The 55,801-nt window shown below is 74.1% G+C and carries 53 protein-coding genes and 2 pseudogenes (1 of these 55 cut by a window edge); 26 read left to right on the top strand and 29 right to left on the bottom strand.

The features are described 5' to 3' along the window. Positions 1-471: the beginning of a hypothetical protein gene (locus tag ABT015_RS29870; protein WP_350884550.1), read on the bottom strand. It extends 1,650 nt beyond the left edge of the window; the window shows 471 of its 2,121 coding nt (coding positions 1-471); the start codon lies at positions 469-471; its stop codon lies beyond the left edge, outside the window. Between the two features lie 58 nt (positions 472-529). Beyond that, positions 530-991: a hypothetical protein gene (locus ABT015_RS29865; RefSeq protein WP_350884548.1), complete on the bottom strand. Its 462-nt coding sequence runs from the start codon at positions 989-991 to the stop codon at positions 530-532. A 212-nt stretch (positions 992-1,203) separates the two neighbouring features. Between ABT015_RS29865 and ABT015_RS29860 the strand changes: the two genes are divergently transcribed. From ABT015_RS29860 to ABT015_RS29845, 4 genes are read left to right on the top strand one after another with little or no spacing between them, the layout of a single operon-like run. After that, entirely contained in the window at positions 1,204-2,385 is a 1,182-nt protein-coding gene (locus tag ABT015_RS29860; protein WP_350884546.1) for a CaiB/BaiF CoA transferase family protein, read from the top strand. A 2-nt stretch (positions 2,386-2,387) separates the two neighbouring features. Next, entirely contained in the window at positions 2,388-3,530 is a 1,143-nt protein-coding gene (locus tag ABT015_RS29855; RefSeq protein ID WP_350884544.1) for an acyl-CoA dehydrogenase family protein, read from the top strand. 40 nt (positions 3,531-3,570) lie between these two features. Then, positions 3,571-4,785, top strand: coding sequence for an acetyl-CoA C-acetyltransferase (locus ABT015_RS29850; RefSeq protein WP_350884542.1), 1,215 nt, complete (start codon positions 3,571-3,573; stop codon positions 4,783-4,785). 38 nt (positions 4,786-4,823) lie between these two features. Continuing rightward, positions 4,824-7,016 (top strand): 3-hydroxyacyl-CoA dehydrogenase NAD-binding domain-containing protein, encoded by a 2,193-nt coding sequence (locus ABT015_RS29845; protein WP_350884540.1) that lies wholly within the window; start codon positions 4,824-4,826, stop codon positions 7,014-7,016. A gap of 116 nt (positions 7,017-7,132) precedes the next feature. On the opposite strand, the gene ABT015_RS29840 is transcribed toward ABT015_RS29845, so the two are convergent. The 5 genes from ABT015_RS29840 to ABT015_RS29820 all read right to left on the bottom strand — a co-directional run bounded on the left by ABT015_RS29840 (position 7,133) and on the right by ABT015_RS29820 (position 12,132). Next, positions 7,133-7,888 carry a MerR family transcriptional regulator gene (locus ABT015_RS29840; RefSeq protein ID WP_350884538.1) on the bottom strand — a complete coding sequence of 252 codons (756 nt, stop codon included), beginning with the start codon at positions 7,886-7,888 and terminating at the stop codon, positions 7,133-7,135. Between the two features lie 251 nt (positions 7,889-8,139). Further along, positions 8,140-9,171, bottom strand: a complete 1,032-nt coding sequence (locus ABT015_RS29835) for an isopenicillin N synthase family dioxygenase (RefSeq protein WP_402454408.1) — start codon at positions 9,169-9,171, stop codon at positions 8,140-8,142. A gap of 370 nt (positions 9,172-9,541) precedes the next feature. Further along, complete coding sequence (locus ABT015_RS29830; RefSeq protein WP_350884534.1) at positions 9,542-10,309, bottom strand: MerR family transcriptional regulator; 768 nt, start codon at positions 10,307-10,309, stop codon at positions 9,542-9,544. Positions 10,310-10,493: 184 nt separating this feature from the next. Beyond that, positions 10,494-10,868: a hypothetical protein gene (locus tag ABT015_RS29825; protein WP_350884532.1), complete on the bottom strand. Its 375-nt coding sequence runs from the start codon at positions 10,866-10,868 to the stop codon at positions 10,494-10,496. 40 nt (positions 10,869-10,908) lie between these two features. Beyond that, entirely contained in the window at positions 10,909-12,132 is a 1,224-nt protein-coding gene (locus ABT015_RS29820) for an SUKH-4 family immunity protein (protein ID WP_502897432.1), read from the bottom strand. Between the two features lie 319 nt (positions 12,133-12,451). On the opposite strand from ABT015_RS29820, the gene imuA' reads away from it, so the two are divergent. The 3 genes from imuA' to ABT015_RS29805 all read left to right on the top strand — a co-directional run bounded on the left by imuA' (position 12,452) and on the right by ABT015_RS29805 (position 18,144). Further along, positions 12,452-13,141 carry a DnaE2-dependent mutagenesis accessory factor ImuA' gene (gene imuA' / locus ABT015_RS29815; protein ID WP_350884528.1) on the top strand — a complete coding sequence of 230 codons (690 nt, stop codon included), beginning with the start codon at positions 12,452-12,454 and terminating at the stop codon, positions 13,139-13,141. Between the two features lie 3 nt (positions 13,142-13,144). Then, positions 13,145-14,812 carry a DNA polymerase Y family protein gene (locus ABT015_RS29810; RefSeq protein WP_350884526.1) on the top strand — a complete coding sequence of 556 codons (1,668 nt, stop codon included), beginning with the start codon at positions 13,145-13,147 and terminating at the stop codon, positions 14,810-14,812. A gap of 80 nt (positions 14,813-14,892) precedes the next feature. Further along, positions 14,893-18,144, top strand: a complete 3,252-nt coding sequence (locus ABT015_RS29805; protein ID WP_350884524.1) for an error-prone DNA polymerase — start codon at positions 14,893-14,895, stop codon at positions 18,142-18,144. A 64-nt stretch (positions 18,145-18,208) separates the two neighbouring features. On the opposite strand, the gene ABT015_RS29800 is transcribed toward ABT015_RS29805, so the two are convergent. Further along, positions 18,209-19,036, bottom strand: a complete 828-nt coding sequence (locus ABT015_RS29800; protein ID WP_350884522.1) for a TIGR03084 family metal-binding protein — start codon at positions 19,034-19,036, stop codon at positions 18,209-18,211. A 159-nt stretch (positions 19,037-19,195) separates the two neighbouring features. On the opposite strand from ABT015_RS29800, the gene ABT015_RS29795 reads away from it, so the two are divergent. Then, positions 19,196-19,978 (top strand): helix-turn-helix transcriptional regulator, encoded by a 783-nt coding sequence (locus ABT015_RS29795; protein ID WP_350884520.1) that lies wholly within the window; start codon positions 19,196-19,198, stop codon positions 19,976-19,978. A 72-nt stretch (positions 19,979-20,050) separates the two neighbouring features. On the opposite strand, the gene ABT015_RS29790 is transcribed toward ABT015_RS29795, so the two are convergent. Next, the gene (locus tag ABT015_RS29790; RefSeq protein ID WP_350884518.1) at positions 20,051-21,589 is read right to left on the bottom strand and encodes an AMP-binding protein; all 1,539 of its coding nucleotides are present in this window, start codon (positions 21,587-21,589) and stop codon (positions 20,051-20,053) included. A gap of 213 nt (positions 21,590-21,802) precedes the next feature. On the opposite strand from ABT015_RS29790, the gene ABT015_RS29785 reads away from it, so the two are divergent. The 3 genes from ABT015_RS29785 (at position 21,803) to ABT015_RS29775 (ending at position 23,641) form a co-directional block, all read left to right on the top strand. Continuing rightward, the gene (locus tag ABT015_RS29785) at positions 21,803-22,369 is read left to right on the top strand and encodes a GNAT family N-acetyltransferase (protein ID WP_350884516.1); all 567 of its coding nucleotides are present in this window, start codon (positions 21,803-21,805) and stop codon (positions 22,367-22,369) included. Positions 22,370-22,373: 4 nt separating this feature from the next. After that, entirely contained in the window at positions 22,374-22,760 is a 387-nt protein-coding gene (locus ABT015_RS29780; protein WP_350884514.1) for a VOC family protein, read from the top strand. A gap of 233 nt (positions 22,761-22,993) precedes the next feature. Further along, entirely contained in the window at positions 22,994-23,641 is a 648-nt protein-coding gene (locus ABT015_RS29775) for an NAD(P)-dependent oxidoreductase (protein ID WP_350884512.1), read from the top strand. Between the two features lie 22 nt (positions 23,642-23,663). Here the strand turns inward: ABT015_RS29775 and ABT015_RS29770 are convergent, their stop codons facing one another. Beyond that, positions 23,664-24,446, bottom strand: a complete 783-nt coding sequence (locus tag ABT015_RS29770) for a dioxygenase family protein (protein ID WP_350884510.1) — start codon at positions 24,444-24,446, stop codon at positions 23,664-23,666. A 129-nt stretch (positions 24,447-24,575) separates the two neighbouring features. On the opposite strand from ABT015_RS29770, the gene ABT015_RS29765 reads away from it, so the two are divergent. Then, positions 24,576-25,043: a MarR family winged helix-turn-helix transcriptional regulator gene (locus ABT015_RS29765; RefSeq protein WP_063350998.1), complete on the top strand. Its 468-nt coding sequence runs from the start codon at positions 24,576-24,578 to the stop codon at positions 25,041-25,043. A 53-nt stretch (positions 25,044-25,096) separates the two neighbouring features. Here the strand turns inward: ABT015_RS29765 and ABT015_RS29760 are convergent, their stop codons facing one another. Continuing rightward, positions 25,097-26,701: a PucR family transcriptional regulator gene (locus tag ABT015_RS29760; RefSeq protein ID WP_350884508.1), complete on the bottom strand. Its 1,605-nt coding sequence runs from the start codon at positions 26,699-26,701 to the stop codon at positions 25,097-25,099. Positions 26,702-27,122: 421 nt separating this feature from the next. Between ABT015_RS29760 and ABT015_RS29755 the strand changes: the two genes are divergently transcribed. Both ABT015_RS29755 and ABT015_RS29750 read left to right on the top strand, forming a co-directional pair. Then, positions 27,123-27,575: a molybdopterin-dependent oxidoreductase gene (locus tag ABT015_RS29755; RefSeq protein ID WP_350884506.1), complete on the top strand. Its 453-nt coding sequence runs from the start codon at positions 27,123-27,125 to the stop codon at positions 27,573-27,575. Positions 27,576-27,733: 158 nt separating this feature from the next. Continuing rightward, positions 27,734-28,246, top strand: coding sequence for a GNAT family N-acetyltransferase (locus ABT015_RS29750; protein WP_350884504.1), 513 nt, complete (start codon positions 27,734-27,736; stop codon positions 28,244-28,246). Positions 28,247-28,316: 70 nt separating this feature from the next. Here ABT015_RS29750 and ABT015_RS29745 read toward each other — a convergent pair whose 3' ends face one another. Both ABT015_RS29745 and ABT015_RS29740 read right to left on the bottom strand, forming a co-directional pair. Continuing rightward, entirely contained in the window at positions 28,317-29,363 is a 1,047-nt protein-coding gene (locus ABT015_RS29745) for a LacI family DNA-binding transcriptional regulator (RefSeq protein WP_350884502.1), read from the bottom strand. 66 nt (positions 29,364-29,429) lie between these two features. Further along, positions 29,430-30,299 (bottom strand): MurR/RpiR family transcriptional regulator, encoded by an 870-nt coding sequence (locus ABT015_RS29740; protein ID WP_350884500.1) that lies wholly within the window; start codon positions 30,297-30,299, stop codon positions 29,430-29,432. A 74-nt stretch (positions 30,300-30,373) separates the two neighbouring features. Here ABT015_RS29740 and ABT015_RS29735 point away from each other — a divergent pair, with 74 nt between their 5' ends. Beyond that, complete coding sequence (locus ABT015_RS29735) at positions 30,374-31,231, top strand: EamA family transporter (protein ID WP_350884498.1); 858 nt, start codon at positions 30,374-30,376, stop codon at positions 31,229-31,231. Positions 31,232-31,306: 75 nt separating this feature from the next. Here ABT015_RS29735 and ABT015_RS29730 read toward each other — a convergent pair whose 3' ends face one another. The 9 genes and pseudogenes from ABT015_RS29730 to ABT015_RS29690 form a co-directional block, all read right to left on the bottom strand. Further along, entirely contained in the window at positions 31,307-32,068 is a 762-nt protein-coding gene (locus ABT015_RS29730; RefSeq protein ID WP_350884496.1) for a GNAT family N-acetyltransferase, read from the bottom strand. Positions 32,069-32,141: 73 nt separating this feature from the next. Then, positions 32,142-33,236, bottom strand: a complete 1,095-nt coding sequence (locus ABT015_RS29725; protein ID WP_350884494.1) for a WD40/YVTN/BNR-like repeat-containing protein — start codon at positions 33,234-33,236, stop codon at positions 32,142-32,144. A gap of 165 nt (positions 33,237-33,401) precedes the next feature. Beyond that, complete coding sequence (locus ABT015_RS29720; protein WP_350884492.1) at positions 33,402-34,844, bottom strand: dihydrolipoyl dehydrogenase family protein; 1,443 nt, start codon at positions 34,842-34,844, stop codon at positions 33,402-33,404. Further along, on the bottom strand, positions 34,841-35,137 hold the full coding sequence (locus ABT015_RS29715; protein WP_350884490.1) for an OsmC family protein: 297 nt from the start codon (positions 35,135-35,137) through the stop codon (positions 34,841-34,843). Before ABT015_RS29715 ends, ABT015_RS29720 begins: the two co-directional genes overlap by 4 nt. Before the next feature lie 134 nt (positions 35,138-35,271). After that, entirely contained in the window at positions 35,272-36,006 is a 735-nt protein-coding gene (locus ABT015_RS29710) for an alpha/beta fold hydrolase (RefSeq protein ID WP_350884488.1), read from the bottom strand. A gap of 146 nt (positions 36,007-36,152) precedes the next feature. Beyond that, positions 36,153-36,554: pseudogene (locus ABT015_RS29705) on the bottom strand (thioredoxin family protein); the annotation flags it as partial. 106 nt (positions 36,555-36,660) lie between these two features. Then, positions 36,661-37,401, bottom strand: a complete 741-nt coding sequence (locus ABT015_RS29700; protein WP_350884486.1) for a hypothetical protein — start codon at positions 37,399-37,401, stop codon at positions 36,661-36,663. An 85-nt stretch (positions 37,402-37,486) separates the two neighbouring features. After that, the gene (locus tag ABT015_RS29695) at positions 37,487-37,999 is read right to left on the bottom strand and encodes a DUF1990 domain-containing protein (RefSeq protein ID WP_350884484.1); all 513 of its coding nucleotides are present in this window, start codon (positions 37,997-37,999) and stop codon (positions 37,487-37,489) included. Continuing rightward, positions 37,996-38,838, bottom strand: a complete 843-nt coding sequence (locus tag ABT015_RS29690) for a YndJ family protein (protein WP_350884482.1) — start codon at positions 38,836-38,838, stop codon at positions 37,996-37,998. The genes ABT015_RS29695 and ABT015_RS29690 overlap by 4 nt, the downstream gene beginning before the upstream one ends. Positions 38,839-39,005: 167 nt before the next feature. On the opposite strand from ABT015_RS29690, the gene ABT015_RS29685 reads away from it, so the two are divergent. Together ABT015_RS29685 and ABT015_RS29680 are read left to right on the top strand one after the other, a co-directional pair. After that, positions 39,006-39,275 carry a DUF1876 domain-containing protein gene (locus ABT015_RS29685; RefSeq protein WP_350884480.1) on the top strand — a complete coding sequence of 90 codons (270 nt, stop codon included), beginning with the start codon at positions 39,006-39,008 and terminating at the stop codon, positions 39,273-39,275. Beyond that, entirely contained in the window at positions 39,272-39,475 is a 204-nt protein-coding gene (locus ABT015_RS29680; protein ID WP_350884478.1) for a hypothetical protein, read from the top strand. Before ABT015_RS29685 ends, ABT015_RS29680 begins: the two co-directional genes overlap by 4 nt. A gap of 101 nt (positions 39,476-39,576) precedes the next feature. Here the strand turns inward: ABT015_RS29680 and ABT015_RS29675 are convergent, their stop codons facing one another. The 4 genes from ABT015_RS29675 to ABT015_RS29660 all read right to left on the bottom strand — a co-directional run bounded on the left by ABT015_RS29675 (position 39,577) and on the right by ABT015_RS29660 (position 44,249). After that, positions 39,577-40,017 (bottom strand): PPOX class F420-dependent oxidoreductase, encoded by a 441-nt coding sequence (locus ABT015_RS29675; RefSeq protein WP_350884476.1) that lies wholly within the window; start codon positions 40,015-40,017, stop codon positions 39,577-39,579. Between the two features lie 36 nt (positions 40,018-40,053). Next, positions 40,054-41,664, bottom strand: coding sequence for a cytochrome bc1 complex cytochrome b subunit (gene qcrB, locus ABT015_RS29670; protein ID WP_350884474.1), 1,611 nt, complete (start codon positions 41,662-41,664; stop codon positions 40,054-40,056). Positions 41,665-41,857: 193 nt separating this feature from the next. Beyond that, complete coding sequence (locus ABT015_RS29665) at positions 41,858-43,387, bottom strand: MFS transporter (RefSeq protein ID WP_350884472.1); 1,530 nt, start codon at positions 43,385-43,387, stop codon at positions 41,858-41,860. Between the two features lie 184 nt (positions 43,388-43,571). Then, positions 43,572-44,249, bottom strand: coding sequence for a TetR/AcrR family transcriptional regulator (locus ABT015_RS29660; protein ID WP_350884470.1), 678 nt, complete (start codon positions 44,247-44,249; stop codon positions 43,572-43,574). Positions 44,250-44,496: 247 nt separating this feature from the next. On the opposite strand from ABT015_RS29660, the gene ABT015_RS29655 reads away from it, so the two are divergent. Further along, positions 44,497-45,078 (top strand): Uma2 family endonuclease, encoded by a 582-nt coding sequence (locus tag ABT015_RS29655; RefSeq protein ID WP_350884467.1) that lies wholly within the window; start codon positions 44,497-44,499, stop codon positions 45,076-45,078. A 120-nt stretch (positions 45,079-45,198) separates the two neighbouring features. Next, a complete protein-coding gene (locus ABT015_RS29650; protein ID WP_350884462.1) occupies positions 45,199-45,987 on the top strand; it encodes a VOC family protein in 789 nt (262 codons plus the stop codon). Between the two features lie 3 nt (positions 45,988-45,990). On the opposite strand, the gene ABT015_RS29645 is transcribed toward ABT015_RS29650, so the two are convergent. After that, positions 45,991-46,515 carry a hemerythrin domain-containing protein gene (locus ABT015_RS29645; protein ID WP_350884460.1) on the bottom strand — a complete coding sequence of 175 codons (525 nt, stop codon included), beginning with the start codon at positions 46,513-46,515 and terminating at the stop codon, positions 45,991-45,993. An 80-nt stretch (positions 46,516-46,595) separates the two neighbouring features. Further along, on the bottom strand, positions 46,596-47,192 hold the full coding sequence (locus ABT015_RS29640) for a TIGR03086 family metal-binding protein (RefSeq protein ID WP_350884458.1): 597 nt from the start codon (positions 47,190-47,192) through the stop codon (positions 46,596-46,598). Positions 47,193-47,375: 183 nt separating this feature from the next. On the opposite strand from ABT015_RS29640, the gene ABT015_RS29635 reads away from it, so the two are divergent. Together ABT015_RS29635 and ABT015_RS29630 are read left to right on the top strand one after the other, a co-directional pair. Beyond that, on the top strand, positions 47,376-47,945 hold the full coding sequence (locus ABT015_RS29635; RefSeq protein ID WP_063346958.1) for a DoxX family protein: 570 nt from the start codon (positions 47,376-47,378) through the stop codon (positions 47,943-47,945). 326 nt (positions 47,946-48,271) lie between these two features. After that, the gene (locus ABT015_RS29630) at positions 48,272-50,512 is read left to right on the top strand and encodes a M9 family metallopeptidase (protein ID WP_502897434.1); all 2,241 of its coding nucleotides are present in this window, start codon (positions 48,272-48,274) and stop codon (positions 50,510-50,512) included. A gap of 94 nt (positions 50,513-50,606) precedes the next feature. On the opposite strand, the gene ABT015_RS29625 is transcribed toward ABT015_RS29630, so the two are convergent. Further along, the gene (locus ABT015_RS29625) at positions 50,607-51,368 is read right to left on the bottom strand and encodes a PP2C family protein-serine/threonine phosphatase (protein WP_350884454.1); all 762 of its coding nucleotides are present in this window, start codon (positions 51,366-51,368) and stop codon (positions 50,607-50,609) included. Positions 51,369-51,526: 158 nt separating this feature from the next. Here ABT015_RS29625 and ABT015_RS29620 point away from each other — a divergent pair, with 158 nt between their 5' ends. The 5 genes and pseudogenes from ABT015_RS29620 to ABT015_RS29600 all read left to right on the top strand — a co-directional run. Further along, positions 51,527-52,669: an LLM class flavin-dependent oxidoreductase gene (locus ABT015_RS29620; protein WP_350884452.1), complete on the top strand. Its 1,143-nt coding sequence runs from the start codon at positions 51,527-51,529 to the stop codon at positions 52,667-52,669. Next, on the top strand, positions 52,666-53,289 hold the full coding sequence (locus ABT015_RS29615) for an FMN reductase (RefSeq protein WP_350884450.1): 624 nt from the start codon (positions 52,666-52,668) through the stop codon (positions 53,287-53,289). The genes ABT015_RS29620 and ABT015_RS29615 overlap by 4 nt, the downstream gene beginning before the upstream one ends. 303 nt (positions 53,290-53,592) lie before the next feature. Beyond that, positions 53,593-54,627: a Dyp-type peroxidase gene (locus ABT015_RS29610; protein ID WP_350884448.1), complete on the top strand. Its 1,035-nt coding sequence runs from the start codon at positions 53,593-53,595 to the stop codon at positions 54,625-54,627. A gap of 28 nt (positions 54,628-54,655) precedes the next feature. Beyond that, positions 54,656-55,453 (top strand): family 1 encapsulin nanocompartment shell protein, encoded by a 798-nt coding sequence (locus tag ABT015_RS29605; protein WP_350884446.1) that lies wholly within the window; start codon positions 54,656-54,658, stop codon positions 55,451-55,453. A gap of 235 nt (positions 55,454-55,688) precedes the next feature. Next, a pseudogene (locus ABT015_RS29600) lies at positions 55,689-55,801 on the top strand (electron transfer flavoprotein subunit beta); the annotation flags it as partial.

The following is a 55,801-nucleotide window of genomic DNA, read 5'->3' as shown; positions in this document are numbered from 1 at the left end:
GGAGTCGGCCTTCTCGACGGCCTTCGTCAGCCGGGCCGCGATGGCCTCGGCCTTGGCCGCGAGTGCCTGAGCCAGCTTCGCGCCGTCGGGGTCGTTCCTCGCCTCCTTCGGCAGGGTCCAGTTGACCTGGCCGTCCGCGGCGACGGTCATGTTGTCGCCCTGGGCGTCGTGGATCGCCGTGTCGAGGTCGCGGCGGGCGGCGGCGAAGTCCTCGGCGGCGGTCTTCATGATCGCGGCGAGGGCGGTGGCGACGGCCGAGGCCTGCTTGAAGTCGCCGTCGACGGCCTGGAGCGCCTTGGTCGCGTCGTCGGCCGCCGCGCCCTTCCAGCCGGCCCGCTGAGCGGTGCTGGTGAGGTCCTTGGCGACCCGGCCGTCCAGCGAGGTGAGGGCTTTGGCGACGCCGGCCCAGGCTTCGGCGGCGTCGGTGATCCCGGAGAAGTCGGCCTCGTGCAGTTCCTTGAAGGACACCATGTGTCCGGTTTCCCCCTTCTGGTCTTCCAACTGCTGTTCTTCTGGCGCCGGACAGGATCTAGCGGCCCGCGCGGAGGTCGGCGGCGGTCGCGGCCTCGTTGGCGCTGTAGGACTGCTGGGTCCGGTCGAGGTTGCCGGCGGCCTTGCCGAGCGTGTCGTGCAGGGCCTTGCACTGCTGCATCCAGCGCTCGGTGCAGCCGGTGAGGGCGCCGCCGAAGGAGAAGCCGCGGATCCTGGTCGACGCGGTGCTCGCGTACTCGGTGAGGCTGTGTGCGCCGGGCCCGGCCTTGCCGTTCGCGCTGTCGAGGTCGGTGGCGATCTGTCGGGCCATCCCGGCCGAGGCGTTGAGCTCGTGCGGGACGTCCAGCCGGGTGGTCACCGGGCCCGGGGCGAGGACGGGCGCGGGCACGTTGCCGCCACCGGACTGGACGGGTGGGGCGTACGGCGCGGTCCTGGTCGGGCCGGGCGCCGGATCCGAGGCCGGCGCGACCGGCCCGGTGGTGAAGTACGGGCTAACCATGTGTGTGGAACTCCTTCTCGTCGAGAAGGGGTCGATCCCCCCTGTGGCATGACGACGGTACAGGGACCCTCCGTCAGTGCACTGACGCACCCTGCGTGTTCGCGGTCGCACGGCGGGTGGATGGGGGAGGAGGTCTTGTTACCGGCGGGTCGCTTCTCTATCATCACGGGTGTTACAGCTTTACTGTCAAACCCAGAAGGGTTCTGCAGCCAGTGCGTGACACGAGCAGTGCGCCGGGTGCCACGGCCGCCGGCCCCGGCCCGTTGGCGGGGGTGCGGGTGGTCGAGCTCGCGGGGATCGGGCCGGGGCCGTTCGCGGCGATGCTGCTGGCCGACCTGGGCGCCGACGTGGTGCGGGTGGACCGGCCGGATCCGTCACCGCTGGGCATCGATCCGGCGTGCGACGTGACCAACCGGAACAAGCGGTCGGTGCTGGTCGACCTCAAGTCCCCGGCGGGGCCCGGCCTGGTGCTGGACCTGGTCGAGCGCGCGGACCTGCTGATCGAGGGCTACCGGCCCGGGGTCGCGGAGCGGCTCGGGGTCGGGCCGCAGCACTGCCTGGCCCGCAACCCGGCGCTGGTGTACGGGCGGATGACCGGGTGGGGGCAGCAGGGGCCGCGCGCCGCCGGCGCCGGACACGACCTCGGGTACGCGGCGGTGGCCGGGGTGCTCGGCCTGGTCGCGGGGCCGGGCGGGCCCGAGGAGGCGCCCGGCATCCCGGCCAACCTGCTGGGCGACTACGCGGGCGGCTCGCTCTACCTGGTCGTCGGCCTGCTCGCCGGGCTGCACCACGCCAGGAGCACCGGCGCCGGCCAGGTCGTCGACGCCGCGATCGTGGACGGCGCGGCGCACCTGTCCAGCATGCTGTGGGGGCTGCTCGCGGCCGGCCACTGGCAGGACCGCCGGGGCGCCAACCTGCTGGACGGCGGCGCGCCGTTCTACGCGGTCTACCGGGCGGCCGACGGCGGGCACCTGGCCGTGGGGGCGCTGGAGCCGCAGTTCTACGCCGAGTTCGCCCGGCTGCTGGACCTCGGCCCGCAGGCGCCCGGGCAGTACGACCTGGCCCGCTGGCCCGAGCTGCGGGCCCTGATCGCCGACCGCTTCGCCACCCGGACCAGGGTCGAGTGGGAGGCCGTCTTCGCCGGGTCCGACGCCTGCGTGGAGCCGGTTCTGACGATGCGTCAGGCCGCGCGGGAGGAGCATCTGCTGGCGCGCGGCACCTATGTCGAGGCGGGCGGTGTCACCCAGCCCGCCCCGGCCCCGCGCTTCTCCGCCACCCCCGGCACGCTGCGCCGCCCGCCGGCCCGGCCGGGCGCGGACACCGCCGAAGTGGCCCGCGACTGGGCCGTCCCGTCCCTCGACTCCGACAACTCCGATGCAGGACAAGGAGCGTAGCGTTGCAGCGCGAGATCTTCACCGAGCAGCACGAGGACTTCCGGGCCGCTGTGCGGGCCTTCCTCGCCAAGGAGGTGCTGCCGCACTACGACCGCTGGGAGAAGGCCGGCATCGTCGACCGCTCCGCCTGGCTGGCGGCCGGCCGCCAGGGCCTGCTCGGGATGGCCGTCCCCGAGGAGTACGGCGGCGGGGGCGCCCCGGACTTCCGCTACGCCGCCGTGCTGGCCGAGGAGTTCGCCCGGGCCGGCGCCTCCGGGCTGGCCGTCGGCCTGCACAACGACATCATCGGCCCCTACCTCACCTCGCTCGCCACCGAGGAGCAGAAGCGCCGCTGGCTGCCCGGCTTCTGCAGCGGCGAGCTGATCACCGCGATCGCGATGACCGAGCCCGGCACCGGCTCCGACCTCCAGGGCATCCGCACCCAGGCCGTCGACCGGGGCGACCACTACCTGCTCAACGGCGCCAAGACCTTCATCTCCAACGGCATCCTCGCCGACCTGGTGGTCGTGGTCGCCCGCACCACCCCCGAGGGCGGCGCGCACGGGCTGAGCCTGCTGGTGGTCGAGCGCGGCACGCCCGGCTTCGAGCACGGCCGCAACCTGGACAAGATCGGCCAGAAGGCCCAGGACACCGCCGAGTTGTTCTTCGAGGACGTCCGGGTGCCGAAGGCGAACCTGCTCGGCGAGCTCAACGGCGGCTTCGTCCACCTGATGCAGAACCTCGCCCAGGAGCGGCTGACCATCGCGGCCGCGGCGATCGCCGGCGCCGAGTACCTGGTCGAGATCACCACCGACTACGTCAAGCAGCGCGAGGCCTTCGGCCGCCCGCTGGCCAAGCTCCAGCACGTGCGCTTCGAGATCGCCGAACTCGCCACCGAGTGCGCCGTCACCCGGGCCTTCGTCGACCGCTGCATCACCGAGCACAACCGCTACGCGCTCACCCCGGTGGACGCCTCGATGGCCAAGTGGTGGGCCACCGAACTGCAGAAGCGCACCGCCGACCGCTGCCTCCAACTGCACGGCGGCTACGGGTACATGAGCGAGTTCCCGGTCGCCCGGGCGTTCACCGACGGCCGGATCCAGACCATCTACGGCGGCACCACCGAGATCATGAAGGAGATCGTCGGCCGGTCCGTCCTCGGCTGAGACCTCCCGCGAAACCCCCTGCCCCGAAAGGCGTTTGACCGTGACCACCGAAGCGTACGTCTACGACGCGATCCGCACCCCGCGCGGCCGGGGCAAGGCCACCGGCTCGCTGCACGGCACCAAGCCGATCGACCTCGTCGTCGGCCTGATCCACGAACTGCGCAACCGGCACCCCGAGTTGGACCCGGCGGCGATCGACGACATCGTGCTCGGCGTGGTCAGCCCGGTCGGCGACCAGGGCTCCGACATCGCCCGGATCGCGGCCATCGCGGCCGGCCTGCCCGACACGGTGGCCGGCGTCCAGGAGAACCGCTTCTGCGCCTCCGGCCTGGAGGCCGTCAACCTGGCCGCCGCCAAGGTCCGTTCGGGCTGGGAGGACCTCGTCCTGGCCGGCGGCGTCGAGTCGATGTCCCGGGTCAAGATGGCCTCCGACGGCGGCGCCTGGTTCGCGGACCCGATGACCGCGTACGAGACCAACTTCGTCCCGCAGGGCATCGGCGCCGACCTGATCGCCACCATCGAGGGCTTCTCCCGCACCGACGTGGACGCCTTCGCCGCCGAATCCCAGGCCCGCGCCGCCAAGGCGCAGGCGGACGGCCTGTTCGACCGCTCGGTGGTCCCGGTCCGCGACCGCAACGGCCTGGTCGTGCTGGAGCGCGACGAGTTCATCCGCCCCGGCACCACCGTCGAGACCCTGGCCGGCCTCAAGCCCTCCTTCGCCGGCATCGGCGAGGCCGGCGGCTTCGACGCCGTCGCCCTGCAGAAGTACCACTGGGTGGAGGCCATCGACCACGTCCACCACGCCGGCAACTCCTCCGGCATCGTCGACGGCGCCGCGCTCGTCGCCATCGGCAGCCGGGAGATCGGCGAGCGGTACGGGCTGCGCCCGCGCGCCCGGATCGTCTCCGCCGCCGTCTCCGGCTCCGAGCCCACCATCATGCTCACCGGCCCCGCCCCGGCCACCCGCAAGGCGCTCGCCAAGGCCGGGCTCACCGCCGCCGACATCGACCTGGTCGAGATCAACGAGGCCTTCGCGGCGGTCGCCCTGCGCTTCATCCGCGAACTGGGCTTCCGGCCCGAGCAGGTCAACGTCAACGGCGGCGCGATCGCCCTCGGCCACCCGCTCGGCGCCACCGGCGCGATGCTGCTCGGCACCGTGATCGACGAGTTGGAGCGGCGCGACCTGCGCTACGGCCTGATCACCCTGTGCGTGGGCGGCGGCATGGGCGTCGCCACCATCGTCGAGCGCATCTGACCCACTGTCCCTCGGATCCCCTCGGAGACCCTGAACTCATGAGCGACACCACCACCATCCGCTGGGAGCAGGACCAGGACGGCGTGGTCACCCTCGTCCTCGACGACCCGACCCAGTCCGTCAACACCATGAACGAGGCCTTCACCGCCGACCTCGACGCCGTCGTCGACCGGCTGGCCGGCCTCGCCGCCGCCGACGGGCTGCGCGGCGTCGTCGTCACCTCCGGGAAGAAGACCTTCTTCGCCGGGGGAGACCTCCGGCTGCTCTCCGCCGCCCGCCCCGAGGACGCCGCCGCCGTCTTCGAGAAGTCCCAGCGGATCAAGCGCGCGCTGCGCAGGCTGGAGACCCTCGGCAAGCCGGTCGTCGCGGCCGTCAACGGCAGCGCGCTCGGCGGCGGCCTGGAGATCGCCCTCGCCTGCCACCACCGGATCGCCCTGGACAACCCGGCCAGCCGGCTCGGCCTGCCCGAGGTCACCCTCGGCCTGCTGCCGGGCGGCGGCGGAGTGGTCCGCACGGTGCGGCTGTTCGGCATCACCGACGCCCTGCTGAAGTTCCTCCTGGAGGGCCGCCAGTACCGCCCGGCGCAGGCCCTGGAGCACGGGCTGGTCCACGAACTCGTCGCCACCCCGGAGGAGTTGACCGCCCGGGCGCGGGCCTGGATCGAGGCCAACCCGACCGCCGTCCAGCCCTGGGACGTCAAGGGCCACAAGATCCCCGGCGGCACCCCCGCGACCCCGGCGTTCGCCGCCAACCTGCCCGCCTTCCCGGCCAACCTGCGCAAGCAACTGAACGGCGCGCCCTACCCGGCCCCGCGCAACATCCTGGCCGCCGCCGTGGAGAGCGCCCAGGTCGACATCGACACCGCGATGGCGATCGAGACCCGCTACTTCACCGAGCTCGCCTGCGGACAGACCAGCAAGAACATGATCCAGGCGCTGTTCTTCGACCTCCAGGCGGTCAACTCCGGCGCCGGCCGCCCCCAGGGCGTCGAGAAGCGACTCGTCCGCAAGGTCGCCGTGCTCGGCGCCGGGATGATGGGCGCGGGCATCGCCTACACCTGCGCCAAGGCGGGCATCGAGGTCGTGCTCAAGGACGTGAGCCTGGCCGCCGCCGAACGCGGCAAGGCCTACTCCGCCGGGCTGCTGGACAAGGCGATCGCCCGCGGCCGCTCCACCGAGGCGAAGAAGGACGCGCTGCTCGCCCGGATCACCCCCACCGCCGAGGCCGCGGACCTCGCCGGCTGCGACGCGGTGATCGAGGCCGTCTTCGAGAACACCGAGCTCAAGCACAAGGTGTTCCAGGAGGTCGAGGGCGTCCTCGCCCCCGACGCGCTGCTCTGCTCCAACACCTCCACCCTGCCGATCGGGCTGCTCGCCGAAGGAGTCGAGCGCACCGCGGACTTCATCGGGCTGCACTTCTTCTCCCCGGTCGACAAGATGCGCCTGGTCGAGATCATCCGCGGCCCGCAGACCGGCGACGAGGCCCTCGCCCGTGCCTTCGACCTGGTCCGGCAGATCGACCGGACCCCGATCGTGGTCAACGACTCGCGGGGCTTCTTCACCTCGCGGGTCATCGGCCAGTTCCTCAACGAGGGCGTCGCCATGGTCGGCGAGGGCGTCCCCCCGGCCAGCATCGAGCAGGCCGCCGCCCAGGCCGGCTACCCGGCCAAGGTGCTCTCGCTGATGGACGAGCTCACCCTCACCCTGCCGCGCAAGATCCGCGACGAGTACCGGCGCGCGGTCGAGGCCGCCGGCGGCGGCTGGACGCCCCACCCGGCCGACGCGGTGGTCGACCGGATGGTCGACGAGTTCGGCCGCCCCGGGCGCAGCGGCGGCGCCGGCTTCTACGAGTACGGCGAGGACGGCAAGCGCGGGCGGCTCTGGCCGGGGCTGCGCGAGCACTTCGGCGAGCCGGCCGCGGACGGTCCCTTTGAGGACCTCCCCTTCGAGGACCTCAAGGAGCGGATGCTGTTCAGCGAGGCGCTGGACTCGGTGCGCTGCCTGGAGGAGGGCGTGCTGACCTCGGTCGCCGACGCCAACGTGGGCTCCATCCTGGGCATCGGCTTCCCGGCCTGGACGGGCGGCGTGTTCCAGTACATCAACGGGTACGAGGGCGGCCCGGCCGGCTTCGCGGCCCGCGCCCGCGAACTCGCCGCCGCCTACGGCGAACGGTTCGCGCCGCCGGCGCTGCTGGAGCGGATCGCGGCGGAGGGGCGCACCTTCACCGACTGACCGTCAGTCCCGAGCGGGTGGGGCCGGGTGCCGGACGGCCCCACCCGGTTCCTCCCGCGGTTCCCCACCCGGCTCCTCCCGAGGTTCCCCGCCCAGGTCCCCGCCCAGGTCCCCGCTCAGCTCCCCGTCGGGTCCTCCCGCAGCTCCTCGCCGAGTTCCTCCCGCAGCGAGCGCTGGAACGCCGTGACCAGTGCCTGCGCCACCATCGGTTGGATGTGGTCCGTCAGCGCCCTCATCCGGGCCAGCTCGTCCGGCGCCGGCTCGCTCTCCCGGTAGGGCCGCCACACCGTCTCCCGGAACAGCCGCTGCAACTCCCGGGCCGTCGCCCGGCTGTGCTCCAGCACCACCGCCCGCGCGGCCAGCAGCGTCTCCAGCGGGATCGGCACGTCCAGGATCCGCACCCCCAGCGGCAGCAGGCCCGGATCCACCCGGAACAGCTCCGGATCGGCCGTCCGCTCCAACGCCCCCATCGCGACCAGGCGTTCCACCTGTTCCTCCGACAGCCCCCGGCCGGCCCGCCGCTCCAACTGGGCCCGGCCCAGTTCCTCCGCCGCCTCGGGCGTCCAGGACGCCACCAGCGCCCGGTGGATCGCCAGGTCCAGCGGCGTGCTGTCCTCCGGCAGCCGGGCCAGGTACCGCTCGATCGCGGCCAACGTCAGCCCCTGACGCTGCAACTCCTCGATCAGCTCCAGCCGGTCCAGGTGCGTCGCCCCGTACAGCCCGACCCGGCGCGGCCCCAACTCCGGCGGCGGCAGCAGGCCCTTCGTCCCGTAGAACCGCACCGTCCGGACCGTCACCCCGGCCCGCGCCGCCAGTTCGTCGACCGTCAGCCGCACACCGCCCCCGTCTCCCACGGCCCCGAGCTCCCCCATCTGCCGCCTCCTGCACTGGCACACTTCCACTGTGACAGCAATAGTGTGACAGTGCCCGTCCCCCTGGTCCACAGGCTGCCCCACCGGCGGAGGCTTGCCGCGCACGTGAGTCCGCCCCCGCCGCTGGGGAGCGGCGGGGGCGGACTCGGGGTGCTGGTGCCTCTGGCGGCGCCGGTTCCGGCCGGAGCGTGCTCTGACCGGTACTGCTCCTGCGCTGCGGCGTGACTGGTCCCGGCCGCCGCGGCGTGCGGCTACCGGGCGGCGGCGTCGGCCAGGTCGGCGTGGTGGCGGCGGGTGACCTCGGGATGGGCCCTCGTGTAGCCCTTCCACTCGTTGAGGCCGAACTCGGCGAACAGCGGGTTGTCCGGATCCTCGGTGGCGCCGGGGGCGTGCCGGGCGAGCGGGAAGTCCAGCGGCTCGATGTGGGCGTCGAGACGGGGGTTGTAGAAGAACGGGACGGAGAAGCGCTCGCGGGCGCCGACCGGGCTGACCACACGGTGGTTGGTGGCCTTGAGGTAGCCGTCGGTGGCCACCTCCAGCAGTTCGCCGAGGTTGACGACGAAGGCGCCCGGCATCGGCGGGACCTCCAGGAAGGTGCCGTCCGGGCGCTCCACCTGGAGGCCGCCGACGGTGTCCTGGAGCAGCAGCGTGATGAAGCCGTAGTCCTTGTGGGCGCCGACGCCCTGGCCGGCGCCGTCCGGAGCGGTGCCGGGGTAGCGGACCAGCTTGAGCCGCAGGTGGGGGTGGCCGGCGAAGGCCTCGTCGTAGAAGTCGGGGCGGGCGCCGATCGCGGTGAGGAGCTCGTGCAGCAGCCGGCGGGCGGTGTCGCTGAGGTGGTCGATCCAGCCGAGCGCGGCGGTGCGCAGCTCGGGGAGCGCCGCGGGCCACTGGTTGGGGCCCTCCAGCCACCAGTACGGGGGCTCGCCGGTGCCGGGGACGTGCGGGGGCAGCTCGGCGCCGATGTCCAGCTGGTCGCGCCAGTCCTGGCTGCCGCCGGTGCGCTCGTCGCCGGTGCGGGTGTAGCCGCGGTAGTGGGGGGAGTTGAGGTTGCTCACGGCGAGCCGGTCGGCCTCGGGGAGGGCGAAGAAGGCGCGCATCGCGTCGGTGAGCGCGGCCGTCTCCTGTGGGGTGATGCCGTGGCCGACGAGCTGGAAGAACCCGACGCCGGTGGCCGCGGCACGGAGTTCGTCGTGCAGCCGGCGGCGGTCGTCCGGGCCGCCGTCGGCGAGCGAGAGGTCGATCACCGGGAGGGAGTCGGATATGGGGGTGTACTGCTGCGACATGTGTGACATCCGCTGGTCTCGTCCCGGCCGGTCCCGGTGATCGACCGGGGGATGGCCGGAGCGGCCGCCTGGTGCGGCGGGTGCTCCGGGAGCCGGGAGGTGGAGGCGGCCGGGTGGAGGCTGCCCTTGAGGGTGGGTGGCGCGAGGTTCAGCTGGAGCGTCGACAGGACATGCTTGTCACGCGGAGCAGGTCCACGTGGCGACGGCGAACAAGGATGAGCACGTCACCAGCGTAGATGACCTTGACTGGAGCGGGCGAGCCCCTTGCGGCGGAGGGCGGCCTCTCACTTGGCGGTGGCCCTTCAGGGGGTGGAAAGGGGTGACGGCGGGGCGGGGCGGGAGGGAAGGCCCGCCCCGCCCCGCCGGTTACTCAGGCCAGCCGCGCCGCCGCGTACGCCTCCAGGGCGGCCCGCTGGTACGCGGCCAGGCCCGGGGTGATGGCCTCGTACGCGGCGCTCCACTGGGCGTTCTCCGTGCAGGAGCGCGCGATCGCGCGGAACTCCTCGACGGAGACCGTCCGGAGCGCGCTGAGCGCCTGGTACTCGGCGTCGATGTGGTTCTGCACGGGCTCGGCGTCCGCCGGGTGGCCGGCCGCCAGCAGCTCCGCCAGGCGGATCATCCGTGCCGTCCGCTCGCGCTGCCCGGCCTCGACGTCGGCCTGGCTCATCGCGGCGGTGGCGCGCCGCGCCGCCTCGGCGTGCTCGGGGAAGTCCCGCAGGCTCTCCTCGACGTCGCCGGGCTGGATGCCCTCGAACAGGTTCTCCGGTCGGTTGATGCTGGTCATGGGTGTGCCGTCCTCTCGGGAACGTTCCAGGTCGGCGATCGTGCGGGAGACGGTGGCGGCCAGGGTGTCCAGCCGGTCGCGCTCGGCGAGCAGCCGGTGCCGGTGGTCCCGCAGGGCCTCCAGCTCGTCCACCTGGTCGCCCAGGATCCGGGCGATCCCGGTCAGCCCGACCCCCAGCGCCCGCAGTACGAGGATCTGTTGCAGCTGGAGCAACTGCCGCTCCTCGTAGTAGCGGTGGCCGTTGGAGCCGATCCAGGCCGGGGGCAGCAGCCCGATCTCGTCGTAGTGCCGCAGAGTCCGGGCGGTCACGCCCGACATCCGGACGACTTCCGCGATCGGCCAGGCCGCTGCCATGCGCCGTCTCCCTCGTTCACGTTCGCTTGGACCAGGGCCGGTTCCTCCGGCCCTGGTCACGACGGTAGAAGCTGACGCTGCGGCAGCTTCAAGCCCCCGAGACCGCCCCGGGGTTGGAACCGGTCGAGGGACTGCCGCGCAGGTCCCCGCCCAACTCCCCGCCCAGCCCCGACAGTCCTGAGACCTACCAGCCCGGCCCGTGCCCCGGCTGCCAGTCCAGCCCCAGGTGCGGGCGCGGACGGTAGATCCGCAGCAGCGCGGTCACCGACCAGACGGCCAGGGTCAGCAGGGCGTAGAACAGCAGCAGCGCCCAGAACGGCGTGGTGGACATGCTCCCGTCCTCGAACCGGCACCAGGCGTCCGGCGGCAGCCAGGACGCGCCCGTCTCCAGCAGGCGTCCGCCGCCGGGTACCAGGCCCTGCTCGCAGCGCTCGCCGAAGTCCAGTGAGCGCACGTACAGCAGCCCGTACAGCGAGCCCGCCGCCGCGAGGGACAGGACGGCGCCGAAGGTGAGCAGCACCGCCCGCCGTCGCCCGGTCGCCGTACGGATGTTCGTCACCGGGGCAGCGTACCGGCGCACCGTCCGGGGCGCCCCGTGATCACCCGAGCAGGCCGCCCATGTGCGCGTCCTCGGCGAGCAGCCGCCACGAGCACCCGGGCGAGGCGAACGCCTCCGGGTCGACGGCCTCGACGAGCCGGTCCACCACGGTGCTCAGCAGCGACTGCGGGTCGAACACCGCCCAGGTGTCCCGGCCCCGCCCGCAGTCCCAGCGCTCCCACTCGGCGCGCAGCCGCCCGTACGTCCACAGCGCGTACAGCAGGGCGGACAGGTCGCGGTTGAGGTAGGCCTCCGGCTGGCCGTCGTCGTACCAGTCCGGCAGTTCCAGGCGGCCGGTGACACCGTCCAGGGCGATCGTCAGATCCGTCGGCCAGTCCCCGAGCGCCAGGAACTCCCGCTGGTACGGGCGCTCCTCCTCGCCGTCGAAGTACTCCGGGTACGCCTCCGCCATCGTGACCAGCGGCTCCTCGCAGACCCCGAACATCGCCCCGCCCAGCGGCAGCCCGATCTCGGTCAGCAGCCGCCGGGTCGGCTCGTGCACCAGCCCGGCGGGCAGTTCCTGCGCCCGGTAGCGGTGCACCAGGCCCGCGCCGTCCTCCTCGCCCGTCAGCGCGGCGAGCTCCGCCACCAGCTCCGGGCCGACCTCGTACGCCGGACCGCCCGGACCGCCCGGCAGCGCGCCCCAGCCCAGTGTTCGCACGAGCAGCGCCGTGCCCCAGTGGGCGGGCGGTGTCGCGGACCGCCCGAACAGCCCGGGGTCGATCTCCCGCATCCGCCGTTCGGCCCCGGCCGTCACCTCGGCGACCGCCGCGGGGCCGCGCCGCCCGTCCAGCGCGTCCGCCCGCCGGGCCGCCTCGGCGACGGCCTCCACCTCCCGCATCAGCCCGGCCAGCGCGGGCAGACCGGAGGCCAGCAGGTCCCGCCGCGGGCCCGGTTCGCCGAGGAACACCTCGCCGGTCGTTCCGTCGAGCAGCACCAGGCCGCCGGCCGCGGCGAACGGCGCGCAGTACTCCGTCTCACCCAGGACGAACAGCCGCTCCGCCTCCGGCAGCGCCGCCAACGCCCCGCCGCCGAGCACCCCGAAGTCCAGGAACGCCCCCGAGAGCGGCAGCCCCTCCCGGATCAGGAACTCCCGGCTCCCCGGATGCACCACCCCGCTCGGCAACCCGTCCGCCGCCACCCGCGCACACCCCGCGTCCCCCACGTCCCCCGCCCTCCGCCACCCCGACCCTTGCCCCCAGACCCTAGCCGCCCCATCCGACACCAGCGGCGGCAAGCCACCGCAGGGCTTCAGTCGTACCGGGCCGGTCAGACGAGCCCGTCGGCCTCCCGGGCGGCCCGCTCCACGCGGGCGTGGTGGGCCTGCCACCAGGCCGCGTCGCCGGGGGCGGTGTTGATCGCGTCCGACCTGTCCACCGTTTTCCGGGCACCCCAGGGGTTGGCAAGGGGGAACTACGGAGTGTGACGGGTGGGGTGGGGAGGGTGTGGACTTGAATCTTTGCGAACGAATGTTCGATCCTGGGGTTGTGTCCGTTTTCGAACCTGCTTTCGATTCCATTGCCGAGCGACCGGCGCTCCGGCCGGTGGCGTCGGCTGCCGTGCCGGCGGAAGGGCGGGCCGGGCGGGGCGTGGTGCCGGTGGTGCCGGCGCTGCGGGAGGTGCTGCCGGACGGCGGGCTGCGGCGGGGGACGGCGGTGTCGGTGGCGGGCGGGGACACCGGGCTGCTGCTGGCGCTGGCGGCCGGGGTGAAGGAGACCGAGGGCGGCTGGGCGGCGGCCGTCGGGCTGCCGGACCTGGGGCTGGCCGCGGCCGAGGGGTACGGGCTGGACCTGCGGCGGCTGCTGGTCGCGGACGACCCGGGGCCGCACTGGGCCGAGGTGGTGTCGGTGCTGGCCGGTGCGGTCGAACTGGTCATGCTGCGCCCGGACGGCCCGGTGCCGCCGAAGCTGGCCACCCGGCTGGCGGCGGTGCTGCGGCGCAGCGGCTGCGTGCTGCTGGTGGCCGGGCCGTGGCCGGGGGCGGCCCTGCGGCTCGGGGTGCGGTCCGGGCGCTGGTTCGGGCTGGGGGACGGTTACGGGCAGCTCGCCGGGCGGCAGGTGGAGGTGGTGGCCGAGGGGCGCGGTTCGGCGGTGCGCGGGCGGACCGCCCGGCTCTGGCTGCCGGACGAGCACGGCGCGGTACGGCCGCTCCTGGACGGACCGGCCTGGGAGCGTCCAGTGCCGGAGCGGCCCGGGACCGTCGAGCAGCCGCTCGAACGGGTGGCGGTGGTGTGAGCGATGGCGGACGACAGGACACCGCGGGTGCTGGTGGTCTGGTGCCCGGACTGGCCGGTGGCGGCCGTCACCGGCGACGACCCGGTGGCGGTGACCGAGGGCGGGCGGATCCTCGCCTGCTCGGCGGGTGCCCGGGCGGCCGGGGTGCGGCAGGGGCAGCGGCTCAAGCTGGCCCAGCGGCTCTGCCCGGCGCTGGAACTGCGCGACCGCGACCCGGAGGCGGAGACCGGCCGCTTCGAGCCGGTGGTCGCGGCGGTGGAGGCGTTCACGCCCCGGGTGGAGGTGGTCCGTCCGGGCCTGTGCGCGATCCCGGTGAAGGGGCCGGGCCGCTACTTCGGCGGCGAGGAGGCGCTGGCGGCCAAGGTCCGGACGGCGGTGGCGGACGCGCTGGCGCGGGAGCCGGTCCCGGACGCCGCCCCCGGCGCGGTCGCCGCGCCCGGTACGGACGCCACCCCTGCCGCGACGGAGCACCCCCTGCCCCCGCCCGCCCAGGTCGGCGTCGCCGACGGCCTGTTCGCCGCCGTGCTCGCCGCCCGCGCCGGAGTGCTGGTGCCGGCCGGGCGGACGGCGGAGTTCCTCGCGCCGTACCCGGTGGGCGTGCTCGGCGACGAGGCGCTGGCGGAGGTGCTGGGGCGGCTCGGCCTGCCGACCGTCGGGGCGTTCGCCGCGCTGCCGCCCGAGGCGGTCGCGGACCGCTTCGGCCCGGCCGGGGCGGTGGCGCACCGGCTGGCCCGGGGCTTGCAACCGCGCCCGCTGGTGCCGCGCGACCAGGCGCCGGACCTCGCCGTCGAGCAGCGCTTCGACCCGCCCGAGCCGCTGGCGGAGCCGCTGGTGTTCGTCGCCCGCGCGCTGGCCGAGCAGCTGCACCAGCGGCTGGCCGGGGCCGGGCTGACCTGCCGCCGGGTGGCCGTCGAGGTGGCCTGCGCGGACGGGCGGACGGCCTCGCGGCTGTGGCGGCACGAGGGCGGGCTGTCCGCGACGGCGCTGGCCGAGCGGGTCCGCTGGCAGCTCCAGGCCTGGCAGGGCGCGGGCACGTTCGCCGCGTCCGGGGAGGCGCCCGACGCCGGGTTCGCCCTGCTCCGGCTGGCCCCCGACGGCCTCTCCCCGGACCAGGGCCGCCAGTTGGCGCTGTGGGGCCAGGCGGTCGCGGACGACCGGGTGGAGCGCGCGGTGGCCCGGGTGCAGGCGGTGCTCGGGCATGCCGGGCTGCGCCGGATCGAGCCGGCCGGCGGGCGCGGTCCGGGCGAGCAGGCGGTCAGGGTGCCGTGGGGCGAGCCGTACGAGGCGGCGGGGGCGGCCGACGCGCCCTGGCCCGGGCGGCTGCCGGACGTGTGGCCGGCGGTGGTGCTGCGGGAGCCGGTGCCGGTGCGGGTGCTGGACGAGGCCGGGCTGCCGGTCACGGTGGACGGCCGGGCGGGGGTGTCGGCCCGGCCGGCCCTGGTGGTGTTCCACGAGGGCCGGCCGGGTCGTGAGAAGCAGGGGCAGCAGGGGCGACAGGAGCGACAGGAGCGGGTGGACGGCTGGACCGGCCCCTGGCCGGCGGTCGAGTACTGGTGGGACCAGTCGCTCGCCCGCCGCCGGGCCCGGTTCCAGGTCGTGCTGGGCGGTGGCCGGGCGCTGCTGCTCACGGTGGAGGGGGGTGCGTGGTACCTGGAGGCCGGCTACGACTGACGGCCGCCGGCCCGAGGAGGGAACCGAGGGGGTCCGAGGGGGGAAGAGGTGACGAACCGCGAGAACGAAGGCGACCCCCGATGGGCTTCACCAGCCACCCCACGCTCCCCTGGAGCGAGCTGCACCGCCGCCTGACCGGCGCCGCGCCGGACCGTACGGTCGTCCCCCTGCGCCGCCCCGCCCGGCAGGAGCCCGCCCCCGGAGCCCCCGGAACCCCTGGAGCCCCCGCCGCCGGAGCCCCCGTCGACGGCGGCGAGCCCTGGGCCGAACTGCACGTCCACTCCGCCTTCAGCTTCCTCGACGGCGCCAGCGACCCGGAGGACCTGGTCGCCGAGGCGGCCCGGCTGGGCGTGGAGACGCTGGCGATCACCGACCACGACGGCCTGTACGGCGCGGTCCGGCTGGCCGAGGCGGCCCGGGGGACGGGCGTGGCCACCGCGTTCGGCGCCGAGCTGACGATCCGTCACAACAGCTCAGGGGTGGAACACTTGCTGGTCCTGGCCCGCGACCCGGCCGGCTACCGCCGGCTGTCCGCCGCGATCGCCGCCGCCCACCTGGCCGGCGGCGCGAAGGGCCGCCCGTCGTACGACCTCGCGGCGCTGGCCGGGGCGCACGACGGGCACTGGGCGGTGCTCACCGGCTGCCGCCTCGGCCGCGTCCCGGCGAAACTCGACGACGGCACGGCAGGGCACCAACTCCACACCCTGACCGAGGCGTTCGGCCGCGGCAATGTCCACGTGGAGCTGATCGACCAGTGGCTTCCCGGCGACGACCGGCGCAATGACGCCCTCGCCGCGCTCGCCGCCGAGCAGGGCCTCCCGGTGGTCGCCTCCACCAACGCCCACCACGCCGGCCCGGCCCAGGGCCGGCTGGCGCAGAGCCTGGCCGCGCTGCACGGGCGCCGCACCCTCCAGGACGCGGTCGGCTGGACGCGGGCCGCGGGCACCGCGCACCTGCGCTCCGGCCGGGAGATGGCCGCCCGGCTGGCCCGCTTCCCGGGGGTGCGGCGGGCCACCGCCGAACTCGGCCGTTCCTGCGCCTTCGACTTCACCAGGCTGGACCCGGAGCTCCCGGGCTTCCCCGTCCCGGAGGGCGAGAGCGAGATCAGCCACCTGCGCGCCCTGGTCGCCGCCGACGGCCCGGCCCGCTTCGGGCCCGGCAACGCGGCCGCCCGACGCCAGCTCGCCCTGGAACTGGACGTCATCGAGGACCTCGACCTGGCCGGCTACTTCCTGATCGTGCACGACATCGTCGACTTCTGCCGGAGCCAGGACATCTGGTGCCAGGGCCGCGGCTCGGCCGCCAACTCGGCGGTCTGCTACGCCCTGGGGATCACCGCCGTCGACCCGGTCCACTACAAGCTGCTGTTCGAACGCTTTCTGTCCACCGCCCGGGACGGGCCGCCCGACATCGACCTGGACATCGAGAACCGCCGCCGCGAGGAGGTCATCCAGTACGTCTACCGCCGCTACGGCCGCGAGCACGCCGCGCAGGTCGCCAACGTGATCACCTACCGGCCCCGGCTGGCGATCCGCGACGCGGCCAGGGTGCTCGGCTACCCGCAGGGCCAGGTGGACGCGTTCAGCCGGCAGACCGACTTCCGCTCCGCGCCCGGCGCGGACGCCGTGATCCCCGCCGACGTGCTCTCGCTCGCCGGCCAACTCCACGGCCTGCCACGCCACCTGGGCATCCACTCGGGCGGCATGGTGCTCACCAGGGAGCCGATCGGCGAGATCTGCCCGACCGAGTGGGCCCGGATGCCCGGGCGCTCGGTGCTGCAGTGGGACAAGGAGTCCACGGCCGGCGCCGGGCTGGTGAAGATCGACCTGCTCGGCCTCGGCATGCTCGCCGCGCTGCACGACGCCTGCGACCTGGTCGCCGAGCACCACGGCCTGCGCTACGACCTGGCCACCATCCCGGACGGCGACGCGGGCGTGTACGCGATGCTGCGCCGGGCGGACACCGTCGGCGTGTTCCAGGTCGAGTCGCGGGCCCAGATGGCGACGCTGCCCCGGCTCAAGCCGGACCACTTCTACGACCTGGTGGTCGAGGTCGCGCTGATCCGGCCCGGCCCGATCCAGGGCGGCTCCGTCCACCCGTACCTGCGCCGCCGGGCGGGCGCCGAACCGGCCGGCTGCCCGCACCCGCTGATGGAGAACGCGCTCGGCAAGACCCTCGGGGTGCCGCTGTTCCAGGAGCAGATGATGCAACTCGCCATCGACTGCGCCGGGTTCACGCCCGCCGAGGCGGACCGGCTGCGGCAGGCGATGGGCGCCAAGCGCTCGCACGAGCGGGTCGCCCGGCTGCGCGAGCGGCTGCTCGGCGGGATGGCCGAGCGCGGCATCCCCGAGGAGGTCGCCGAGGACGTCTACGGCAAGATCGAAGCGTTCTCCAACTACGGCTTCCCGGAGAGCCACGCGATCAGCTTCGCCTACCTGGTGTACGCCAGCGCCTGGCTCAAATACCACTTCCCGGCGGCCTTCACCTGCGCCCTGCTGGCCAACCAGCCGATGGGCTTCTACTCGCCGCTGAGCCTGGTCGCGGACGCCCGGCGGCACGGCGTGCGGGTGCGCGGGGTGGACGTCAACGCCAGCGCGCCGCGCCCCACCCTGGAGCCGCACCGGGGGCCGACGCCGGAGCCGCCGCTGACCGCGGGCCGCCCGCAGCCGGCGATCCGGCTGGGCCTGGAGACGGTGCGCGGCATCGGCGCCCCGCAGGCCGCGGCGATCGCGGCCGGACAGCCGTACGCCGACCTGGAGGACTTCGCGCGCCGCACCGGTCTGCCCGCGCCGGCGTTGGAGGCGCTGGCGACGGCGGGCGCCTTCGGCTGTTTCGGGCTGACGCGACGTCAGGCACTTTGGGCGGCCGGGGCGTTCGCCGGGATCTCGGCCGCACTGATCCCGGGGACCACCCCCGGGACGGAGGCGCCGCCGCTGCCCGGCATGAGCCCGGTCGAGGAGACCATCGCCGACCTGTGGGCCACCGGAACCTCCGCCACCAGCCACCCGCTCCAGCACCTGCGCGCCCGCCTGGAGCGCGGCGGCGCCCTGTCCGCCGCCGAACTCCCGGACGCGGCACCGGGATCGGAGGTGGTGGTCGGCGGCCTGGTCACCCACCGGCAGCGGCCGCCGACGGCCGGCGGGGTGCTCTTCCTCAGCCTGGAGGACGAGACCGGCCTGATCAACGTGGTCTGCAACCGCCCGGTCTGGGAGTCCCAGCGCCGCACCGCCCTCGACCGGGCCGGCCTGCTGGTCCACGGCCGCATCGAGCGCGACCGCGGCGCCACCAACCTGATCGCCACCCGGCTCACCCCGCTGCGGATCGGAATCTGAGCGGGGCAGGGGGGTGGCCTCCAGGCCTGCCGTCCGCACCGCCGCACATGGCGACCCGGTCGGCTCAGGCGGGCGGCCGCCCCTTGCCCGGGGCGCCGGCGAAGACCTGGGCGATGGGGAGCCAGGCGGTCGCGGTGGGGCCGGTGGCGGTGAGGGCGAGGTCGTCGCGGTGGCGGCGCTGGGTCACCAGGAGGCAGAAGTCCAGGGCCGGTCCGGTCACCCGGTCGGTGGCGCCGTCCGGCCCGAAGGTCCACAGGCCGCCGTCGGGCGCGGTCAGTTCGAGCCGGACGGGCGAGTCGGGGGCGGGCAGCCCGTGCAGGGTGAACGCGAAGCCGAGGGTGCGCAGCCCCAGGTGGGCGATGTGCCGCAGCCGGGCGGTGGGCTCGCGGGCGGCGCCGAGCGCGTCGGCGACGTCCTGGCCGTGCGCCCAGGTCTCCATCAGCCGGGCGGTGGCCATCGAGGCGGGCTTCATCGGCGGGCCGAACCACGGCAGCCGGGTGCCGGCCGGGGTGGCGGCCAGTGCGGCCGAGACCTCCTCCCGGCCGGCGCGCCAGCGGGCGAGCAGGTCCGCGGGCGCGGCGGCCGCACCGCTGGCCGCGCCCTCGTCCACCGGGTCGACGCCGGCGGCCGGCAGCGTGCCGAAGCGCTCGTCGACCGTGGCGGCGAAGCCGTCCGCGTCGCGCGCGGCCAGCGCCGTCCAGTCGTCGGTCCAGGCCAGGTGGGCGATCTGGTGCGCGATCGTCCAGCCCTCGGCGGGCGTCGGGCGTGCCCAGCCGGCCGGGTCCAGCCCGGCCACCAGGGCGTCCAGCGCCGCGCTCTCGGCCCGCAGGTCGTGCAGCAGCGCGGTCAGGACGTCCGCCGCGGGCGTCGTCGGGGTGTTCGGGTCCGTCATCGGTTTCCGTCCTTCCGGGTCCGGCGCGTTACCCGCCGGTAGGCCACGGCCGCACCCTACGCCCGGCCCGGCCGCCGTGCCCGCCACTCCGTCGAAGCCGCAGGGAACACCCGCGTCAGCACTCTCGCCAGCGGCCGTGCCGCGTGTGACAATCTCGCGATGACAAGGGCGAAGACGGGCCCCGGGGCCGCGGACACCCTCACCACCCCGGCGCACTCGGACGATCCCGGGCTCGCCGCCCGCGCCGCCGAGTTGGTGCGCGACGCCGTGCTCGGCGACCTCGCGCGGCGGGTGGTGGCCGAGTGCGGGGCCGACGTCGGACTGGTCGGCGTGCCGCAGCCGCCGTCCGGGCCCCGGGGCCACGACGCGGGCATGGTGCTGCGCCACTGGGCCGGCACCCGGGCCGACCTGCTGCACGACCGGGCCGTCCCGACCGGCACCGGCCTGGGCGGGCGGGCGCTGGCCGAGCGGGCGCCCAGCTGGGTGCCCGACTACCGTGCCGCCACCACGATCTCGCACGACCACGACGCCGCCGTCAGCGCCGAGGACCTGTACGCGATGCTCACCGTGCCGCTGCTGCACGGCGACACCGTGTACGGCGTGGTGTACGCGTCGCTGCGCGCCGTCGTCCCGTTCGGGGACGTGCGGATCGCCGCCGTCGGCGAACTGGCCGCGACCGCGACCCGGGCCCTGGCCGGGGCGGCCGCCTGGCGGTCCGCGCCGCCCCGACGGGCCGCCCCCGTAAGGCCGTTGACGCCGCGCGAGCACGAGGTGCTGCGCTGGGCGGCGACCGGCCGGACCAATCCGGAGATCGCCGCCCGGCTGGGCCTCACCTGCAACACCGTGACGGGCTACCTGAAGTCCGCGATGCACAAGCTCGGTGTCCGCAACCGCACCGAACTCGCCCTGGCGGCACGCGAGTCCGGCCTGGTCGACCGGTGAACGTGCCCGGTCGAGCGGTGAACGTGCCCGGTCGAGCGGTGAGCGCGCCCGGTCGGGGCCAGTGGGCGCGACTCAGCCGACCTGCCGCTCCCGCCCCGTCCAGTACGGTTCGCGCAGCCGGAACTTCTGCAGCTTCCCGGTGGCGGTCCGCGGCAGGGCCGCCCGGAACTCCACCGAGGTGGGCGACTTGTAGCCGGCCAGCCGCTGCTTGCAGTGCGCGATCAACTCGGCCTCGGTGACGGGCTCGTGGCCCTCCCGGAGGACCACCAGCGCCTTGACGGTCTCGCCCCACTTCTCGTGCGGCACTCCGATCACCGCGGCCTCGGCGACCGCCGGGTGGCCGTACAGGCAGTCCTCCACCTCGATCGAGGAGACGTTCTCCCCGCCGCTGATGATGACGTCCTTCTTCCGGTCCGAGATGGTCAGTTGGCCGTCCTCGCCGAGGACGCCGCCGTCGCCGGTGTGGAACCAGCCGTCCCGCAGGGCGTCGGCGGTGGCCGTGGGCTGCTGCCAGTAGCCGTCCAGCACGGTGTTGGAGCGCACCAGGACCTCGCCGGAGGCGTCGACCCGCAGCCGGGTGCCGAGCGCCGGGGCGCCCGCCTGCACCAGCTTCTCGGCCCGTTCGGCGGCGGGCAGGGCGTCCCACTCGGCGCGCGAGCGGTTGACCGTGACCACCGGGGAGGTCTCGGTCAGGCCGTAGAGCTGCATGAACTCCCAGCCCAGCTCGGACTCGACCTGCTGCACCACCGAGGTCGGCGGCGGCGCGCCGGCCACCACGATCCGCACCCGGTCCCGGCCCGGCACCGGGCCGTCCCACTCGGCGGCCGCGTCCAGCACCATCTGGACCACGGCGGGCGCGCCGCTGAGGAAGGTCACCCCGTGCCGCTCGACCCGGCGCAGGATCTCCGCGCCGTCCACCTTGCGCAGCACGATGTGCCGGGCGCCGAGTCCGGTGAGGGCGAACGGCAGGCCCCAGCCGTTGGCGTGGAACATCGGCAGGGTGTGCAGGTAGACGTCCCGGTCACCGGCGCCGTAGTGCAGGCCCATCAGTACGGCGTTCAGCCAGATGTTGCGGTGGGTGAGCTGAACGCCCTTGGGGCGGGCGGTGGTTCCGCTGGTGTAGTTGATCGTGGCGGTGTCGTTCTCGGCGATCTCGTACCGCCGGGGGGCGCGGTCGAAGTCGTGCAGCAGCGCGTCGCTGTCCGCGCCGAGCACGAACTTGTGCTTGGCCACCACCCCGTCCAGCGCGTCGGCGAGTTCGGGGTCGACCAGCAGTACGGACGCGCCGCTCTGCTCGACGATGTACGCCACCTCCTCGGCCTTCAGCCGGAAGTTCACCGGGACCAGCACCCGCCCGTGCCCGCTCACCCCGAACAGGGAGGTCAGCAGCCGGGCCGAGTTGTGCGACACGACGGCGACCCGCTCGCCCGGCCCGACGCCCAGCCGGTCCAGCCCGGCCGCCTGCGCCCGGGCCAGTTCGGCGACCCGGCGGTAGCTCAGCTCGCCCCAGGATTCGGCCGGCTGCACCGGCTCGTCGACGATGCCGACCCGGTCGCCGTAGACCAGCTCGGCCCGGTCGAGGAAGTCCATCACGGAGAGTGGAATCTGCATGCGCCCACTGTCCTCTCCCGGCCGCCCGCCGGACACCCCCGATCGGGGGTGTCACCTGCGGGAGGGAATCCCCGAGCCGACCCGAGCCGACCCGAGCCGCCCGGCCGGTCGGCCACCTGCTAGGAAGATCGCAGCGAACGGCCGTACACCCACGGGGAGAAGCACCATGAGCGACGAACGACCGGGCACCGTCCACGAGACCGGGGGGCTGCGGTGACCGCCCCCGCCACCGCGCACCCGACGGCCGAGGGCCTGCTGCTGCGCCCCTTCGAGGACGCGGACGCACCGGCCCTGATAGCGGCGTACCGGGACGAGACGCTGCGCCGCTTCACCCGCATCCCGGTGGGGAACGCCGAGGAGGCCGCGCACTGGCTCGGGCTGCAGTACCGGGGCCGGGCGGAGGGTCGCCGGTACAGTTTCGCGGTGCTGGAGCCCGGCACGGGCGAACTGCTCGGCAACGTCGCGCTCAAGCGCGGCACCCCGGGCGGGGAGGCGGCCGAGGTGGGCTACTGGACGGCGGCCGCCGCCCGCGGCCGGGGGGTGGCTCCCCGCGCGGTGACGGCGCTCACCGCCTGGGCCTTCGAGGCGCTCGCCGACGACGGCCTGGTCCGGATCGACCTGCTGCACCAGGTGGACAACCCGGCCTCCTGCCGGGTCGCGGAGAAGAGCGGCTACGCCTTCCAGGAGGTGCTGACGGCCTTGCCGCCGGAGTTCCCGATGGACGGCCACCGGCACGCCAGAAAAAGGCTGGACGGGGCCGAACACGGCAGGTCAGAGTAGCCGGATGGGATCTCTGGTACGACACGTGACGATCGACTGCGCCGACCCGCACGGCCTCGCGCAGTTCTGGGCCCAGGCGCTGGACGGCACCCTGGGCGAGGACGACAACCCGGGTGACGAGGAGGCGGTGGTGGAGTCCGCGGGCGCCTCGCTGCTGTTCATCCGGGTGCCCGACGGCAAGTCGGTGAAGAACCGGGTCCACCTCGACCTCCAGCCGCAGGACCGCAGCCGGGACGAGGAGGTGGAGCGCCTGGTCGCGCTGGGCGCGACGGTGCTCGGCGACCACCGCACCCCGGACGGCAAGGGGTGGGTCACTCTGGGGGACCCCGAGGGCAACGAGCTGTGCGTCGAGCGCAGCCAGGCCGAGCACGTCGCCACCGGCAACGCCTGAGCCAACGCCTGAGCCAACGCCTGAGTCACCGCCTGAATGACTGTCTGAACGACCGGCCGCCGAGTCCACGAGGACCTGGCGGCCGTTCGGTTCACCCCACCCGGTGCACCCGTCACACGACAGGCCGACGTCGCGAGCCGTCGCAGTGGAACCGTCCGATAATCGAACCTGGCTGATGTCACGTCGCGGCGACCTTCCCCGACCCCGCCCCCCGAGAGACAGGCAGGTACCCCATGGCCAGGATCGCCGTGATCGGCGCCAACGGCGCTATCGGCAGCGCCATCGTCGCGGAGGCGGCCGCGCGCGGGCACGAAGTCACCGCGGTGGTCCGCGACCCGGACCACTACCGGGGTGAGGCAGCCTTCGTCGAACGCGCGGACGTCCTGGACCCGGCCCAGGTGGCCCGGGTGGCGGCCGGCCAGGACGTCCTGGTGAGCGCGGTCGGTGGCGGGGACGGCCCGGGCCACCTGGCGCTGATCGAGCCGGCGGCCCGTTCGCTGGTGGAGGGCCTGCGCTCGCTCGGCGGCTCGGCGCCCCGGCTGGTCGCGGTCGGCGGCGCCGGCAGCCTGGAGACCGCGCCGGGGGTGCGGGTCTGGGACACGCCGGGGCTGCCGGAGCCGGTGCTGGAGATCATGCACGCGCACGGCGAGGCACTGGACTTCTACCGGGCGGTCTCCGACGTCCGCTGGACGGTGCTCAGCCCGGCCGCCGAGATCGGCCCGGGGGAGCGGACCGGCCGCTACCGGACGGGCTTGGAGCAACTGCTCACCGATGCTGCCGGGCGCAGCCGGATCTCGGTGCCGGACTACGCGGTCGCTCTGGTCGACGAGGCCGAGCAGCCCGAGCACATCGGCGAGCGCTTCACCTGCTGCGCGCTGTGACTCTCAGTTACGGCGAGCCCGGTCAGCCCAGCTGGATCGACCGCTTGGCGAGCCCCATCCAGAACCCGTCGATGACGCTGCGCTGGCTGCCGAGGTCGGCCTCGCCGGCGCCGAGGGTGACGAACAGCGGGGCGAAGTGCTCGGTGCGCGGGTGGGCGAGCCGCCCGGCGGGGGCCTTGCGCTCGAAGTCGAGCAGCGCGTCCAGGTCGTGGGCGTCCAGGGCGCGTCGGCCCCAGTCGTCGAACTCGGCCATCACCGAGCTGATCCGGCCGTCGTTGCTGAGCGCCCGCAGGTTGTGGGTGAAGAAGCCGCTGCCGACGATCAGCACGCCCTCGTCGCGCAGCGGGGCGAGCCGGCGGCCGATCTCCAGCAGCCGCTGCGGGTCGAGCGTGGGCATGGAGATCTGGAGGACGGGGATGTCGGCCTCCGGGAACATCTCCACCAGCGGGACGTACGCGCCGTGGTCGAGGCCGCGGTCGGGGATGTCCTGGACGGGCGCGCCGGGGGCGCGCAGCAGCTTGCGGACGCGGTCGGCGAGCGCCGGTGCGCCGGGGGCGGCGTACTGGACCTGGTAGTAGTGCTCGGGGAAGCCCCAGAAGTCGTACACCAGCGGCACGGTGGTGACGGCGCCGAGGGCGAGCGGTGCCTCCTCCCAGTGGGCGGAGACCATCAGGACGGCCTTGGGCCGGGGCAGGTCGGCGGACCAGGCGGCCAGTTCACCGGGCCAGACCGGGTCGTCGGCGAGCGGCGGCGCGCCGTGCGAGAGGTACAGGGCGGGCATACGCTCGGGGGCCGCGGTGCTCATGGCGTCCTCCTCCTGGGTCGAACGGGACGGGTGGCTCAGCAGAGTAGTTCAAATTTGAACCTCTACTCGCTGACCGTACACCTTCGTTCGAATTTGAACAACAGGAGTAGGCTTCACCACATGTCCACACTGAACGAACCCCGCTGGCTGGACCAGGACGAGATGGCCGCCTGGCGGGGCTTCGTCGTCGCGAGCAACCTGCTCAACCGCCGCCTGGAGCGCCAGCTCAAGGAGGACTCCGGTCTCTCGCACCAGCAGTACGAGATCCTGGTACACCTCTCCGCCGCCCCGGCCCACGCGCTGCGGATGACCGAACTCGCCGACAAGCTGGTCACCTCCAAGAGCGGCCTCACCTACCAGGTCACCCAGCTGGAGCGGATGGGCCTGGTCGCCCGCCGCTCCTGTCCCAGCGACGTGCGCGGCGTCATCGCCGAACTCACCGACCAGGGGCGGGAATCGCTGCGGCAGGCCGCACCCGGGCACGTCGCCCTGGTCCGCGAGCTGCTGATCGACGTGCTCACCCGCGAGCAACTGGCCGTGCTCGCCGAAAGCCTCGGCGAGGTCAGCGCCCGGCTGCGCCTCGACGACACCCCCTGAGCCCAGAGCCCCCTGAGTCGCTCAGCCCCGCGCCGCCGCTCCCGTTCGGCGGTCTACCGAGCCTGAACCGGAGCCTGGGCCTGAGGCGGAGCCTGAGATGGAGCCTGAGCCCGGGTCGGCTGCGGAGCGCAGAGCAGGGCGGTCCGCAGGTCGAGCCGGTCCCGCAGCCGGGCCAGGCTGCGGCCGGTCAGCTCCTCGATCCGGCGGATCCGGTAGTGCACGGTGTTGACGTGGATGCACAGCGCCTCGGCCGTCCGCGACCACGAGCCGTCGTGGTCCAGGAAGACCGCCAGCGTGCCCAGCAGCGAGACGCTGTTCTCCCGGTCGTGGGCGGCCAGCGGGGCCAGCAGCCGGGCGTGGAAGGCGGCCGTCACCTCCGGCGGGATGCCGCGCAGCAGTCCGTCCAGCGAGTCCAGTTCGGCGGCGCTGCCGACCGGGCCGGCCGAGCCCTCCAGTACGTAGCGGGCCTGCACCAGCGCCGCCCGCAGTGCGGCGGGGGCGGGCGGGGCGGCCGGGCCGACGCCCACCCGCAGGGTGCGCCGGCCGGTCAGCCGGCCCTGCAGCGCGGGCCGGGCCCGGCGCAGCCGTTCGGCGACCTGCTCGACCGGCGCGGCGACCAGCGCGGCGGACCGCCCGTCGCGGTCGGTCCCGGCGGCGTACGGCGCGCCGAGCGGGTGCAGCGCCTCGGCCAGTGCGTGCGCCGCCCAGGCGGCGGGCGGGCCGTCGCCCGGCGCGGCACCCGGCTCGCCCGCCCGGCCGCCGTCGATCCGCGCGGTGACCGCCACCAGCGGCTCGGCCCCGCCCAGCCCGCAGGCGGCGAGCGACTCGCCGAGCCCGGCCTCCCCGGCGAGCGCGTCCAGCAGCCGCCCGGCGGCCCGGCGCCGCGCGCCCGCGTCGGCGTGGGCGCGGGCGGCGAGCGGGGCGAGCAGTTCGGCCAGGGCCTGGAGCGCCGGTTCGGCCGCCGCCGAGCGCTGGTGCGGGCGCAGCCGCCAGCCGTCGAACGGCGAGCCGTCCTGGGGCCCGACGGGCAGCCCGGTGTCGCCTCGTCCGGCGGGCGGGAGGGCGGTGGCGGTGGCAGATGCGGCGGTGGCGGCAGCGGTGGCGGTGGTGGCGACGGCCCGGCCGCCGGCGGTGGTGATCGAGCAGTCCGGGACCCCGAGCCGACCGACCGCGTGGGCCAGCACCTCGCCGGCCCCGGCGTCCGCGTGCAGCAGGTCGAGCAGTTCGTGCCGGACGGTCTCCGGGATCGCCGCGGTGTCCTGGGCGCCGGCCCGCAGGTCCCCCCAGAGTCGCAGGTAGACGCGGTCGGTGACGGCGCGGAAGCTGACTCCGGCGGGCACCGTCAGCAGCGGGATGCCGTGGGTGCGGCAGGCGTCGGCGAGGCTGTCCGGGACGCTGCCGTGGGTGCCCTCGCCGGCCAGCAGCGCCGCCACGCCCGCGCTGCGCAGGGCGGTGGCGAAGCGCAGCGCGCCGGAGGCGTCGGCGGGCTGCCACCAGACCAGGCCGGTGAGGACGAGTTCGCCGGGCTGGAGGTAGCGGGCCGGGTCCTGGAGGTCGGTGGAGCTGAGCCCGGTGACCGGGCGGTCGAGCAGGTCCGGGGTGCCCCAGGCCAGGCGGATGTCCAGGTCGTCGAGGTGCAGCAGGTCACCGACGATCATCTCTCGCTCATCTCGCTCTCGCTCTCGCCCTTGTGCGCCGCGCACGGCTGTACCTCGCAGGTGCAAGCTTTGGGTGCGCATGAGCATCGTAAATGCAAGTCATGCGGCGGTGATTCTTCTTGTCGGATCATCCAGTGCGGGCCCCCTCGGCGGGAGTGCGGAACCAGTCGTCCGCCCGATTGCGGTGCCGCTTCCACCGGCTTCCACCGGCTTCCACCGGCTTCCACCGGCGCGGGGCGCGCCGAGCCGTCTCCTCGGACATGCCCGCCTCCGCCCCCGCAGCTGCCAGCTGAAAGTACTCCACTCCATCGCAGATGCTGCTGAAATCATCCTTTCAGCGCCGCAGCTGCGAATGCCCGGGCCCTCCCTCGGGTAACCCCCTCCCGGGCCGCAGCGGCGCGGCCCGGGAGGAGGGAGCACCATGACCCCGTCGAGCCCCACCGTCCGGCTGCACGGCCACTTCGACCGGCCCGCCGAGCTGTCGGTCGACCAGCTGCGAGCCCTCCCCGCGCACCACGTCGAGGTCAGCTTCGACTGCCTGGCCGAGGGTGAGCAGCGGCACGGCTACGAGGGGCCCGCGCTCTGGGACGTGCTGTGCGCGGCCCGGCCCCGGATCGACTTCTCCGGCCGCAAGCAGCGGCTGCGCTTCCTGCTGTCGGTCAGCGGCGCGGACGGCCACCGGGCCGTCGTCTCCTGGGCCGAGATCGACCCCGACTTCGGCGGCCAGCGGATCCTGCTGGCCACCAGCATGGACGGCACCCCGCTGGACGCCGCCGGCCCGCAGCTCGTCGTCCCCGACGACCACTGCGGCGCCCGCTACGTCAGCGGGGTCACGGCCGTCTGGCTCGGCCCGCTGGGTGAACCGGCGGCCTGAGCCCCGGCCGCGGGCGGGCCTTGGCCCCGCCCCGGGGCCCGCTCTCGCCGAGTGTTTCGCGGTGGAGCATCGTCGCTGCTCGGAGGGGGTGCGGGCGATCGTGGGGAATACCGAAAAACAGCTCGCCGGATGCCTGTTTCCGTGCCAACATGCCCCATATGGGGACGATTCTGCACGGCACCCTGGTGACCCTCCGCACCGCCGGCACCGACGACATCCCGGCGCTCGCGGCCATCCGCGGCACGCCCGAGGTGTTCGCCCGCTGGCGGGGCGGTGACGACCTCGCCGACGCCGTCGCCAGCGACCTGGAGGAGCCCGACACCGAGACCCTCGCCGTCGAGGTGGGCGGGAAGATCGTCGGCGCCATCCAGTGGTACGCCAACAACGACGACGAGTACCGGCACGCCGGCATCGACATCTACCTCGACCCGGAGGTCCACGGCGTCGGCCTCGGCACCGACGCCATCCGCACGCTGGCCCGCCACCTCGTCGACCACCACCACTACCACCGGCTGATCATCGATCCGGCGGCCGACAACACGGCCGCGATCCGCTGCTACGCGAAGGTCGGCTTCCGCTCCGTCGGCACCATGCGCCAGTACGAGCGCGGCCCGGACGGCACCTGGCACGACAACCTGCTGATGGACCTTCTCGCGGACGAGCTCCGCTGACCGGTGCGCCCGCGCGGCGGTGGGCGGCCCGGCAGCGGCTCGACCGAACCGGAGCGCGCGTGGCGCGGAGTCAGATCGCGGCTGCGCCCGCGGTCTCCCGCTCCGGCGCCGGGCACCCGCAGGTGCGCCGCAGCACCAGCCGGGCCGGGAAGGTCCGCGCGCCGGTGGAGCGCCGCTCGGCCCCGCCGAGGACCAGGTCCACCGCGGCGCGGGCCATCTCGTCCTGCGCGGTCGCGACGGTGGTCAGCGCCGGGCCGGCGATCACCGCCTCGGCGATGTCGTCGAAACCGGCCACCGCGAGCTGCTCCGGCACCCGGATGCCCAGGTCGTCGGCGGCCCGCAGCAGGCCGATCGCCTGGTCGTCGGTCGTGCAGAACACCGCGGACGGCCGGTCGGGCCGGGCCAGCAGGGCGAGCGCCTCGGCGTGCGCCCGGACGCGGTCGAACGGCGCCGGCACCAGCCGCCCCTCGGTCGCCAGCCCGGCCTCGGCCAGCGCGGCGGCCCAGCCGGCCGTCCGCCCGGTGACCGGGTCGTGCGGGCTGAGCGCGAGGGTGCCGCCGAAGCAGTGCACCTCGGCGTGGCCGTGCCCGAGCAGGTGCCGGACCACCTCGCGGGCGCCGCCCTCGTCGTCCGCCACCACCGCGACGCCGTCGGCGGTCTCCGCCCGGTGGTGCAGCAGCACGACCGAGGTGCCGTCGCCCACGTCGAAGCCGGTGAGCCCGGGGGTGGCCGGGTCCTGGGTGACCAGGATCAGCCCGTCGACCTGCATGCCGAGGAACGCGCGGATGTAGTGTGCCTCGCGCTCGTCCACGTAGTCGGAGTTGCCGATCAGCAGGAGCCGGCCGTGGTCGGCGGCGGCCTGTTCGACGGCGTGCGCGAGCCCGGCGAAGAACGGCTGGCGGGCGTCCGGCACGACCATGCCGAGCAGGTTGGTCCGCCGCCGTGCCATCGCCTGGGCGACCCGGTTGGGGCGGTAGCCGAGCTCCTCGACCGCCGCGAGCACCCGCGCCCGGGTCGCGGGCGCCACCGGCCGCGGCCCGTCGTTGATCACATAACTCACGACCGCCGTGGACGTCCCCGCCACCCGCGCCACATCGTCCCGTGTCACCCTCGCCATGTCCGCGAGCCTACACAGCGCCTCCGACGGCCCCGGGCCGCCGTCGCCGCCGGGCGCCCGCCGCGGTCAGTACGTGTGGTCCGCGGTGATGTCCGCCGAGAGGCCGAGGGCCTGTTCGGCGGGGCGCCCGCGCAGCGCCAGCAGGGTCTGGGCGAGCGCGTCGACGGCGGCCAGGTGGGCGAGCCGGCTGGCCGTGGTCTCCAGGCCGAAGACCAGGTCCTGCCCGCCCGCGACCAGGGTGTGGGTGGCCGTCTCGGTGAGCGGTGAGCGGGCGTAGCTGGTGAGCGCGACCACGGCCGCCCCGGCCGCCCGGGCCCGGCGCGCGGCGTCGATCACCAGCGGGGTGGCGCCGCCGTGGCTGACCGCGAAGCAGACGCCGCCGGGCGGGAGCTGGGCGGCGGCCAGCTGGGCGGTGAGCGGGTCGGCGGGGGCGTCGACGCGCAGGCCGAGCGCGCGCAGCCGGTAGGCGAGGTCGAGCACCACCGCGCCGGACAGCCCGGAACCGACCAGTACCACCTGACCGGCGCCGGCCAGCACGTCGGCGGCCGCCCGCAGGTCGTCGGCGGTGAGCGTGGCGGTGATCCCGTCCAGGGCCGCGCGGGCGGCCCGCAGGGTGTCGGCGAGGGCCCGGGCGGCCGGGTCGCGTGCGTCGTCGTCGGCGGGGGCCGGAGCCGTGGCGGGGGAGTGCCGGGCGGCCGCGATCTTCAGCTCCTGGTAGCCGCGGAAGCCGAGCCGCTGACAGGCCCGGACCACGGAGGAGGGGGCGGTGCCGGCCAGCGCGGCGACGTCGCTGACGCTCAGGTGCACCAGTCCGGCGCCCCGGTCGAGCACCACCTCGGCCACCCGTGCCTCGGCGCCGCGCAGCTCGCCGAGCCGGGCCCGGATCCGCGCGGCGAGCTGGGACTCCAGGGGCGTCATGTCGGAATGTCCTTCCATGGCGCTAGGGTAGCGTGGAATTCGGTTCCAGGCCGTGCCGGGTCGCCGGAAGGCCGTCGGAGGGGAGCTTCGCCATGCCCGAGATCGTGCCGGCCGTGCCGGTGGCCGTGCTCGCCGCGGCCGTGCTGCACGCCGTCTGGAACGGGCTGGCGCACCGGATCGCGGACAAGCTGGTCGGCTTCGCGCTGATCAACCTGACCTACACCGCGTGCGCGCTCGTCCTGGTGCTGCTCAACCCGCTGCCGGCGGCCTCGGCCTGGCCGTACCTGCTGGCCTCGGTCGCCGTCCAGACGACGTCGACGGTCCTGCTGCTACGCGCCTACCAACTGGGCGACTTCGGGCAGATGTACCCGATCGCTCGCGGCTCGGCGCCGCTGCTGGTGGCCCTGCTGTCGGCCACCGTGCTCGGTCAGCACCCGGGCGCCGGCGAGCTGCTGGGCGTGGTGGTGATCTCCTGCGGCCTGATCGGGCTGGCCTTCGCCAAGGGCGTCCCGGGGCGGGCGCAACTGCCCGCGCTCGGGGCCGCCGCCGGGACGGGCGTGATGATCGCCGTCTACACGGTGCTGGACGGCAGCGGCGTCCGGCACGCCGGGACGGTCGGCGGCTACGTGGCCTGGCTGTTCCTGTTGCAGGGGCCGACGCTCGCGCTGATCGCCTGGGCCCGGCGCGGCCGTTCGCTGCTGACCGGGGTCGGCAAGGTGGTGCCGGTGGGGATCGCGGGAGGCGTGCTCTCGCTGACGGCCTACGGCCTGGTGGTGTGGGCGCAGTCCCGCGGGGACTTGGCGACGATCGCGGCCCTGCGCGAGACGAGCATCGTGATCGCCGCCCTGATCGCCACCGTGGTGTTCCGCGAGCGGCTCGGCCGTCTGCGGCTGAGCGCCAGCCTCACCGTGCTGGCCGGGATAGCCGTCCTGGAGCTGGTCCGGCCGTAGGGGGTGCCCTAACCAGGCCTGTCCGGCCGATCGCGGCTGATTCCCCGGGACCGGCCGGACAGCGACTGGTGGCCGTCAGCCGTTCTCAGGCACGATCACGGTCAGCGCGGTGCTCAGCAGCTCGAAGCCCAGGGACTCGTAGAGCCGACGGGCCGGGTTGCCGTCGGTGACGGCCAACTGCACCTCGACGAGCCCGCGTTCGGCGGCGTCGGCGACGGCGCGGCGCAGCAGGTCCGCGCCGAGGCCCCGGTAGCCGAGCTCCGGGTGCCGGAAGACGTCGCCGATCCACGGTATGCCGCCGCGGTCGGTGAGGACGAGCCCGGCCACCACCCGGTCCTGCGCGTCCACGGCGAGCAGGCTGGAGGGCAGCACCGGCCCGATGACCTCGCCGGCGAGCAGCGGGGCGATCCGCTCCGCCAGCGCCTGCCGGTCGTCGCCCGCGAAGTGGTCCGGGTGCCCCGGGGCGAACGCGGCCCGCCAGGCCTCGAACAGGTCCTCGGGCGCGCGGTCGCAGGGTACGGCCCGCAGGCCGCCGCGCAGCGGGGCCCCGGCCCAGTCGGCGGGCGGCGGGTCGGCGACCAGGTCGCGCCGCATGGCGTGGGCGTGCCGGAGCACGGTGGCGCCGTGCTCCAGCAGGGCGAGGCCGAACTCGGGGGTCCCGGAGACCACCCACCCGGCCATCTCGGTGCGCACGAACTCCACCGGGTCGATGCCGCCGGTCTCGTCCACCACCTCCAGCAGGTCGGCCCAGGGCCGGCCCTCCCGCTCGCCCGGGAGGTAGCGCACCACCGGTACGCCCTCGCCGTTTCGCCCGATCACCAGATCTGCCTCGGTCACACCAAGCCCCATTCGTACGGTCGTTCGTCCGCAGTCATGGTCGACGAGAGCGCTCCCGGGGGCAACCGAATTGTCAGGACACCACCGCGGCGCGGACGCAGAGCACGTCCGGCAGGTGGGAGATCAGCAACGACCAGCTCTCGCCCTCGTCGTGGCTGCCGTAGACGTCGCCGGTCCGGTTGCCGAAGTAGATCCCGGCCGGCTCGGCGTCGTCGGTGCGCAGCGCGTCGCGCAGCACGATGCCGTAGTGGTCCTCGCCGGGCAGGCCGTCGGCGAGGGGTTGCCAGCTGGTGCCGCCGTCGGTGGTGCGGAAGACCCGGCACCGGTGGCCGGGCGGGATGCGGTCGTCCCCGCCGCCGAGCGGGAACAGGTAGGCGGTGTCGCCCCGGCGCGGGTGGGCGGCGACGGCGAAGCCGAACGCGGCGGGCAGCCCGTCGGCGACGGAGCGCCAGTTCGCGCCCCAGTCGTCGCTGCGGTAGACGCCGCCGTGGTTCTGCAGGTACAGCCGGTCGGGGTCGACGGGGTCGGGGGCGACCTTGTACACGCACTGGCCGAACTCGGGGTACTGGCCCTCCTCCGGGAGGAACTCGGCGCGCAGACCGGTGTTGGCGGGCTCCCAGCTGTCGCCGCCGTCCTTGCTGCGGTAGACGCCGCCGGTGGAGACGGCGACCAGCAGCCGCTGCGGGTCGCGCGGGTCGGTGACGACGGTGTGCAGACCCTGGCCGCCGTAGCCGGCGCCCCAGTCGGTCCGGTGCGGGTGGTTCCAGAGCGACTCGACCAGGCGGAAGGTCTCACCGCCGTCCTCGGAGCGGAACAGCGCGGCGGGCTCGGTGCCGGCGTAGACGACGCCGGGGGCCTCGGGGCCGGCCGGCTGGAGCTGCCAGACCCGGGTGAGCGAGGCGCCGGTGGCTTCGGGGAAGCGGATCGCCGGCTGCGGCGGCTCGTACCAGATGGCGCCGAGGTCGTCGGAGCGCCGGACGGACGGCCCCCAGTGGCTGCTGTCGGCGCCGACCAGTAGCCGGGTGCGGCCGTCGCGGCGGTCGATGGAGACGGAGTAGATCGCGTTCATCCGGAAGTGCGGCCCGCTGAACTCCCAGTCCAGCCGGTCGCGGCTGCGGCCGAGAAAGAGGCCCTTCTCGGTTCCGACGGCCAACAGCACTTCGGTCATGCCCCACACCACCTGGTGACGAGTACGGCCCCCCGGGACGGCCCCCGACGCCCAGTGTCCCGCCGTCCACCGGCGGACACATCTCGCCGCGCCCGCTCACCCGGAGGGCCTTCTCGTCGGGAGGGCCCGTCCGCCCGGTTCACCCGCCCGGTTCACCCGCCCGGCTCACCCCCGGCAGCCCTCCAGCAGCCGCAGCCACACCTCGCTGATCGTCGGGTAGGAGGGCACGGCGTGCCAGAGCCGGTCGATCGGCACCTCGCCGACCACGGCGACGGTCGCCGAGTGCAGCAGTTCGGCGACCCCGGGGCCGACCAGGCAGGCGCCGACCAGCACCTCGCGGTCCAGGTCGAAGACCACCCGGGCCCGGCCGCGGTAGTGGTCGCCGTACAGCGAGGCCCCGGCGACGGCGCCGAAGTCGTGGTCGACGGCCTTGACCCGCAGCCCGGCCGCTTCGGCCGCCGCCAGGGTCAGCCCGACGGCGGTGACCTCCGGATGGGTGAAGACGACCTGCGGCGCGCCCGCGCTGTCGGCCGACGCGGCGTGCGCGCCCCAGCGGGAGGTGTCCAGCGCACGCCCCTGGGCGCGGGCCACGATCGCCGCGCCCGTGATCCGGGCCTGGTACTTGCCCTGGTGGGTGAGCAGCGCCCGGTGGTTGACGTCCCCGACGCCGTACAGCCACTCGCCGTCGACGCCGAGCACGGTGCAGCTGTCGTCCACCTCCAGCCAGCCGCCCGGCTTCAGCCCGACCTGCTCCAGCCCGACGTCGGCGGTGCGCGGAGCCCGTCCGGTCGCGTACAGCACCTCGTCCACGGTCAGCCGCTCGCCGTCACCGAGCGTCAGGACCACCGGCCCGGCGCCGTCCGCCCGCTCCAGCGAGGTGGCCTCCGTCCCGAACCGGAGGTCCACCCCGGCCTCGCGCAGGCCCTCCGCGACCAGCTCGCCCGCGAACGGCTCCATCCGCGGCAGCAGGTGGTCGCCGCGTACCAGCAGCACCACCTCGGAGCCGAGCGCCCGCCAGGCGGTCGCGAGCTCCACCCCGACCACGCCGCCGCCGACCACCGCCAGCCGCCCGGGCACGGCCGGCGCGGCGGTCGCCTCCCGGTTGGTCCACGGGTGGGCCTCCGCCAGGCCCGGCACGCCCGTGGGCAGCACCGGACGGCTGCCGGTGCACACGGCGACGGCGTGCCGGGCGGTGAGCACCCGCTCGGTGCCGTCCTCGGCCTCCACGGTGACGGTCCGTACGCCCGCCAGCCGGCCGTGACCGCGCACCAGCTCGATGCCGTTGTCCCGCAGCCACTGCACCTGGCCGTCGTCGTTCCAGCGCGAGGTGAAGGAGTCCCGCCGGGCCAGCACCGCGGCCGGGTCCAGCCGCCTGTCGCCGACCGCCTCCCGGGAGCCGCCCACTGCCCGGGCGTCGGCCAGCGCGGCCACCGGGCGCAGCAGCGCCTTGCTAGGCATGCAGGCCCAGTACGAGCACTCGCCGCCGACCAGTTCGGCCTCCACGACCACCGTGCGCAGGCCGGCGGCGGCCGTCCGGTCGGCGACGTTCTCGCCGGTCGGGCCGCCCCCCAGGACGATGACGTCGTACTCCTCGGCGGTGCTGGTCATACCCGGTCCTCCGTGGTGTCGATGGCCACCCCGGCCCGCAAGGCGAGGGTGACGGGTGTGTGGTCGCGGACGTCGAGCAGCCGGGCGTGCCGGGCGTCGTCCAGCGCGCCGGTGGGGGCGACCTGCCGGGAGATCGGCCCGTGGCTGCCGTTCGTCTCGTACCCGAGCCTGACCCGAACGGCCTCCGGCGGCCACTTCTCGCGCTCCACGTACATCCTCAGGGGCTCGCTCTCCGGTGGGATCCGGCCCTCGGCCGGACGGGCGCCGGGCCGTTCGCCCGGCGCCGTGCCCATCCTGCGACGCCGGCGGGGCTTCGCGCAGACGAACGCGCGGACGAACGCGCCGACGAACGCGCGGACGAACCCGCCGACGAACGCGCGGACGAACCCGCCGATGGGTCCGCCGACGGGTCCGGGCCGAGGGCGGGTCAGAGCGCCGCGAGCTCGGCCAGCACCGCCGCCGTGTCGGCCGGGCGGGAGAACATCGGCCAGTGCCCGGTGGGCAGTTCGCGCAGCTCCCAGTTCGGCCCGTCGAGCCCGGCGAACCACGGGTGGCCGGCCGTGATCATCGCCTGCACCTGGGCGAGCGGGAAGGAACAGGTCACCAGGGCCTGCGGCAGCGCGGCCGAGGCGCCGGTCAGCCGCAGCCGGTCCCGGTACGCCCCGGCCGGGTGCGGGGTGGCCAGCTCGCGGATCCGGGCGAGCTCGGCCTCGTCCAAGCCCTCCACACTGGCGCCGTCGGCGGCGAGGTCGGCCCAGGAGGGCATCGGGAGGCGGCCGTCGACCACCGCGGCGTCGGCCGCCGCGCGGTGGTCGGGCTGCCAGAGGTCGTACAGCGAACCGCCGTCGATCATCGGGCCGCTGTCCAGGTAGACCACCCGGCGGATCCGCTCCGGCATCCGGTCGGCGAGGCCGCCGGCCGGGACGCAGGCGCCGCTGTGCGCCACCAGCACCACCTCCCACAGGTCCTCGCGGACCAGCAGGTCGGCCAGCGCGGCGATGTGCTCCGCCAGCCCGATCGGCTCGGCCTCGCCCGCGCGCTCCGCCAGCCCGGGCAGGGTCACGGGGTGGACGGTGTGCCCGGCGGCACGCAGCGGCGCGGCGACCTCGTCCCAGGCCCAGGCGCCGAGCCAGAAACCGGGGACCAGTACGAACGTGCTCATGGGGGGTCGCTCCTCGCGGTCGGGCGGGATCTCCGTCGCCGACGACTCCAGGACCGACCCCGGCCGGACTCCGCCCGGATTTCCGAGCGACCGGGCCCGGGGAGTCGCACTCCCCGGGCCCTCGGACCAGCGGACGCCCGGACGGGTCAGGCCTGGCCCCCGGCCGCCTGCTCCTGCGCGACCTTGCGCTTCACCTCGGCCATGTCCAGGTTCCTGGCCTGGCCGATCAGGTCCTCGAACACCGACTCCGGCAGCGCACCGGCCTGCGAGAAGACGAGCACGCCCTCACGGATGATCGCCAGTGTGGGGATCGACTGGATCCCGAACGCGGCGGCCAGCTCCACCTGCGCCTCGGTGTCCACCTTGGCGAAGACGAGGTCCGTGTGGCGCTCGGCCGCCTTCTCGTACACCGGGGCGAACTGGCGGCACGGCCCGCACCACCCGGCCCAGAAGTCGATGAGGACGAAGTCCTGGCCCTCCGGGCCCGGGACGATGTCGTCGAAGTTCTCCTTGGTCAGCTCGACCGTGCTGCTCATCTCGCGATTCCTTCCCTTCCGGAGGCGGCGCTACCGATCACGTGCTCGCGACAACCGTGCGCCCCGACGGGGTATTCCGCAGCCGGAGCCGCCTCCACCGGTAGCTGCCGGCGCCGGTTCAGCGCCCGGGCGCCACACACCGCGCGGAGCGCAGACCCCACGGGCGGGAGACCTCGTACGCCGCCAGCCGCTCGACCCGGGCCGGCCCCTGCACACCGGGCCAGCGCGGGTTCGGCGTGCCGTCGCCGATCAGGTGCTGCCGTTGCCAGACGCGGTTCCAGCCGACCCGCAGGGTGGGCTCGAAGCTGTGCCACCGTCCGCACGGGCACGGCTGCCGCACCCAGGCGCAGGTCCGGCAGAGTTCGGCCAGGCCGTGGCCGGTCGAGCGCGACAGCACCGGCTCCTCGTCCCCGCAGGCCGGGCAGCCGGGCAGGTCGGCGCCGTCCAGCAGGGCGTTCTGCCGCCGGACGTAGTCGGGCAGCCGCAGCGGCGGGTGGAGGAAGGGGTCCGCCCGCCAGGCCGCGTCCGGTGCGCCCCACCAGGGGCGGTTCCACCACACCGGCTCGGGCGGTTGCCGCCGCCCGGCCCGCTTCTGCGCCCGGCGCCGCGCCTCGTACTCCCGTGCCCCGGCCAGCCACAGAACCCGTGCCTCGTGCAGTTCCTCCACGGCCCGCACCAGCGAGTCCGGGTCGGCCTCCAGCAGCCTGGGCATCCGGGCGCTGAGCGTGAGGTGGTGGTAGGTGGCCCGGAAGCCGTACGGCGCGAAGCAGGTCAGGCAGGTCCGCAGGGCGTTGAGCCGTCGGCGCACCGGCAGCCGCTCGTCGTGCACCCGGGCCCGGTGGGTCAGGAAGCTGGTCACGGCTGCCCCGCGGCGACATCGAGGGCCGACTGCATGCGTATCACCGGGTGATCATGCCGGACGGCCCACCCGGCGGGCCAAGGCATTACCCCGCGTCCGCCGCGATCCGGGCCAGGACCCGGCCGCAGCGCCGGGCGAAGGCCCGCTGCGCGAGCGGCAGCAGCGGCCCCGCCAGCCGGGCGTACCGGGCGACCGGACGGCTGAAGGCGGTGACGCTGAACCAGACCGCCCCGTCCGCCTCCAGCTCGACCAGGAACGTCTCCTCGCCGCGGGCCAGATGGCCGGCCCGGGTGCCGTAGGTGAAGCCGTACCGGTCCGGGCCGTCGACGGTGGCCAGCACCCGGTTGGGGGCGCCGGCCCGGAGCGGGCCGACGCCGATCGCGCAGTGCACGGCGACGCCGGGGGCGGCCCGGTCCGCGTCGGTGTCGATCCGCACGCCGGCCAGCCGGTGCATCCGCCAGCCGAGCAGGGCGGCCCCGGCCACCTCCAGGGCGGGGCGGCCCCGGCCGATGAGTGCCCGGTGCCGCAGGTGGCGGTACCCGCCGGGCAGGTGGCCGGTGGCGCTGGCGCCCTGCTCCGGGTAGCTGAGGTCGGTCATCGGTGGTCCTCCGTGGTGGTGATCCGGCGCCAGGCGAGCAGCGAGCAGAGTGCGAAGCCGAGCGCGTTGCCGACGCCGTGGGTGGCGGCCATCCAGGCCAGGGTGGGGTGGGGGAGCCCGGACGCCTGGCCGAGGGCCCACCACAGGGCGAGCAGCATGGTGAGGGCGAGGACGGCCGAGGAGGCGGTGAGCAGCCGGGCGGTGACCGGGTCGGCGGCGCGGGGCCGCAGATCGCGCCAGGTGACCAGGCCGACCAGCCACATCCCGGTGGTGAGCACGCAGGCCCCGGCGAACTGGACCCAGGTGCCGAGGAAGTACCCGGCGAGCACCAGCAGCGTCCCGGCCGGCACGCTGAACGCGGCGCAGCGGGCGGCGCCGGAACCCGCCCGGGTGCTGCGGCAGACCAGCCCGGCGACGAGGGCGGCGGTGAAGCCGGCGTAGTGGAAGTGCGGGACGGTCAGTGCCAGGACGTGCGGTTCGAAGCCGAACAGCGGGTAGCCGGAGCGTTCGGCGACCAGGGCGGTGCCGGCCACCGCCGGGGCGGCGAGCGCGGTGAGGACGGCGAGTTCGGCGGGCGCGAGCGAGCGGGTCCGGCGCAGCCGCAGCGGGGCGTGGAGGGCGACGGCCAGGGTGCCGAGCGCGTAGAGGGCGGCGCTGCCGGTGGCGAGGCCGCCGCGCGGGAGCCAGAGCGAGAGCGCGCCGGGGACGGCGGCGAGCGGCCAGAGCCGGCGGACGCGGTCGAGGCCGGGTTCGCCGATCAGGGCGAGGCCGAGCGGGACGACGGCGCCCATACCGAGCAGGACCAGCAGGTTCACCAGCTCCGTCGTGCCTTTCCCCATGCCGGAAGCACCTCCTTGAACGCGTTCAAATCGTGGTCGTCGACGACTCTACGCCGCACAGTTGAACGCGTTCAACTTGCCCCCGGTCGGCCTGCCCTGGTGTTCACGGTGGGTGCGGCGCACTCTGGAGGAGTAACCGGAGGAGTGACCGATGGAGGTGATCCGCCATGCAGACTCTGGTCGGTTGGCACATCGAGATGGAGTTTCGCGAGGACGGCCCGCGCACGACCGCCGCGGCCATGCTGCGGCTGCGCGACGGCAGGGAACTGCGGGCCCACGGCTACAGCAGCCGCCACCCCTCGGACCCGGAACAGCTGCGGGTCGGCGAGGAGATCGCGGGGGCCAGAGCCCTCAACGACCTGGCCTCGCAGTTGCTCACCAAGGCCCACGGTGAGATCCAGGAGGTCAGCCCGATCCCGACCCACCCGTTGACGTGAGTGCCGCGCACCCGGACGGCGGCCACGCCGGCGGCCGGGAGCACCGTCCGCGCATCCCGCTGATCTGCCCGCGCTGCGGGCACGAGCAGCGGGTCGTGCCCGGCGGCCCCGACCGCGCGGTCAGGGTCGTGCACCTGGCGACGGGCCGGGAGGCGTGCGAACCCGGGGACCTGGCGAAGGCGCCGGACGACGGGCCCTGACAGCGGTCCCCGGGCAGCGTGAACGCTTCGGAACACGAACGGCGCCGGGGGCCGGGCACGCTCGTGCCCGGCCCCCGGCGCCACCGGGCCGCCCGACGGGGTCAGTTGACGCAGTACGTCGTCGGCAGCTGCCACTCGGGCCCGACCAGCCGCTGCTCCAGCTCGTTGAGCGTGATCCGGATGCCGACCGTCCCGGCCAGCCCGACCCGGAACCGGCTGCGGGCCAGCGCGATCAGCGCCGTCAGGCCGTACTTGTTGATCAGCGAGGTGCGGTAGCGGGCGGTGTCGTCCGGGTCGCAGAGCCGTGCGCGGGCCGGTACCGGCCGCCCGGTCGGGCGCCCGTGGGCGTCGCACGGGCCGACCAGCACCCGGGGGTGGCGCCGGATCCGTTCGGCCTCGCCGGAGTGGGCCGGGGTCCAGACGCCGAGCGCGGTGCCGTCGGGCACCACCCAGATCTGCGAGTCCCGGCGGGTGCCGTCCTCGCCGAAGGTGGTGAGCAGGAGGTATCTGTTGTCGGCGAGCTGGTCGGATCGGTCGTGCATCTGTCCTCCCTCTGGCGTGGGGACCGGGGCCGTGGGTCAGTGCCCGCGGCCCTCGGTGATCTCGCGGTACTCCTCGGCGGTGGGCTTGGCGATCCGGGCGTGTTCGCCGTGGAATCCGCGGGACAGCCGGGCGCGGGTGCGGGTGAGCACGCCCGCGCTCCGGGCGACTCCATTCTCGTCGACGGGGGCCGGCAGTTCGAGGGGGCGGGGCTGCTCGTGTGCGGTGAGCCGGTGCAGTTCGGCGGGCGCGAGCCCGGCGTGCACCTCGGTGAACTCGCCGTGCGGCAGGCGCCTGACGACGCCGGTCTCACGTCCGTGCAGCACCTTGTCGCGGTCACGGCGCTGGAGGCCGAGGCACCAGCGCCTGGTGATGACGAAGACGGCCGCCGGGACGACGAAGAAGCCGATCCGCACCGCGTAGGTGATGGCGTTGAGCGACAGGTGCAGACGGGTGGCGATGAGGTCGTTGCCGCCGCCGGCCAGCATCACCAGGTAGAGGCTGATCCAGGCGGCGCCGAGCGCGGTGCGGACGGGCGCGTTGCGCGGCCGGTCCAGCAGGTGGTGTTCGCGCTTGTCGTCGGTCACCCAGCTCTCGATGAACGGGTGGACCGCGATCGCGCCGAGGATCACCGGGAACAGCGTGAACGGGATCAGCACGCCGAGGTTGAGGGTGTGCCCCCAGAGCCCGACCTCCCAGCCGGGCATCACCCGGATCAGGCCCTCGGCGAAGCCCATGTACCAGTCGGGCTGGGCGTCGGTGGAGACCTGGTCGGGGCGGTACGGGCCGTACGCCCAGATCGGGTTGACGGTGGCGACGGCGGACATCAGCGCGACGGTGCCGAAGACCAGGAAGAAGAACCCGCCGGCCTTGGCCAGGTAGACCGGCATCAGCGGCATGCCGACGACGTTCTTCTCGGTCCTCCCGGGCCCGGGCCACTGGGTGTGCTTGTGGTGGAAGACCAGGATCAGGTGCGCCACCAGCAGGCCGAGCATGATGCCGGGCACGAGCAGCACGTGGACGGTGAAGAACCGCGGGATGATGTCGTGCCCGGGGAACTCGCCGCCGAACAGGAACATCTGGACGTAGGTGCCGACCAGCGGGACGGCCAGCACCACGCCCTCGATGAACCGGATGCCGGTGCCGGAGAGCAGGTCGTCCGGGAGCGAGTAGCCGAAGAAGCCGTCCAGCATGCCGAGGAAGAGCAGCAGGAAGCCGAAGACCCAGTTGACCTCGCGCGGCTTGCGGAACGCACCGGTGAAGAAGACCCGCATCATGTGCACGAACATGGCCGCGACGAAGACGACGGCGGCCCAGTGGTGGATCTGCCGGATCAGCAGCCCGCCGCGGACCTCGAAGCTGATGTCCACCGTGGAGGCGTAGGCCTGCGACATGGGCACGCCCTTGAGCGGGACGTACGAGCCGTCGTAGATCACCTCGCCCATGGAGGGCTTGAAGAACAGGGTCAGCCAGACGCCGGTCAGGATGATGATCAGGAAGGTGTACAGGCAGATCTCGCCCAGCATGAAGGACCAGTGGTCCGGGAAGATCTTGCGCAGGTTGGCCCTGGCCAGGGTGTGGATCCCCAGTCGGCCGTCCGCCCAGTCGACGGCCCGCCGCCCCCGTCCTGGGTTCTGATTCCGGGTCATGTGCACGCACCTCAGTCGGAACGAAGTGGGGATCATTCCCCGCTTCTCGCTGAGGTCACCATAATCGGGGAGTGCTCCCCACTTCTACCCGGGGCGGCTGTGCTCCGGACCCCGGAACGGCGAGCGGCCCGCCCGGCGCCCCAGGAGGGGGACACCGGACGGGCCGCGTACGCACCCGAGCAACCCGCAGGCGTCAGTGCGCCATCACCGGAACCTCGTCGCTCTTCGCCGCACCGGCGCCCGAAGCCGACGCCGCGTCCGGGCGACCGGCGTTCACGAGGGTGAAGGCGATCGCGGAGGCCGCCACCAGGATCCCGAAGGACACCCAGATCGCGGTCGTGAAGCCGTGCACCATGCCCTGGAACTGCAGGGCCTGGGCGGCCGCCGGCGACGAGGCGGCCGCGGCGGTCGCGTGCGAGGCCAGCCAACTGGTGGTGGCACTGGCCGCGATGGTGTTCAGCAGCGCGGTGCCGATGGCGCCGCCGACCTGCTGCGAGGTGTTGACCATCGCCGAGGCGACGCCCGCGTCGCGCGGCTGGACGCCGTGCGTCGCCAGGCTCATCGCCGGCATGAACGCGGTGCCCATGCCGAGGCCCATCAGGACCAGGCCGGGCAGGATCAGCATCGGGTAGGAGGTGTCCAGACCGATGTTGCTCAGCAGCAGCATGCCGATCGAGGCGACCAGGAAGCCGGGGGCCATCAGGAACCGCGCCGGGACGCGGGTCATCAGCCGGGCGCCGATCTGGGTCGAGCCGGTGATCATGCCCGCCACCATCGGCAGGAACGCGACGCCGGTCAGCACCGGGCTGTAGCCGCGCACGAGCTGCAGGTAGTAGGTCAGGAACAGGAACAGGCCGAACATGCCGATCACGGCCAGGCCGAGCGACAGGTACACCCCGCCGCGGTTGCGGTCCAGCACCACGCGCAGCGGCAGCAGCGGGGCCTTGACCCGGCGCTCCACCAGGACGAACGCGGTCAGCAGCACGGCGGCCGCGACGAACAGCCCCAGCGTGCTGGCGGCCGTCCAGCCGCTGGACTCGGCGCGGGTGAAGCCGTACACCAGCGAGACCAGGCCGCTGGTCACCAGCAGCACGCCGGGGACGTCCAGCCGGTTGCGGTTGCGGCCCTCGGCGGGCTCGCGGATCACCAGGACGGCGCCCACGGCGGCCACGATGGCGAACGGGACGTTGACGAAGAACGTCCAGCGCCAGTTCATGTACTCGGTCAGCAGACCGCCGAGGATCAGGCCGATCGCGCCACCGCCACCGGCGATCGCGCCGTAGATGCCGAAGGCCTTGGCGCGCTCCTTGGCCTCGGTGAAGGTCACCGCCAGCAGCGACAGCGCGGCCGGGGCGAGCAGCGCGCCGAACACGCCCTGGAGGGCGCGGGCGCCGAGCAGCATCGCGGTGTTGGCCGCGGCGCCGCCGAGCGCGGAGGCGAGGGCGAAGCCGGCCAGGCCGACCACGAAGGTCCGCTTGCGGCCCCAGAGGTCCGCGATCCGGCCGCCGAACAGCAGCAGGCCGCCGAAGGCCAGCGCGTAGGCGGTGATCACCCACTGGCGGTTGCCGTCGGAGATGCCCAGGTCCCGCTGGGCGGACGGAAGGGCGATGTTCACGATGGTGGCGTCCAGGACGACCATCAGCTGGGCGAGGCCGATGAATATCAGCGCCTTCCAGCGCCGGGGATCGGGCAGCGTCGCCGGTCGGGCGTCGGTTTCAGGCATGGAGGTACTCACTTCGGGGTGCGTGGCGTGCGACAAGGGCCGACCGCCGTACGGGGACGGCTGGTCGCCGTACGGGGCGTCGGTGCGGGGCGGGTGGTGCGGGACGTGCGGGGATCGGCTTCCGGCGGGCCGGTGGTCGGCACGGTCCGGAGGGTGGGTCGGTCGGTCGGGGTACCGCTGTGGGTCAGTGGTGGGGTTGGAAGTCCTCGAAGGTCGCGGCCCGGCCGGGCAGCACCGAACGGGCCGGCGTGCGCAGCCCGTCCAGGAACAACTGCAGGTGCCGGTGGACGAAGTCGTCGAGCAGCTGGCAGGACGTCCCCGGCAGCGGCCGGGTCAGCTGGCTGATCGCGATGAACAGGTCACCGTGGTCGACGTCCGCCCGCAGTTCACCCGCCGCCCGGGCGCGCTCCATCAGACCGCTCACGGCGGCCGTCAGGCGCACGCGGGCCTCGGTGAGGTCCGGGTCGAACGGGTCGACATGGCTGGTGAACATCGGGCAGAGCGCGCCGAGCTTCTCCGCGACGGTCGCGTGCGCGAACCGCTGCAGGGCGTCGAACGGGACGCCGTCAGGGGCGTCCGCCTCGACCGTCGCCGTCTCGGCGAGGGCCAGGATACGGCTCTTGACGAGCAGCGCCACCTCGCGGACCAGCGCCGAGCGGTCCGGGAAGTTCCGGTACAGCGTGGCGTTGCCGACCCCGGCCCGCTTCGCGATCTCGTCCAGCGGCACGTCCGCGCCGTGCTCGACGAAGGCGTCGCGAGCCGCCAGGACGATCCGCTCCCGGTTGCGGGTCGCGTCAGCGCGCAGCTTGGGCGCACGGACGGTCTCCACGGGTCGGACCGGCTCGGTGGCGGCGGTGGTCACGGCGACTGCTCCTTCAGGATACCGGGGAAGTTCTCCCCGCTTCTGCCTACGAAAGACCAAACGGGGATTCCGTCCCCGGAAATTTCGGCTTTTGCTGTGACCTGGATCACATTTCCTGTGCCGCCGTCCGGCCATGGGTAGGGCCATGGCCGGACGGCGGGCGCTATCGGCGGAAGCCGGACGGCCCGTAACCACTCGCCGGTGTGTTCGTTGCACGGCAGGGTGCCCAGGCGAAGGAGGAAAGCCCATGACTGCGATCTCCGAGCGCCCGCACATGCTGCCCGAGGAGTTCGAGGAGATTGCCGACCTCGTAGCCCGCCGCGCAGAGGGAATCCGGCTGGAGTTCATCAACGGGAAGCTGGGGATCAAGCCCGTGCCGGACGGCGACCGCAGCATGATCATCGAGTGGCTGACGCGGATCTGCATCCAGGCGCGTCCCGATTTGTGGCTGTACAACCACGGTTTGAAGATTCGGTCCTACCGTGGCGGACGCGCTCACCCGGACGGCACGCTCGCCCCCAGCGGCACCGTTGCCGGTCAAGGGGAGTGGGCCGACGCTGACGGTGTGCTGATGGTCGTCGAGGTCACCTCCTACGACTCGGACACCGACCGGCGCGATCGCGTCGAGAAGCCTCGGGCTTATGCCGAGGCCGGCATCCCGATCTACTTGCTGATCGACCGGGATTCAGCCGAGGTCGTCGTCCATAGCCAGCCCGACGGCGTCCGTTACGAGACCGCGCAGATCCTCCCGTTCGGCAGGACCGTCCACCTCCCCGAGCCGGTGGGGATCTCGCTGGACACCGAGCCGCTCAAGAACTGGGTGCGCTGATCCCGGCCATGCCTCCCGGAACGTGCTACGCCCATCCCCCTAGGCTGTGGGCGTCCCGGGCGGCCGGTGGGCCGTGGGAGTCGGGAGGGGCCCGGCGGCCGGGGGGCGAGGAGGTCCGCGATGGGCAGCGGTGAGACCGCCGAGGTGCGCTGCGTGGCGGCCGTTCCGTGCTGGGTGAGCCTGACGGCCCGGGACCTGGAGGGGGCGAAGGCGTTCTACGGGCCGCTGCTCGGCTGGGAGTTCGAGCCGGGGCCGGACCGCTTCGGCCCGTACCTGCACGCGGTGACCGGCGGGGAGGCGGTGGCCGGGCTGGGGGTCGCGGGCAGCGACTGGGCGATGCCGGTGGCGTGGACCAGCTACTTCGGGACGGAGAGCGCGGACGAGGCCGCCGACGCGGTGCGCGAGCGCGGCGCGACCCTGGCGGTGGGCCCGCTGGCCTTCGACGCCGGGCGGGTGGCCTTCGCGGCGGACCCGGCCGGGGCGGTGTTCGGCATCTGGGAGGGCCCGCTGGGCCGGGCCCGACGGCTGGACCTGCCGGGCGCACCGGTCTGGATCGAGCTGCGCACGCCGGACCCGTTCGCGGCGGCCCTGTTCTACGGGCAGGTGTTCCGCTGGGACGGCCGTGACCCGGAGCGGTTCGACGTCCGCTGGGAGCACGACCGGGTGGTGCTGCGGGCGGAGGGCCACAGTGTCGCCGCACTGGCGAGGGAGCAGGCGGGCGGTGCGGCCGGGCTGCCGCCGCACTGGGAGGTGTCCTTCGCCGTTCCGGACGCGGACCGGGCGCTGGCCCGGGCCGTGGAGCTGGGCGGTTCGGTGGTGGGAGCCGCCTTCGACTCCCCGTACGGGCGGGTGGCCCGGTTGCAGGACCGGGAGGGCGGCCGCTTCGCGGTGATCAGCCCGAAGAACTGACGTTCACGGCTCAGTGCTGCCCGCCTCGGCGGGTCCCGCGCCCTCAAGGCCCTCGGCGCCCTCAAGGCCCTCGACGTCCTCGGCGGTTTCCGCGCGTTCGGCCCGCAGCCGGTCGCCGAGCGCGGCTCGGGTGGTGGCGGGCAGGGCCTTGCGGGCGGCCGGGAAGAGCTGCTTCTCCTCGACGGCGAGGTGGCGCCGCAGGGTGTCGGCGAGGCCGCGCAGCAGGGTGTCGAAGGCCGGGTCGGCCGGGCCGAGCCCCTGGAGGTCGGAGAGGTACTGCCCGATCGCCAGGTGCTCGTGGATGCTGCCGAACACCAGCGCCCCGCCGTCCGGTACGTCGTGCTGCACGAGCGGGAAGAGGTGTTCCTCCTCGGCCGCGCAGTGGGTGAACAGCAGGTCGGTCAGCCGGGCCAGCAGGTCGGCGCGCTCGGCGGCGCCGGCGGGTGCCCGCTCGATCCGGTCGAGCAACTCGGTGACCGCCCGGTGGTCGGCGGTGAACTCGCCGAGGATGTCCGGCCTGCGGCTCATGGCGTGCCCGCCTCTCGCACGGATCGTGGCCCCCGCTCCTTCCAGTATCCGGCGTCGGGTACCACGCCGGTCGCCGCAGGTCAGGGCCGGTCGTGCCGCCCGGTGAGGGCGAGCAGGCGGGTCTGCGGGCCGGCGTCGTCGGGGACGGGCAGGGGCGGGTCGAACAGGCCGCTCCCGGAGAGGTTCCCGTAGCCGGCGAACTCGCCGAGGGCGAAGTCGACGAGTTCCGCCGGGAGCCGGGTGCGCCGTCCGACGGCTTCGGCGAGGTCCCAGCTGTGGATGACGAGGTCGGTGGTGAGCTGGTCCAGGTAGTACTGCCCGGAGACGTCCCCGAAGGAGAGGTGGACGGTGAGCTCGGTGGCGCCGGGGACGGCGAAGGCGTCCCGGGCGGCGTCGGCGGCTTCCGTCCAGGTGGTGACCGGGTCGTCGCCGAGGACGTCGCCGTCGAAGCGGCCGCCGACCTCGGAGATGGTGGCGCCCATCAGCAGTTCGGGGATCCACAGCTGTTCGCCGGTGAGGTGGTTGACGAGTTCGCGGACGGACCAGTCGGCGCACGGGGTGGGGGCGTCCCACTGGCGGGGGGTGATCAGCCGGACGCGTTCGCCGAAGGCGGCGAGGGCTTCGGGGTAGGGCGTGCCGGGTTTCGCGGTCCGCCGGTGCTGCCTGCGTTGAGCCATGTCTCCACCCTGCCCCGGGCCGGGTCCGGCCCGCGAGTTGTCCACGATCCGTCAGTTGTTCAAATTCGAACTCCAAGGTACGGTCGAGGAGCGGCCGGTTCAAATTTGAACAACAACCGCGGGGTGACCCGCCCGGCCGCACCACCACACCCCTACGACCGATCCCGATCGATGGAGACGCGCATGCCGAGCAGCAGCCCGAGCACGACCGCCCCCACCACCACCGTCCTCCCGGGCCGGGCGACCCCCGACTCCGCGACGACCTCCCCGCACGCCTATGACGCCGGACTCCTGCTCCTGCGCCTGGCCCTCGGCCTGACCATGGCCGCGCACGGCAGCCAGAAGCTGTTCGGCTGGTTCGGCGGCGGCGGGATCGACGGCACCGGTCAGTTCTTCACCATGAGCGGCTACCCGGCGGGCAACGCCATGGCCGTGGTCGCCGGCCTCACCGAGACGCTCGGCGGACTGGCCCTCGCCGTCGGCCTGCTGACCCCGCTGGCGGGTGCCGCGATCGTCGGCACGATGGTCAACGCGATCGCCGTCACCTGGGGCGGCGGCTTCTTCGCCCCGAAGGGCAGCGAGTACGAGCTGCTGCTCACGGCGGGTGCCGCCGCGCTCGCCCTGACCGGCCCGGGCCGCTACGCCGTGGACCGCTTCCTGCCGGTGCTGCGCGCCCACCGGCTGGCGTACGGCGCGGCGGCGGTTCTGGTCGGCCTGGTGACGGCCGGTGTGATCCTGCTGCTGCGGAAGTAGTGCGGAAGTAGTCGAGCGGGGCGTCAACCCCCGAGCGCAGGGGCCGTGTCGGCGATTCGCCGGCACGGCCCCTGCGTCGTTCCCCCGCCAATCGCTCACATGAGCAGGGCTATCCAACGTCATGTGATGTGTGCCATGGTACATGTCACACTCCCCACCGTGTGTACGACGGAGCCGCCCACAGGCGCCGTCGCCAACGGTCCTCACCCCCCCCCCACCGGCCGCACCCCCAATGCGGCCGACGACGGCCCGGAGGCCCCCACGTGAGTTCCGCGCGTCTGCTGCGACTCCCGCAGCTGGCAAGGCTGTTAGTGCTCGCCCTGACCATGTTCCTGACGATCGGCCTGTTCGCCCCGCAGAGCAAGGCCGCCCCCGCCGCCGCCCCCGCCGCCGCCCCCGGCGGCGCGTCCGCCCCCACCACCCCCGCCGGACCGGCGCCGCAGCCCGCCGCCGGCGCCCCCGAACGCGGCCACACCGACCGGCAGTTCGCCTCTGTCGACCAGCGAGCCCCGCTCCCGCTCGACACCCGGCCGGCCGAGGCCCGGCCGACCGCCAAGGCCTTCTCCCTCGGCGCGGCGGCCGCCCAGCCCTGCAACGTCGGCGACTTCACCGGCCGGACGGGCGGCGACCTGGTCCAACACATCAAGGCCGCCGACATCCAGTGCGTCAACGGGCTCTTCCAGCTCACCGGCGCGGACGCGAGGGGCGCGTTCCGCGAGGAGCAGATGACCACCGTGGCGTACGCGCTGCGCGACGCGTCCGGCAGCTACCCGGGCGACAACTCGACCTCCGTCGAGCAACTGGTGCTGTACCTGCGCGCCGGGTACTTCGCGCAGTGGTACCACAAGGACGACGTCGGCACCTACGGCACCGCCCTCCAGACGGCGATCCGTTCCGGGCTGGACGCCTTCTTCGGCGGCGCGCACGTGCGGGACGTCGCCGCGGGCAACGCGCCCATCGTGGGCGAGGCCGTCACCCTGATCGACAGCGCGCAGGAGAACATCCGCTACCTCCCGGTGGTCAAGCGGCTGCTGAACGACTACAGCAGCGCCACCTGGAACCCGGCCGGCATGGCCTGGGCGGTGAACCCGGTCTTCACGGTGCTGTTCCGCGGCCACCAGGTGACCGGCTTCGACGCGGCGGTCGAGGCCGACCCGAGCGTGCTGGACGCGCTGTCCGGCTTCGCGACCCGCAACAACGACCAGCTCGGCGGCGACTTCGGCGTGCTGGTCTACAACGCGGCCAAGGAGCTGACCCGCTTCCTGAAGGACACGGCGCTCCAGCCCAAGGTCCGTCCGCTCGCCAAGTCGCTGGTCGCGCAGTCCGCGCCGAACGGTCGCACCGTCTACCAGTGGGCCGCGGTCGCGGACGGGGTCGGCTACTACGACGCCGCCAACTGCGCCTACTACGGCACCTGCAACGCCTCCGACCAGCTCAAGGCGGGCGTGCTGACGGTCGACTACACCTGCAGCCCGAGCATCAAGCTGATCGCCCAGGCGCTGGACAACACCCAGCTGGGCACCGCCTGCACCAGCCTCACCGGCCAGGACGCGTACTTCCACTCGGTGGTGCGCGACAACGGTCCGGTCAAGGACGACGGCAACACCACGATCGAGGTCGTGGTCTTCCACTCCTCCCTGGACTACCAGGTGCTGGCCGCGGCCATCTACGGCATCGACACCAACAACGGCGGCATGTACCTGGAGGGCGACCCGGCCAAGGCCGGCAACCAGCCGCGCTTCCTCTGCTACGAGGCCGAGTGGGCCCGCCCGTCGTTCGAGATCTGGAACCTCAACCACGAGTACACCCACTACCTCGACGGCCGGTTCGACATGTACGGCGACTTCAACGCCGGCATGACCACCCCGACCGTCTGGTGGGTCGAGGGCTTCGCCGAGTACATCTCGTACTCGTACCGCAAGGTGACCAACGACGCCGCCATCGCGGCGGCCGCCCAGCACACCTACAAGCTGAGCGACCTCTTCGACACCGCCTACGGTGACCAGGACCGGGTCTACCGCTGGGGCTACCTCGCCGTCCGCTACATGCTGGAGCAGCACCGCGGCGACCTGGACTCCGTCCTCGCCAAGTACCGCGTCGGCGACTGGGCCGGCGCCCGCACCCTGCTCAAGACCACCATCGGCACCCGCTACGACGCCGGCTTCGACAGCTGGCTGACGGCGTGCGCCAACGGCGCCTGCGCCTCCGGCGGCGGCACGCCCACCCAGCCGCAGCTGCCGGAGTGCGCCGGCACCGACATCCGCAAGCTGGACGCCAACTGCGCCCGTAGCAACATCGCGGCGACCACCGGCAACTACGCGCACTTCTACCTCCTGGTGCCGGCGGGCACCAAGCAGGTGAAGGTCACCACCAGCGGCGGCACCGGCAACGGCGACCTCTACTACAACCCGGCCGGCTGGGCGTACACCGACGCCAGCACGGCGCACTCGTCGGGTCCGGACAACTCCGAGACCCTGACGATCACCAACCCGCCGGCCGGCTACGTCTACTTCAGCCTCTACGCCCAGCAGGGCTTCAGCGGGGTGAGCGTCACGAGCGAACTCTGACCGGACGCTCGTCGAGCGACCGAAACACGGACAGGTGACCGCCCCGGCGGAGCGCTTCGGCGCCCCGCCGGGGCGGGTCCGTTCCAGCTGGCGGCTACTCGCCGATCCGGACCAGCGCCAGGGTGATGTTGTCCGGCCCCCCGGCCGCGATCGCCGCCTTCCAGAGCTCGAACGCGGCCCTCCCGTCGGCGCGGTCGGAGCCGTCGTGCGGTTGTGCGAGCAGCGCGGCCAGTTCCTCCTCCGGCACCGGGTCGGTCAGGCCGTCGCTGCACACCAGGTAGCGGTCGCCGGTGGCCAGCGGTGCGGCGCGTACGTGCGGCTCGACGAAGGTCAGTCCGAGCGAGCCGCCCAGGGTCTGGGTGACCACCGAGGTGGTGCGCCGGCCGGGCGGCAGCGGCGGGCTGTCGTCCACGCTCACCCGGCGCAGCCCGTCCGGGGTGACCTGGTAGACCCGGCTGTCGCCCACGTTGAAGGCCACCGCCCGGTCGGGCAGCAGGACCAGGCCGGCCACCGTGGTGCCCATCGCGGCCAGTTCGGGTTCGCCCGCGGCGGCCGCGTACACCGCCCGGTTGCACTCCTGGAGTTCCTCCCGGACGGCCTCCTCGCCGTCCAGTCCGGCGCCGTCGGCGGCCAGTCGGCGGGCCACCAGGGCGCTGGCGACCTCGCCGCCGGGGTGGCCGCCCAGGCCGTCGGCCACGGCGACGACGCAGGGCGGGCCGAGCGGGAACAGCAGGGTCTGCGGGTTGCCGGTCACGGTGGCGCAGAGTGTCCACGGCCCGACCGTGAGGCTGTCCTCGTTGTGCTGCCGCACCAGGCCCTCGTGGCTCAGCGCGCTCACCGCGATGTACGTCGCCATCGGTTCGCCGCCCTTCCGGAGCTCCCCCCTCAATTGTGGGCGGGAATAACGATCCGCACCCGGGTGCTAAGGTGGTTGAAAGTTTAACGATCCGCCCCGAGAACCCCGTGCGCCCCGAGCGCCCGGGCGAGGGGCCGACCTGGAGTGTGGTGAGCAGCATGCAGTTCGGAATCTTCACCGTCGGCGACGTCACCCCCGACCCGACCACCGGCCGCACCCCGAGCGAGCACGAGCGGATCAAGGCCATGGTGGCCATCGCGCGCAAGGCCGAGGAGGTCGGCCTCGACGTCTTCGCGACCGGCGAGCACCACAACCCGCCGTTCGTCCCGTCCTCGCCGACGACCATGCTCGGCTACATCGCCGCGCAGACCGACCGCATCATCCTCTCCACCTCGACCACGCTGATCACCACCAACGACCCGGTGAAGATCGCCGAGGACTTCGCGATGCTCCAGCACCTCGCCGACGGCCGGGTGGACCTCATGATGGGCCGCGGCAACACCGGCCCGGTCTACCCGTGGTTCGGCAAGGACATCCGCCAGGGCATCCCGCTCGCGATCGAGAACTACGCGCTGCTGCACCAGCTGTGGCGCGAGGAGGTGGTGGACTGGCAGGGCCGCTTCCGCACCCCGCTGCAGTCCTTCACCTCCACCCCGCGCCCGCTGGACGGCGTCGCGCCGTTCGTCTGGCACGGCTCGATCCGCAGCCCGGAGATCGCCGAACAGGCCGCCTACTACGGGGACGGCTTCTTCGCGAACAACATCTTCTGGCCCAAGGAGCACTTCCAGAAGCTGATCGCCCTCTACCGCGAGCGCTACGCCCACTACGGCCACGGCACGCCCGAGCAGGCGTACGTCGGCCTCGGCGGGCAGGTGTTCATGCGGCGCAACTCGCAGGACGCGGTGCGGGAGTTCCGGCCGTACTTCGACAACGCGCCGGTGTACGGGCACGGGCCCTCGCTGGAGGAGTTCACCGAGCAGACCCCGCTGACCGTGGGCAGCCCGCAGGAGGTCATCGAGAAGACGCTGGCCTTCCGCGAGTCCTTCGGCGACTACCAGCGCCAGCTGTTCCTGATGGACCACGCCGGCCTGCCGCTGAAGACCGTGCTGGAGCAGCTGGACCTGCTCGGCGAGGAGGTCGTGCCGGTGCTGCGCGAGGAGTTCGCCAGGAACCGCCCGGCCGCGGTGCCGGACGGGCCGACGCACGCCGCGCGGGTCGCGGCCCGCGACGAGGAGTCCGCCGACGGGAAGTCCGCCGACGGGAAGTCCGTCGACGGGGAGACCATGGAGGTGGCCAAGTGACCGCGTACCGGCTGGTGGTGGTGAGCGCCGGGCTGAGCAAGCCGTCCTCGACCCGGCTGCTGGCCGACCGCCTCTCCGAGTCGACGATCCGTCAACTGTCCGACGATGGGCGGCAGGTGGACGTCACGGTGGTCGAACTGCGCGACCTGGCCACGGAGATCGCCCACCACTTCGTCACCGGCTTCCCCGGCGCGGCACTGCGCGGGGCGATCGACGCGGTGACCGGAGCGGACGCGGTGATCGCGGTGACGCCGATCTTCACCGCCTCCTACAGCGGCCTGTTCAAGTCCTTCTTCGACCTGGTCGACCACGACGCGCTCACCGGCAAGCCGGTGCTGATCGCCGCCACCGGCGGCACGCCCCGGCACTCGCTCGCCCTGGAGCACGCCGTCCGGCCACTGTTCAGCTACCTGCGCGCGGTGGTGGTGCCGACCGCCGTCTACGCGGCCACCGACGACTGGGGCACGGCGGGGGACGGGCTCACCGACGGCCTCCCGGGCCGGATCGACCGCGCGGCGGGCGAACTGGCGGCCCTGCTGGCCGGCCGCGGCCCGGCGGCGCCGGCGCTGCCCGAACAGGTGGTGCCGTTCGCCGAGCAGCTGGCGGCCCTGCGCGTCTGACAGCGCCTGACAGCCGGGGTGGAAGGGGCGGGCGCGTGACGGCGCGTCCGCCCCTTCCGCGTGCCCACCGGCCGCGGGCGCCCCCGAACGGCCTCGGCGGACGGTGCGTCCGGGAGAGCCGTCCGGGGGAGTGCCGCCCGCGCCGAATGGTCCGCTATGGGGTGTAATCGTACGCATGATCAGATGTCCGCTGGTCCGTCACGCCGTCGGCCCGCCCGGCCGGCAGCGGCCGCGGCAGGCTGACCACCGGCCATGAGCGGGACGCCCCCCGGCCTCCCGTGCCACCGTGGAGGAACCCTCGCCATGCAGGCCGAACCGCAAGCCGTGCTCTCCCCGCTGACCAGCGCGGCGGTCTTCCTGGTCCTCACCGTCGAGCCCGGCGGCGAGGACGCCGTCCGCGACCTGCTGCCCGATCTCGCCGGGCTGCGCCGCGCGGTCGGCTTCCGGGCCCCCGAGGGTGGCCTCACCTGTGTCACCGGCATCGGCTCGGACGCCTGGGACCGGCTCTTCGACGGCCCCAGGCCGGCAGGCCTGCACCCCTTCCGGGAGGTGGCCGGCACTCGCCACCGGGCCCCGGCCACCCCCGGTGACCTGCTGCTGCACCTGCGGGCCGCCCGGATGGACCTCTGCTTCGAGCTGGCCGGCCAGCTCACCGGCCGACTGGCCGGGGCGGCCACCGTGGTGGACTCCGTCCAGGGCTTCAAGTACTTCGACGACCGGGACCTGCTCGGCTTCGTCGACGGCACCGAGAACCCCGAGGGCCGGGCCGCCGAGACCGCCGCCGTGGTCGGCGCCGAGGACCCGGGCTTCACCGGCGGCAGCTACGTCGTCGTCCAGAAGTACCTGCACGACCTGGACGCGTGGAACGCGCTGAGCGTCGAGGACCAGGAGCGGGCGGTCGGCCGCACCAAGCTCACCGACATCGAGCTCGACGACGACGTCAAACCGGCCGACTCGCACGTCGCGCTCAGCATCGTGACCGGGCCGGACGGCGAGGAACGGAAGATCGTCCGCTACAACATGGCCTTCGGCTCGTTCGACCGCGGCGGCGAGTTCGGCACCTACTTCATCGGCTACGCGCGCGACCCCGAGGTGACCGAGGAGATGCTGCGCAACATGTTCGTGGGCCGCCCGCCCGGCACCACCGACCGGCTGCTCGACTTCTCCACCGCCGTCACCGGCTCGCTGTTCTTCGTCCCGACCGCCGACTTCCTCGACGCCCCGCCGCCCGCGCCACCGGCGCCCCCGGTGCGGTCGGCGCCGCCCGCTCCGCCCGCGCCGAGTGCTCCCCCCGCGACCGGCTCGCTCGGCATCGGCAGCCTGCGCGGCACGCCCTGAACCGGACCTCCCGACAAGGACCCGCACCATGAACAACCTGCACCGCGACCTCGCCCCCGTCTCCGCCGCAGCCTGGGCGGAGATCGAGGAGGAGGCCCGCCAGACCTTCAAGCTCCACATCGCCGGCCGCCGCGTGGTCGACCTGAACGGCCCCGACGGCTCCACCCTCGCCGCCGTCGGCACCGGCCACCTGACCGGCATCGAACCGCCCGCCGACGGCGTCCAGGCCCACGCCCGCGCCGCCCAGCCGGTGGTCGAGCTGCGGGTCCCCTTCACCGTCCGCCGCGAGGCCGTCGACGACGTCGAGCGCGGCTCCCGCGACTCCGACTGGCAGCCGGTGAAGGACGCCGCCCGCACCATCGCCCTCGCCGAGGACCGCGCCGTCTTCGAGGGCTACCGCGCCGCCGCCATCGAGGGCATCCGGGCCGGCTCCACCAACCCGCCGGTCCAGCTCCCCGAGGACGTCCGCGAGTACCCCGAGGCCGTCAGCCGCGCCCTCACCGCGCTGCGCCTGGCCGGCGTCGGCGGCCCCTACTCGCTGCTGCTCGGCGCGGACACCTTCACCGCCGTCAACGAGACCAGCGACCACGGCTACCCCGTCCACAACCACCTCGCCCGCCTCCTCGACGGGGACATCATCTGGGCCCCCGCCATCGAGGGCGCCCTCCTCCTGTCCACCCGGGGCGGAGACTTCGAGCTCTTCCTCGGTCAGGACGTCTCCGTCGGATACCTCTCCCACGACGCCGACACCGTGCGGCTCTACCTCCAGGAGTCCCTCACCTTCCGCGTCTACACGGGGGAGGCCGCCGTGGTGCTGGCCGCCTGAGGGCGGCCTGAGGCCCAGCGCATATCGGGAAGGGTACTGAGTTCCTTTACCAGGGGTACTGAGTGCCGTATCCTCTTCGTGGAGCCTCCGACACCAGTCGAAGAGCGCCGACACGGTATGCCGGTCCAGGTGGCGCTCACGGCGCGCAGGGCGCGGCCGGGCCGGGATTGGCACTCAGTACCCTCGGCATGACGTGAGGCCATGGACCAGCGCGACCGTGACAGGAGAACCACTCATGAGCTTGAGGATCGTCGTCTGTGTGAAGTACGTGCCGGACGCGACGGGTGACCGTCGGTTCGCGGACGACCACACCACCGACCGGGAGGGTGTGGACGGCCTCCTGTCGGA

It is taken from the genome of Kitasatospora sp. NPDC094016 (assembly GCF_040304045.1).
Taxonomy (GTDB): domain Bacteria; phylum Actinomycetota; class Actinomycetes; order Streptomycetales; family Streptomycetaceae; genus Kitasatospora.
This window is presented reverse-complemented; position numbering and strand designations above follow the sequence as displayed.

Coding starts and splice junctions, on each gene's coding strand:
- ABT015_RS29625 (WP_350884454.1), bottom strand. CDS start 51,368: ATGGCGACGTACATCGCGGTGAGCGCGCTGAGCCACGAGGGCCTGGTG.
- ABT015_RS29665 (WP_350884472.1), bottom strand. CDS start 43,387: ATGCCTGAAACCGACGCCCGACCGGCGACGCTGCCCGATCCCCGGCGC.
- ABT015_RS29780 (WP_350884514.1), top strand. CDS start 22,374: ATGGGATCTCTGGTACGACACGTGACGATCGACTGCGCCGACCCGCAC.
- ABT015_RS29740 (WP_350884500.1), bottom strand. CDS start 30,299: ATGGAAGGACATTCCGACATGACGCCCCTGGAGTCCCAGCTCGCCGCG.
- ABT015_RS29835 (WP_402454408.1), bottom strand. CDS start 9,171: ATGTCGCAGCAGTACACCCCCATATCCGACTCCCTCCCGGTGATCGAC.
- ABT015_RS29800 (WP_350884522.1), bottom strand. CDS start 19,036: ATGACGGACCCGAACACCCCGACGACGCCCGCGGCGGACGTCCTGACC.
- ABT015_RS29655 (WP_350884467.1), top strand. CDS start 44,497: ATGACTGCGATCTCCGAGCGCCCGCACATGCTGCCCGAGGAGTTCGAG.
- ABT015_RS29715 (WP_350884490.1), bottom strand. CDS start 35,137: ATGGGCACGGCGCCGGGCGAACGGCCCGGCGCCCGTCCGGCCGAGGGC.
- ABT015_RS29755 (WP_350884506.1), top strand. CDS start 27,123: ATGACCCCGTCGAGCCCCACCGTCCGGCTGCACGGCCACTTCGACCGG.
- ABT015_RS29650 (WP_350884462.1), top strand. CDS start 45,199: ATGGGCAGCGGTGAGACCGCCGAGGTGCGCTGCGTGGCGGCCGTTCCG.
- ABT015_RS29770 (WP_350884510.1), bottom strand. CDS start 24,446: ATGAGCACCGCGGCCCCCGAGCGTATGCCCGCCCTGTACCTCTCGCAC.
- ABT015_RS29645 (WP_350884460.1), bottom strand. CDS start 46,515: ATGAGCCGCAGGCCGGACATCCTCGGCGAGTTCACCGCCGACCACCGG.
- ABT015_RS29865 (WP_350884548.1), bottom strand. CDS start 991: ATGGTTAGCCCGTACTTCACCACCGGGCCGGTCGCGCCGGCCTCGGAT.
- ABT015_RS29830 (WP_350884534.1), bottom strand. CDS start 10,309: ATGGCAGCGGCCTGGCCGATCGCGGAAGTCGTCCGGATGTCGGGCGTG.
- ABT015_RS29795 (WP_350884520.1), top strand. CDS start 19,196: ATGACAAGGGCGAAGACGGGCCCCGGGGCCGCGGACACCCTCACCACC.
- ABT015_RS29735 (WP_350884498.1), top strand. CDS start 30,374: ATGCCCGAGATCGTGCCGGCCGTGCCGGTGGCCGTGCTCGCCGCGGCC.
- ABT015_RS29805 (WP_350884524.1), top strand. CDS start 14,893: ATGGGCTTCACCAGCCACCCCACGCTCCCCTGGAGCGAGCTGCACCGC.
- ABT015_RS29720 (WP_350884492.1), bottom strand. CDS start 34,844: ATGACCAGCACCGCCGAGGAGTACGACGTCATCGTCCTGGGGGGCGGC.
- ABT015_RS29610 (WP_350884448.1), top strand. CDS start 53,593: ATGCAGGCCGAACCGCAAGCCGTGCTCTCCCCGCTGACCAGCGCGGCG.
- ABT015_RS29725 (WP_350884494.1), bottom strand. CDS start 33,236: ATGACCGAAGTGCTGTTGGCCGTCGGAACCGAGAAGGGCCTCTTTCTC.
- qcrB (WP_350884474.1), bottom strand. CDS start 41,664: ATGACCCGGAATCAGAACCCAGGACGGGGGCGGCGGGCCGTCGACTGG.
- ABT015_RS29810 (WP_350884526.1), top strand. CDS start 13,145: ATGGCGGACGACAGGACACCGCGGGTGCTGGTGGTCTGGTGCCCGGAC.
- ABT015_RS29620 (WP_350884452.1), top strand. CDS start 51,527: ATGCAGTTCGGAATCTTCACCGTCGGCGACGTCACCCCCGACCCGACC.
- ABT015_RS29775 (WP_350884512.1), top strand. CDS start 22,994: ATGGCCAGGATCGCCGTGATCGGCGCCAACGGCGCTATCGGCAGCGCC.
- ABT015_RS29845 (WP_350884540.1), top strand. CDS start 4,824: ATGAGCGACACCACCACCATCCGCTGGGAGCAGGACCAGGACGGCGTG.
- ABT015_RS29840 (WP_350884538.1), bottom strand. CDS start 7,888: ATGGGGGAGCTCGGGGCCGTGGGAGACGGGGGCGGTGTGCGGCTGACG.
- ABT015_RS29760 (WP_350884508.1), bottom strand. CDS start 26,701: ATGATCGTCGGTGACCTGCTGCACCTCGACGACCTGGACATCCGCCTG.
- ABT015_RS29745 (WP_350884502.1), bottom strand. CDS start 29,363: ATGGCGAGGGTGACACGGGACGATGTGGCGCGGGTGGCGGGGACGTCC.
- ABT015_RS29605 (WP_350884446.1), top strand. CDS start 54,656: ATGAACAACCTGCACCGCGACCTCGCCCCCGTCTCCGCCGCAGCCTGG.
- ABT015_RS29685 (WP_350884480.1), top strand. CDS start 39,006: ATGCAGACTCTGGTCGGTTGGCACATCGAGATGGAGTTTCGCGAGGAC.
- ABT015_RS29790 (WP_350884518.1), bottom strand. CDS start 21,589: ATGCAGATTCCACTCTCCGTGATGGACTTCCTCGACCGGGCCGAGCTG.
- ABT015_RS29695 (WP_350884484.1), bottom strand. CDS start 37,999: ATGACCGACCTCAGCTACCCGGAGCAGGGCGCCAGCGCCACCGGCCAC.
- ABT015_RS29675 (WP_350884476.1), bottom strand. CDS start 40,017: ATGCACGACCGATCCGACCAGCTCGCCGACAACAGATACCTCCTGCTC.
- ABT015_RS29710 (WP_350884488.1), bottom strand. CDS start 36,006: ATGAGCACGTTCGTACTGGTCCCCGGTTTCTGGCTCGGCGCCTGGGCC.
- ABT015_RS29635 (WP_063346958.1), top strand. CDS start 47,376: ATGCCGAGCAGCAGCCCGAGCACGACCGCCCCCACCACCACCGTCCTC.
- ABT015_RS29630 (WP_502897434.1), top strand. CDS start 48,272: ATGTTCCTGACGATCGGCCTGTTCGCCCCGCAGAGCAAGGCCGCCCCC.
- ABT015_RS29640 (WP_350884458.1), bottom strand. CDS start 47,192: ATGGCTCAACGCAGGCAGCACCGGCGGACCGCGAAACCCGGCACGCCC.
- ABT015_RS29750 (WP_350884504.1), top strand. CDS start 27,734: ATGGGGACGATTCTGCACGGCACCCTGGTGACCCTCCGCACCGCCGGC.
- ABT015_RS29690 (WP_350884482.1), bottom strand. CDS start 38,838: ATGGGGAAAGGCACGACGGAGCTGGTGAACCTGCTGGTCCTGCTCGGT.